The 57,671-nt window shown below is 42.7% G+C and carries 46 protein-coding genes and 1 tRNA gene (2 of these 47 cut by a window edge); 23 read left to right on the top strand and 24 right to left on the bottom strand.

Annotation, left to right across the window (positions count from 1 at the left end; genetic code table 11):
• Nucleotides 1-919: the 3' portion of an aspartate kinase gene (locus AAFH98_RS14480; protein ID WP_342523537.1), read on the top strand. The gene continues 428 nt to the left of window position 1, outside the view; only the last 919 of its 1,347 coding nucleotides appear in the window; the start codon falls outside the window, past its left edge; it ends in the stop codon at nucleotides 917-919.
• Between the two features lie 15 nt (nucleotides 920-934).
• Here the strand turns inward: AAFH98_RS14480 and AAFH98_RS14485 are convergent, their stop codons facing one another.
• A complete protein-coding gene (locus AAFH98_RS14485; RefSeq protein ID WP_342523539.1) occupies nucleotides 935-2,317 on the bottom strand; it encodes a D-alanyl-D-alanine carboxypeptidase/D-alanyl-D-alanine-endopeptidase in 1,383 nt (460 codons plus the stop codon).
• Nucleotides 2,318-2,424: 107 nt separating this feature from the next.
• Between AAFH98_RS14485 and AAFH98_RS14490 the strand changes: the two genes are divergently transcribed.
• On the top strand, nucleotides 2,425-4,071 hold the full coding sequence (locus tag AAFH98_RS14490; RefSeq protein ID WP_342523541.1) for an N-acyl-D-amino-acid deacylase family protein: 1,647 nt from the start codon (nucleotides 2,425-2,427) through the stop codon (nucleotides 4,069-4,071).
• Between the two features lie 165 nt (nucleotides 4,072-4,236).
• Here AAFH98_RS14490 and AAFH98_RS14495 read toward each other — a convergent pair whose 3' ends face one another.
• The 7 genes from AAFH98_RS14495 to AAFH98_RS14525 form a co-directional block, all read right to left on the bottom strand.
• Nucleotides 4,237-4,917 carry an N-acetylmuramoyl-L-alanine amidase gene (locus tag AAFH98_RS14495; protein WP_342523542.1) on the bottom strand — a complete coding sequence of 227 codons (681 nt, stop codon included), beginning with the start codon at nucleotides 4,915-4,917 and terminating at the stop codon, nucleotides 4,237-4,239.
• A 15-nt stretch (nucleotides 4,918-4,932) separates the two neighbouring features.
• Nucleotides 4,933-5,940 (bottom strand): NAD(P)H-dependent amine dehydrogenase family protein, encoded by a 1,008-nt coding sequence (locus AAFH98_RS14500; RefSeq protein WP_342523544.1) that lies wholly within the window; start codon nucleotides 5,938-5,940, stop codon nucleotides 4,933-4,935.
• Nucleotides 5,941-5,956: 16 nt separating this feature from the next.
• On the bottom strand, nucleotides 5,957-6,778 hold the full coding sequence (locus AAFH98_RS14505) for a serine hydrolase (protein WP_342523546.1): 822 nt from the start codon (nucleotides 6,776-6,778) through the stop codon (nucleotides 5,957-5,959).
• Between the two features lie 144 nt (nucleotides 6,779-6,922).
• Nucleotides 6,923-8,107 carry a C40 family peptidase gene (locus tag AAFH98_RS14510; protein ID WP_342523548.1) on the bottom strand — a complete coding sequence of 395 codons (1,185 nt, stop codon included), beginning with the start codon at nucleotides 8,105-8,107 and terminating at the stop codon, nucleotides 6,923-6,925.
• A gap of 120 nt (nucleotides 8,108-8,227) precedes the next feature.
• The gene (locus tag AAFH98_RS14515; RefSeq protein WP_342523550.1) at nucleotides 8,228-9,649 is read right to left on the bottom strand and encodes a SusD/RagB family nutrient-binding outer membrane lipoprotein; all 1,422 of its coding nucleotides are present in this window, start codon (nucleotides 9,647-9,649) and stop codon (nucleotides 8,228-8,230) included.
• 23 nt (nucleotides 9,650-9,672) lie between these two features.
• Nucleotides 9,673-12,867, bottom strand: a complete 3,195-nt coding sequence (locus AAFH98_RS14520; protein WP_342523552.1) for a SusC/RagA family TonB-linked outer membrane protein — start codon at nucleotides 12,865-12,867, stop codon at nucleotides 9,673-9,675.
• 259 nt (nucleotides 12,868-13,126) lie between these two features.
• Nucleotides 13,127-14,215 carry a hemolysin family protein gene (locus AAFH98_RS14525; RefSeq protein WP_342523555.1) on the bottom strand — a complete coding sequence of 363 codons (1,089 nt, stop codon included), beginning with the start codon at nucleotides 14,213-14,215 and terminating at the stop codon, nucleotides 13,127-13,129.
• Between the two features lie 109 nt (nucleotides 14,216-14,324).
• On the opposite strand from AAFH98_RS14525, the gene AAFH98_RS14530 reads away from it, so the two are divergent.
• Complete coding sequence (locus AAFH98_RS14530; RefSeq protein ID WP_342523556.1) at nucleotides 14,325-16,322, top strand: ABC-F family ATP-binding cassette domain-containing protein; 1,998 nt, start codon at nucleotides 14,325-14,327, stop codon at nucleotides 16,320-16,322.
• A gap of 50 nt (nucleotides 16,323-16,372) precedes the next feature.
• Here the strand turns inward: AAFH98_RS14530 and AAFH98_RS14535 are convergent, their stop codons facing one another.
• A complete protein-coding gene (locus tag AAFH98_RS14535) occupies nucleotides 16,373-16,801 on the bottom strand; it encodes a VOC family protein (protein WP_342523557.1) in 429 nt (142 codons plus the stop codon).
• A 69-nt stretch (nucleotides 16,802-16,870) separates the two neighbouring features.
• Between AAFH98_RS14535 and AAFH98_RS14540 the strand changes: the two genes are divergently transcribed.
• The gene (locus tag AAFH98_RS14540; RefSeq protein WP_342523558.1) at nucleotides 16,871-17,626 is read left to right on the top strand and encodes an alpha/beta hydrolase family protein; all 756 of its coding nucleotides are present in this window, start codon (nucleotides 16,871-16,873) and stop codon (nucleotides 17,624-17,626) included.
• Between the two features lie 81 nt (nucleotides 17,627-17,707).
• Nucleotides 17,708-18,274 (top strand): superoxide dismutase family protein, encoded by a 567-nt coding sequence (locus AAFH98_RS14545; protein WP_342523560.1) that lies wholly within the window; start codon nucleotides 17,708-17,710, stop codon nucleotides 18,272-18,274.
• A gap of 119 nt (nucleotides 18,275-18,393) precedes the next feature.
• On the opposite strand, the gene AAFH98_RS14550 is transcribed toward AAFH98_RS14545, so the two are convergent.
• Nucleotides 18,394-19,866, bottom strand: coding sequence for a glycine--tRNA ligase (locus AAFH98_RS14550; protein ID WP_342523561.1), 1,473 nt, complete (start codon nucleotides 19,864-19,866; stop codon nucleotides 18,394-18,396).
• Nucleotides 19,867-20,042: 176 nt separating this feature from the next.
• On the opposite strand from AAFH98_RS14550, the gene asd reads away from it, so the two are divergent.
• Nucleotides 20,043-21,101 (top strand): aspartate-semialdehyde dehydrogenase, encoded by a 1,059-nt coding sequence (gene asd / locus AAFH98_RS14555; protein WP_342523563.1) that lies wholly within the window; start codon nucleotides 20,043-20,045, stop codon nucleotides 21,099-21,101.
• A gap of 73 nt (nucleotides 21,102-21,174) precedes the next feature.
• Here asd and AAFH98_RS14560 read toward each other — a convergent pair whose 3' ends face one another.
• Nucleotides 21,175-21,579: a hypothetical protein gene (locus AAFH98_RS14560; RefSeq protein WP_342523564.1), complete on the bottom strand. Its 405-nt coding sequence runs from the start codon at nucleotides 21,577-21,579 to the stop codon at nucleotides 21,175-21,177.
• A gap of 261 nt (nucleotides 21,580-21,840) precedes the next feature.
• Here AAFH98_RS14560 and AAFH98_RS14565 point away from each other — a divergent pair, with 261 nt between their 5' ends.
• The 3 genes from AAFH98_RS14565 (at nucleotide 21,841) to AAFH98_RS14575 (ending at nucleotide 28,099) form a co-directional block, all read left to right on the top strand.
• Nucleotides 21,841-25,953: a lamin tail domain-containing protein gene (locus tag AAFH98_RS14565; protein WP_342523566.1), complete on the top strand. Its 4,113-nt coding sequence runs from the start codon at nucleotides 21,841-21,843 to the stop codon at nucleotides 25,951-25,953.
• An 86-nt stretch (nucleotides 25,954-26,039) separates the two neighbouring features.
• Nucleotides 26,040-26,861, top strand: coding sequence for a glutamate racemase (gene murI / locus AAFH98_RS14570; protein WP_342523568.1), 822 nt, complete (start codon nucleotides 26,040-26,042; stop codon nucleotides 26,859-26,861).
• Nucleotides 26,862-26,866: 5 nt separating this feature from the next.
• Nucleotides 26,867-28,099, top strand: coding sequence for a BaiN/RdsA family NAD(P)/FAD-dependent oxidoreductase (locus AAFH98_RS14575; RefSeq protein ID WP_342523569.1), 1,233 nt, complete (start codon nucleotides 26,867-26,869; stop codon nucleotides 28,097-28,099).
• Nucleotides 28,100-28,164: 65 nt separating this feature from the next.
• Here AAFH98_RS14575 and AAFH98_RS14580 read toward each other — a convergent pair whose 3' ends face one another.
• Nucleotides 28,165-29,487, bottom strand: a complete 1,323-nt coding sequence (locus AAFH98_RS14580; RefSeq protein WP_342523570.1) for a PhoH family protein — start codon at nucleotides 29,485-29,487, stop codon at nucleotides 28,165-28,167.
• A 103-nt stretch (nucleotides 29,488-29,590) separates the two neighbouring features.
• Nucleotides 29,591-30,388: a TrmH family RNA methyltransferase gene (locus AAFH98_RS14585; RefSeq protein WP_342523571.1), complete on the bottom strand. Its 798-nt coding sequence runs from the start codon at nucleotides 30,386-30,388 to the stop codon at nucleotides 29,591-29,593.
• A 135-nt stretch (nucleotides 30,389-30,523) separates the two neighbouring features.
• Here AAFH98_RS14585 and amaB point away from each other — a divergent pair, with 135 nt between their 5' ends.
• On the top strand, nucleotides 30,524-32,053 hold the full coding sequence (gene amaB / locus AAFH98_RS14590; RefSeq protein ID WP_342523572.1) for an L-piperidine-6-carboxylate dehydrogenase: 1,530 nt from the start codon (nucleotides 30,524-30,526) through the stop codon (nucleotides 32,051-32,053).
• A gap of 86 nt (nucleotides 32,054-32,139) precedes the next feature.
• Here the strand turns inward: amaB and AAFH98_RS14595 are convergent, their stop codons facing one another.
• Nucleotides 32,140-33,033: a DUF3078 domain-containing protein gene (locus AAFH98_RS14595; protein ID WP_342523573.1), complete on the bottom strand. Its 894-nt coding sequence runs from the start codon at nucleotides 33,031-33,033 to the stop codon at nucleotides 32,140-32,142.
• Nucleotides 33,034-33,171: 138 nt separating this feature from the next.
• Nucleotides 33,172-33,681, bottom strand: coding sequence for a phosphoribosyltransferase family protein (locus AAFH98_RS14600; RefSeq protein WP_342523575.1), 510 nt, complete (start codon nucleotides 33,679-33,681; stop codon nucleotides 33,172-33,174).
• A gap of 107 nt (nucleotides 33,682-33,788) precedes the next feature.
• Here AAFH98_RS14600 and AAFH98_RS14605 point away from each other — a divergent pair, with 107 nt between their 5' ends.
• From AAFH98_RS14605 to AAFH98_RS14645, 9 genes are all read left to right on the top strand, one after another.
• Nucleotides 33,789-34,070, top strand: coding sequence for a hypothetical protein (locus AAFH98_RS14605; protein ID WP_342523576.1), 282 nt, complete (start codon nucleotides 33,789-33,791; stop codon nucleotides 34,068-34,070).
• A 3-nt stretch (nucleotides 34,071-34,073) separates the two neighbouring features.
• The gene (locus AAFH98_RS14610; RefSeq protein ID WP_342523577.1) at nucleotides 34,074-35,264 is read left to right on the top strand and encodes a DUF2851 family protein; all 1,191 of its coding nucleotides are present in this window, start codon (nucleotides 34,074-34,076) and stop codon (nucleotides 35,262-35,264) included.
• Between the two features lie 52 nt (nucleotides 35,265-35,316).
• Nucleotides 35,317-35,387 (top strand) — tRNA-Gln (locus tag AAFH98_RS14615).
• Between the two features lie 67 nt (nucleotides 35,388-35,454).
• Nucleotides 35,455-36,387 carry a ribose-phosphate diphosphokinase gene (locus tag AAFH98_RS14620; RefSeq protein ID WP_342523579.1) on the top strand — a complete coding sequence of 311 codons (933 nt, stop codon included), beginning with the start codon at nucleotides 35,455-35,457 and terminating at the stop codon, nucleotides 36,385-36,387.
• An 18-nt stretch (nucleotides 36,388-36,405) separates the two neighbouring features.
• Entirely contained in the window at nucleotides 36,406-37,116 is a 711-nt protein-coding gene (locus AAFH98_RS14625; RefSeq protein ID WP_342523581.1) for a 50S ribosomal protein L25, read from the top strand.
• 30 nt (nucleotides 37,117-37,146) lie between these two features.
• The gene (pth, locus tag AAFH98_RS14630; RefSeq protein ID WP_342523582.1) at nucleotides 37,147-37,704 is read left to right on the top strand and encodes an aminoacyl-tRNA hydrolase; all 558 of its coding nucleotides are present in this window, start codon (nucleotides 37,147-37,149) and stop codon (nucleotides 37,702-37,704) included.
• Nucleotides 37,705-37,805: 101 nt separating this feature from the next.
• On the top strand, nucleotides 37,806-38,474 hold the full coding sequence (locus AAFH98_RS14635; protein ID WP_342523583.1) for a hypothetical protein: 669 nt from the start codon (nucleotides 37,806-37,808) through the stop codon (nucleotides 38,472-38,474).
• A gap of 277 nt (nucleotides 38,475-38,751) precedes the next feature.
• Nucleotides 38,752-41,643, top strand: coding sequence for a TonB-dependent receptor (locus tag AAFH98_RS14640; protein ID WP_342523585.1), 2,892 nt, complete (start codon nucleotides 38,752-38,754; stop codon nucleotides 41,641-41,643).
• Between the two features lie 12 nt (nucleotides 41,644-41,655).
• Entirely contained in the window at nucleotides 41,656-43,332 is a 1,677-nt protein-coding gene (locus tag AAFH98_RS14645; protein WP_342523586.1) for an SGNH/GDSL hydrolase family protein, read from the top strand.
• A 177-nt stretch (nucleotides 43,333-43,509) separates the two neighbouring features.
• Here the strand turns inward: AAFH98_RS14645 and AAFH98_RS14650 are convergent, their stop codons facing one another.
• Entirely contained in the window at nucleotides 43,510-44,253 is a 744-nt protein-coding gene (locus tag AAFH98_RS14650; RefSeq protein ID WP_342523588.1) for a class I SAM-dependent methyltransferase, read from the bottom strand.
• A gap of 225 nt (nucleotides 44,254-44,478) precedes the next feature.
• Here AAFH98_RS14650 and AAFH98_RS14655 point away from each other — a divergent pair, with 225 nt between their 5' ends.
• The 4 genes from AAFH98_RS14655 (at nucleotide 44,479) to rnhA (ending at nucleotide 48,534) form a co-directional block, all read left to right on the top strand.
• Nucleotides 44,479-45,732, top strand: a complete 1,254-nt coding sequence (locus AAFH98_RS14655; protein ID WP_342523590.1) for an OmpP1/FadL family transporter — start codon at nucleotides 44,479-44,481, stop codon at nucleotides 45,730-45,732.
• 21 nt (nucleotides 45,733-45,753) lie between these two features.
• Nucleotides 45,754-47,133, top strand: a complete 1,380-nt coding sequence (locus tag AAFH98_RS14660; protein WP_342523591.1) for an SGNH/GDSL hydrolase family protein — start codon at nucleotides 45,754-45,756, stop codon at nucleotides 47,131-47,133.
• 116 nt (nucleotides 47,134-47,249) lie between these two features.
• Nucleotides 47,250-48,089, top strand: a complete 840-nt coding sequence (gene pyrF / locus AAFH98_RS14665) for an orotidine-5'-phosphate decarboxylase (protein WP_342523592.1) — start codon at nucleotides 47,250-47,252, stop codon at nucleotides 48,087-48,089.
• A complete protein-coding gene (gene rnhA / locus AAFH98_RS14670) occupies nucleotides 48,082-48,534 on the top strand; it encodes a ribonuclease HI (protein WP_342523593.1) in 453 nt (150 codons plus the stop codon). The genes pyrF and rnhA overlap by 8 nt, the downstream gene beginning before the upstream one ends.
• Before the next feature lie 179 nt (nucleotides 48,535-48,713).
• Here the strand turns inward: rnhA and tsaD are convergent, their stop codons facing one another.
• The 8 genes from tsaD to AAFH98_RS14710 all read right to left on the bottom strand — a co-directional run.
• Nucleotides 48,714-49,727, bottom strand: coding sequence for a tRNA (adenosine(37)-N6)-threonylcarbamoyltransferase complex transferase subunit TsaD (gene tsaD / locus AAFH98_RS14675; RefSeq protein WP_342523596.1), 1,014 nt, complete (start codon nucleotides 49,725-49,727; stop codon nucleotides 48,714-48,716).
• Nucleotides 49,728-49,840: 113 nt separating this feature from the next.
• Nucleotides 49,841-50,782 (bottom strand): quinolinate synthase NadA, encoded by a 942-nt coding sequence (gene nadA, locus AAFH98_RS14680; protein ID WP_342523597.1) that lies wholly within the window; start codon nucleotides 50,780-50,782, stop codon nucleotides 49,841-49,843.
• 21 nt (nucleotides 50,783-50,803) lie between these two features.
• A complete protein-coding gene (nadC, locus tag AAFH98_RS14685; protein ID WP_342523600.1) occupies nucleotides 50,804-51,673 on the bottom strand; it encodes a carboxylating nicotinate-nucleotide diphosphorylase in 870 nt (289 codons plus the stop codon).
• Nucleotides 51,670-53,232: an L-aspartate oxidase gene (gene nadB / locus AAFH98_RS14690; RefSeq protein ID WP_342523602.1), complete on the bottom strand. Its 1,563-nt coding sequence runs from the start codon at nucleotides 53,230-53,232 to the stop codon at nucleotides 51,670-51,672. Before nadB ends, nadC begins: the two co-directional genes overlap by 4 nt.
• 139 nt (nucleotides 53,233-53,371) lie before the next feature.
• Complete coding sequence (gene dnaK / locus AAFH98_RS14695) at nucleotides 53,372-55,348, bottom strand: molecular chaperone DnaK (RefSeq protein ID WP_342523604.1); 1,977 nt, start codon at nucleotides 55,346-55,348, stop codon at nucleotides 53,372-53,374.
• A gap of 149 nt (nucleotides 55,349-55,497) precedes the next feature.
• On the bottom strand, nucleotides 55,498-55,923 hold the full coding sequence (locus AAFH98_RS14700) for an Hsp20/alpha crystallin family protein (RefSeq protein WP_342523606.1): 426 nt from the start codon (nucleotides 55,921-55,923) through the stop codon (nucleotides 55,498-55,500).
• Between the two features lie 138 nt (nucleotides 55,924-56,061).
• Nucleotides 56,062-57,348, bottom strand: coding sequence for a 3-phosphoshikimate 1-carboxyvinyltransferase (gene aroA, locus AAFH98_RS14705; RefSeq protein ID WP_342523608.1), 1,287 nt, complete (start codon nucleotides 57,346-57,348; stop codon nucleotides 56,062-56,064).
• 3 nt (nucleotides 57,349-57,351) lie between these two features.
• Nucleotides 57,352-57,671 carry the end of a tetratricopeptide repeat protein gene (locus tag AAFH98_RS14710; protein ID WP_342523610.1) on the bottom strand. 2,671 nt of this gene lie beyond the right edge of the window, so 320 of the gene's 2,991 nt are visible here — the last part of the coding sequence; the start codon falls outside the window, past its right edge; it ends in the stop codon at nucleotides 57,352-57,354.

A 57,671-nucleotide genomic window follows, 5' to 3' on the forward strand; every position in this document is an offset into this window, starting at 1 on the left:
ATTTACTACCTGGCTGGATGCAACTAAAATTATACGTACTGATTCCAACTTTGGAAAAGCTTCCCCGAACGTTGACTTTATTTTCAACAAAATAACTACACTTCAACAAAAAATATCCACCGGAAACATTCCGGTTATGGGAGGCTACTATGGAATGGATGCCAACGAGAACATCACGACTTTGGGTTTTGAGGGATCGGATTATTCGGCCAGCCTCATAGGTGCTGCCTTAAATGCTGATGCCATTGAAATATGGACGGACGTTAGCGGGGTATACACTTGTGATCCGCGTTTTGTAGAAAATGCACAACCGATACCCCAGCTAAGTTTTCAAGAGGCCACAGAGTTGGCATATTTTGGCGCCAAGGTCTTGCACCCATCCACGACTAAACCTGCTTCCAAACAGGGGATTCCCATCCATGTGAAAAATATTTTTGACCCAAAAGCTCCGGGAACATGCATATCAAGCGAATCTACAAATAATCAGCTTGTCAAAGCTATTACCTACAAAGAGCACGGTACTATTATTACAGTCACTTCTTCGCAAACCGTGATGGGATACGAATTTTTAGCGGATGTCTTTGATGTGTTGCGCTGGCATCAACTCCCGGTTGATGTAGTTACCACAACAGAAGCATCGGTTTCTATCGCGATAGAAAATGGCGATCAAATTGATAAAGCCATCACACAATTACAAGCACATGGTATAGTAACACAACGACCTGAGCAGGGAATTATAAGCCTGGTAGGGTGTCAAAATAGTGACCGCAAACTCATTGGGGACATTCTTCGTGAGATTAACGATATCCCCCTAAATATGATTTCATACAGTAAGTCCAAGGGAAACCTCAATATCGTAGTTGATACCAAAGATACCCTGCCCTCAGTAAAAAAAATTCACAAAAAACTATTTTCGTAAAAACAGCCATCCTCATTAGAAATTATTACGAATATACCAGAGCACGGTTTCCATCTCCTTCTTAACAACCGATGAAGACGTCACATAGTGGTTATTCATAAAGCTAAAATAGAGCTTTTTCCCACTCTTGGTTAACACATAACCACTCAGCGAATGATTATTACTAAGCGTACCCGTCTTTGCAAACACGTATGGCTCTTCTCCATCATCCCGCGGACCATACCAACTACTAATTGTTCCACGCTTCCCACCTGCTGGTAACAGATGGAACAACTTCTCGTCGTCTTCAAACTCATCGTCAATAGCTCCCAGTAGGCGAATCATTAATTCGGGTGTAAACATATTATATCGAGATAATCCCGAACCGTCTACCCACTGTGGTTCCTGCGGCAACATATCCAGATATTCCTTTTTCATCTTCTCGATCACCGTGCGAGTATTCAACGGTTTTCCCAGTTCCGAGGCAGTCAACAGCAACAGCTGTTCAGCAATAAAATTATCACTTGGCTGCAACATCCGTTTGTATGCCGTGTCTGACTTTATGCTGTATATTTCTTTGGGGGATTGCGGGCGCTTAACATCTACATACTCCACTTTTTTACCAAGGGTATCCGATAACATATCGGTAAGCATTTCGGGGCTGTAATGAAATGGCTTGTCGATAGTATATGTACTGGTATCAGCCTCTTGCTTATATAAAAATGTATTATCGGTCATGCCGCGGTATAAAAACTCTTCACGCCCCCCGGTTTCATCCACATACGACTGGAAATACTCGGGAGAAACAGCCAAGCCACTGTCAGTCTCGGCAATTTTCCGAAGCTCAATCTCCTGAATAGTGAAACGGGCTATATTTCCAAAGATAGGAAATGGCACTTTCTCCGGCTGATAATAATGCTGGTAATCGCTCCACGACCACCCCGGCCCCAACAGCTCGTCATCAAAATTAGAATCTGAGAAGTAGAGATCTTCATCACGATCTTTTAAAAATTTATAGACCTTATCATTACCAAAATCTGGATGCAAAAACGAGGGGTCGCCTGTCCCCCAAAAAATAAGAGAGTCACCGCGTACTTCGTATTCGAGCGCCTTAAGGGAATCCGGCAGCAGTTTTAATCCTGTATAAAATGTAAACAGCTTAGTATTTGAAGCCGGTGTAAAATAACGATTCGCATTTTGACTGTGAATGATCTCTTCCGTCTCCGGATTGTAGAGTGCAAAACCTGTTAAATTAGCAGAAAAAACATCTGAAGTCTCAATCATTTTTGCCAACGTAGTTGCCGGCGTATCCTTTTCTGATTCATTGGTTTCCGACACCGATTCCGAGGATTTACATCCCCCCGCCAACATAGCAGCAAAAACCAGTATTATAAAAGATTTAACAACCGTTAATTTCATTGCACCGTCCCCATTTGTTAGATTAACAATTCATTCTTGATTTCTTAGTAGAAACCGATCAAAATCTGATAACATAGCTAACAAATTTTTAATCAAAACGAAACCAGATGCGTGTAAAACTATTTTATTCTTGTGCCCTGATAATTGCCCTTTTGATGACATTGAGTTGTTCATCAGACTACGATGTAATTATCAAAAACGGTACAGTCTATGACGGTACCGGTGACGATCCGGTAACCACTGATATTGGTATTAGAAGTGATACTATTGCTACAATCGGAGATCTGAATTCGGCCTCGGCTGCTACCGTTATCGATGCCGAAGGAAAAGCTGTAGCACCAGGATTTATCAACATGCTTAGCTGGGCCAATTACAGCTTGCTCAGCGACGGTCGATCGATGAGTGACATTAAACAAGGCGTAACACTCGAAATTTTTGGAGAAGGCTCATCTATGGGTCCGTTGAATGAGGATATGCGCGACGACGAACCATGGCAAACACTCGGCGAATTTTTAGAGCATCTGACCGACCAAGGCGTGAGCCCCAACGTCGCTTCGTTTGTCGGTGCAACGACCCTGCGCGTAAATATAATCGGACGAGAGGATCGCACCGCCTCCGATGATGAGCTGGCTCAGATGCAACAATTAGTACGTCAGGCAATGGAAGAAGGAGCACTCGGCGTCGGTTCTTCACTCATATACGCCCCGGCTTGGTTTGCAGATACGGATGAGCTCATCGCTCTTTCCAAAGCTGCCGCCGAATACAATGGCACCTATGTTTCGCACATCCGCAGTGAAGGCGACAATCTACTGGAAGCCACGAATGAATTTTTTGAAATTGCTACCGAAGCAGATATCGATGCGCAGATTTATCACCTCAAAGCCGCTGGCAAACAAAATTGGCCGAAGCTGGACACGGTTTTTTACAAAATAGATTCCCTGCGATCACTTGGTCACAATATCTCAACCAACATGTATACTTATACGGCCGCATCCACCGGTATTGATGCCACCACTCCACCCTGGGCACAAGAAGGTTCTACCGCTGATTTTATCGAACGGCTGAAAGATCCCGAAATACGACAAAAGATTGAAAAGGAAATGGCAAGTTCGGAAACCGACTGGGAAAATTTTTATCAGCTGGCCGGATCGCCAGATAATATTTTGCTACTCGAATTTGATGTGGATTCCCTTAAAAAATATAACGGTCAAACATTGACCAAAGTAAGCGAACAGCGCGGAACCGATCCCATTCCAACTATTTTAGATCTCCTCATCGAAAACGGTGGAGATATCGGCTCGGTCTTTTTTGTGATGTCAGAGAAAAACGTAAAGCGTAAAATTAAACAACCCTATATGAGTTTTGGCTCCGACGCCCGATCAGTGGCTGCTGAGGGTGAAGTGCTAAAATCCAGCACACATCCTCGCACCTATGGCACTTTTGCTCGCTTGCTGGGCAAGTACGTTCGGGACCAACAGGTCATTCCATTGCAAGAGGCCATCTATAGATTAACTGGCCTGCCTGCAACCAATTTAAAAATTGAAAATCGAGGCTATCTAAAAGAAGGACATTTTGCAGATGTGGTTATCTTTGATCCCGAAAACATTACTGACAATGCAACCTTTACCGACCCACATCAATATGCCACGGGGGTTGAGCATGTTTTTGTGAACGGCCAACAGGTGTTAAGAGATGGCAACCATACCGGAGCAATGCCGGGACGTGTGGTTCGTGGGCCGGGTTACCAAGAGTAATAATTGGAAGACAGGTCTAGCCATTTGATCAGCCGGACCTCCAATCTTACCGGATACCCTTGCCAATCCATCATATGGCTGGCTTTGCCATCCGGTGGTTATGTTAGAGCTTTGTTGGTCCATCCAATCGTAAGTTTAGCGGTGGGATAGATCAAAGGCTTCTGCCTACTCATTTTTTAAGTACCATTGATTGGGTGGCCCCTTAAAATCCAATTCGCTCAGATTCTTCCGCAGCCTAAGCATAAATTCATTACTCGGATCACTTTTTTTAGTACGATACTCATCGTCAACTTCTTTCCACAGGGAGTGATCTTCAAAAAGCTGGTATTCAAAATGGCCTATCAGATACTCAATGTCATGTTTTTCATAGAGCTTTTGAATTAATTCTGTATTTGCTTCAAGTTGTGCTTCGGTAAGCCGAGCGGTATCCGTCCCTACATTTTCGATACCAATGGCGCTGTGATTTAACCCAATAACGTGACGTGCAAACAACGTATCAGGTAACAGCTGATGCACTTCTCCATCTCGCTTTACTAAGTAATGAGCAGATACGTTAAGATTACTGGCATCGTCAATGTTTTTTCGGGAGGCATCCAGCCGAGAGTCATAAAAATAATTAAATGTATCGTTAAAAGAGGTAGAAGCCGTCCAGTGAACGACAACCATTCGGGGCGTGATAGTTGGTTCCTCCTGCATCATCCCATAGCGGGTTTCCAAGTATTCCAGCGACAAAACCGTCCGGGTGGAATCAAACTTGATGGGAGTATCCTGTATCGTCAGCCCTGATCTACTTTTACAAGATCCCAACAAAGCCAACACCAAAAAACCGAATAATACCTTTTTCATCACATTATCTTCTTCTTAATCCAAAACTGGAGCTTCCTGTTTGCTAAAGTAGGCTGGCGCGGTAATATCCAGCATGGTTTTAAGTCCAGGTGTTGCCCGGCTTATCGCTTGAGTCGTATTTACAATAATGGCCGAAGTGGCAATATCTCCATTAACTCCACCCTCAACCGTCGAAGTAAAAGCAGGATCTCCGGTTATATAAATACTGTCATGCGAATGTTCAATTCCAACTGCTGCCTCAAAAATTAGTGTAATAACTTCTTGGTCATCCTGATAACCTCGTGCAACCTGTCGTACGCCTGCGACATCCCCTCGTTTTACCGTTCCGCTTTCCGTTTGGATAGACTTGTCAGCCTGTATTGGTTCCAGCGTTTCACTCATATCCGTCAGCTCCCAATTCATAGCATCTGCAATCATATACACCGATTCCGGCAATCCAACGTGGCGTATCGTGTCCCGCTTTTCATTAAACTCCTCTTCCGTTAGCCCAGCACCAATCTTATCCCGAAATGGTTTTCTACGCGGACGTGCATCTTGCATCCGCTTTACTTTAATATGCTCAACTTTCCTGCAGACTGATGTTAACACCGAAGGCAGAAAATCCATCAAAAATCCGGGATTGACGCCCGTACCAACACAGCTAACTCCTTGCTGTTTGCAATAGTCGTCAATACGTCGGGCCAGCTCCGGTTGTGTTTGCCATGGGTGCGAAAGCTCCTCGCAAGTCGATACGATATCTAACCCACAGTCGGCAACTTCTTTGACCTGTGCTTCCAATTTTTTGAGCGACGATACAGTAGAAATGACGGCCACATCAGCATCATCGACAGATAGACAGGAATCCAAATTGGGCGAAACCGTAATATTCATTTCCTGTATATCCGCCCATTTACCAAGATCTTTCCCCGTCTTTTGTGGGTCTGGATCGATGCCCCCCACTATTTGTATACCTTCCCGTTCCGATAAATACCGCGTTAATCGCTGACCAATAGGACCTAATCCCAGTTGTACTACCTTAATCATCTAAATATTATTTGAGTTATTTATTTTTAACAAAATCATAAATCAATCGGGAGATATCGGCAAACGTATTCAATACCTGTTCACGATCTTCCGCTTCTTTGGATAAAAGTACCAACACGTAACGCTGGCCTTCTGGAAGCTCAACAATCCCCACATCGTGGTTCACACCAGTAATCCAACCCGTTTTATGGGCTACCTCAACATCATCGGGTAGCCGTGCGGGAATCATTTCATTAAATTTCTGTTGCTTTAAAATGCCAATCATTTCTTCTGATACTTCTTTACTTACGGCTTCTCCTCGAGCCAATTTTTCATAGATAACAACTTCATCAAAAGCCGTAGTTCGGTTGCTTAACCCCCGCTCATATGCTTTAATATCTTCTACACCACGCAACACCTTAATACTATCGGCCCCATAACTACGCATCGTTTGAGTTACATTTTCAGCACCCACTTTTTCAATCAGGATATTTGTAGCCAGGTTACTGCTCATGGTAATCATATCGTTGATGAGCGTTCGAATGGGACGCTGTTGGCCAACCAGCTCGTATAGTTCCCCTTCGCTATCCTCATCGATATCCATTTGATAACGACTACTATCGACAATGCTCCGAAACTCATTTTTAACTTCAATAGAATCATCCAGCGAAAACTTACCAGCTTCTGCCTGTTTGAAAAGCTCAATCATCACGGGTGTTTTCATGGTACTTGCCGCATGAAACATTTCGCGGTCGTTGATAAACAGTTGCTGATCACTTTCAATCATTTTAAACCCTACCGCAAACTGGCCCTCGAGTGTAGATAAATCCTGTCGGATTTCACTTTCCAAATCAGCCATAGTATTCGGATTTGAAGAACAAGCCGTTACCAAAAGCAATAACAGGCTTAACTTTGATAAGTTCTTGAGCAGTTTCATATATATAAAATTGAAAAAATACCTTCGGAAAACATTATCGAAGGTACTTTATAATTTGGCATTTAATTAAATCTCGTACATATCTTCCACATCGAGAATATTGCCCTCTTTGTGCTGGAGATATCGACGCGTTTCGAGATAACGGTTGAGATTATATTCATCATAATATTCCGATTCAGGATCAACACTACTTATTTTTACACGTCCGGCCGAATGAATAAACTGGTCATTGCCAATCCACATGCCTACGTGCACAACGCGCCGGTCGCGGTCTTCGGTTGCTTCTTGACCAAAAAACAACAAATCACCGGGACGTAAATTATCGAATCCATCGGAAGTATCGACCAATTCGCCCGCATGAATTTGCTGAGAAGCATCACGGGGGATAATCCAACCATTCATAAAATAGATCGTTTTCGTAAATCCACTGCAATCCATACCTTTGGATGATGTTCCTCCCCACAGATACGGTGATCCCTTAAGCGACTTTGCCTGTTCAACTAACTCATTTTCAGAGGCTTCAACCGACGCTTTCCAATCATCAAATGAACGTGCCTCAGATTGGCTCACAAAACCAGTCCGACCGTCAGGATAGCTAACCTCATAATAATTCCCGGAGGTACCTGTAGTTTTGAGAATACTACCGCTCACTAAATCCGAAACTTTTGTAGATTCTGAAGAGGGCTTTTCATACGCATAGCCGTTGGTTTCAAGAAAAATAATCTTGTCAGCTTCTTTCCAATCCGCATATTTCTTGCTATCCATTGGTTCAACACCGCCATAATCAACCCACGAAAGATAATCATCCGGGGTCTGAATCATATACCAGCTGCCCTCTTTTTTAAGCACTTTTACAGGCATGCCCAACGTAGCTTGGGTAACCAACTGCGCGGGATGTGACGGACGAGATCGCAAGTTTGCTACTGAATTATTTACAATGCCAAAGGTTTTGCCTTCAAGCTCTTCTGCCGGCAATACCTTTATGCTGTCTACATTAGAAACATCCATTGCTGAAAGCGAATCCAGTAATGCCTCTTTGGCTTCGGGAAGATTTGTTTCGCCTTTCAGAAGCCATTCTCCATTATTTGATATCGCTTTCACATCGAATAACGCCACCCTGCTGTCGGGAGCAAAGTGTTGAGAGGTATTGGTAATTTTCTGTTGAATATCCTGTTTTTGGGATGGACCACAAGCCACCAGTGAAACAAAAAACAAGACAATAAGTGACAATGATAGAACTCTAACCTTCATATAACTTTACTCTTTAACCATATGTTATAATGATATGTAAAAGGCACAGAAAGAAAATTTCTGTGCCTTTTTTTAAAAAATAAATTTAATGATACTACTCATCATTTTGGGGTGTTGTAATTAATCAACATCCCACCAAATGTGATCAGATAGGGAAATATCAGGAACATTTTCAGAATTACGTTGTGTTTCTGAATCAGGATATGCTAATCGTCGAATAAACTCTCCATTCAAATCAGGATTATGATTAGCAGGTAGTTCCATATCATCATATTGATAATCATACCGACGAGCATCTACCCAAGCCTCAGGATGGAGGTACATGGCTGTATATTTTTCTTTGAATATTAGGTCAAGTGTTAACCCACTTTCCCCTACTGCTACTGCAGGATCACTCATGTAATCTTGTTTATCTGATTCCGAAACACCCACCTTATCCATATGAGCCTCAATACCATCTAAATATGCATTGTAAGCACGTGCTGGTTGATTCGCTCGGAAAGCAGCTTCAGCTTCAATAAACTTTTGTTCGGCGTATGTAGCAATTAAAACGGGAGCTGTTTCAGAGGCATAAAAATCATCTGTAGTTAAAACGCTTCTTGCTCCTTGTTCAGGTGCAGAACCTCTTCCCGCCCCGTTTCGAGTACCTACATAATCTCCGTCATCATTGGGACCCATCAATGGTTCAATTCGGGGATCTTCCACACCGTAAAGAGTGCCATCCAGATGCTTAACAATTTGCTCGGATATCCAACCGCCCAGGAGTAAGTTGGCGTTATCGATGGCAACCTCAGCCCATGGGTTAAATTGATCTTCAAAATAGTCAACCTGAGCATCATCAGCATTGTCCGTCAGACCTTGGTCAACCTCTGCCAATACATCAGTAGGCGAATAACTGGATTGCTTGCTCAGGTGATTAAGGTACCGAGCTTTAAGCATGTGGGCCAGACGAATCCACTGGTCGGTATTACCACCGTAGATAAAGTCATCATTTCCTAGCTCGATCGTTGAATTACCCTGTTCCAAGTTTTGAATTCCGTTATCCAAAAGAGTATGAACAGTATCGTAAAGTGCTTCTTGATTATCATAACTTGGCGTCAACGTTTCAACGAAAAAAGCATCGCTATAAGGCACATTGCCCCACACGTCTACAACAGTTGCCAAATTTAAAGCAGTCAGAATATTTGCTACCCCGAGATAATCGGTAGCTCCCTGCTCAGCAGCATCCTGTCTTAATACTGCCAAATCTGTCATCACATCATAGAAACCAAACCAAGTATTGTCGTAAGCAACATCGTCTTGGATATCCGTTGAACTACTTGGATTAGGAGAAGCTAAATACTGGACATAATAAGAGGTATTACTGCCCAAAGAATACATATTTTGAGATGTTTCAAAAGTCGTATTCGTCATTAATCCAGAAAGGGGAGCTTCTGTAGGATTGTTTGGATCTTCATTAATATCCAAATAATCACTACAACCGGCCATACTTACAAGTATGACGCTGAGCATACAAAACGCTAATAGTTTTAAGTTTTTCATAATTATTCTGTTTTAAACTTTCTTTATAAGGAGAAATTCAGAGAGAATACAAAGCTTGCTACTCCAGGATGATCAAGTCCGGTAAAACCAGTTGCGTTACTTCCTGCGGGCCCACTGCGTGATTCTGGATCAAATCCATCAAATGGAGTATAAAGGATAATATTATTTGCAGTAGCAGAGGCGGTTACACTTCTAAAAGGTAACTGTTCAATCAGGTTATCTGGCAAACTATATGAAAGATTTATATTGCGTAGCTTAATAAAGGAGGCATCTTTCACAAAGTTTTCGGTAGCTGTCCGATAGGTATTTCGGTAAAATCCAGCCCCATAATCTCGACCATCGGGGCCAACACCTTGTCCCAACCAAACTTCTTGGGTATTGGGTTGCCCATCTTCTGTAACCCCTTCAAAAACCCTTGTTTCGTTACGATCAAGTGTATTTTTAGTAATACCAAATGCGGCAAAAAAGTTATCGTATTGGCTGTAAACGTCCAGTCCCTGTTGGATATCGATAAGGAATGAAAGACTTACATTACGATATGCAAAGCTATTTCTGATGCCCCCAATCCAATCGGGAAAAGCATTACCCAGCACTTTTTGATCAGTATTGACGACTGGGAATCCATCATCCCCAATTACAACGGAGCGATCTTCATCAAGATAGAGTTTATCATCTGGTTCACCATCTTCATAATATCGCTGGTAACTTGTTCCATAAATATTACCAAATGGTTCACCTTCAACCAATCGAATGCTGGCAGAAGAACCCCCATATCCAAAAGAAGATCCTAGATTAATTTCGTCAATTCCTTCGCGGATAGAAATAACTTCGTTTCTATTTCGACTGAAATTAACGAGTACATCCCATTGAAAATTACGCTGTTCTATAGGCGTAAAATCCAATTGCATTTCGATACCTCGATTTTCTATTTCCCCAGCATTTGTAACAAGTCTGGTACCTCCTACAGCATTTGAAATGGGTACAGTAAGGATTTGATCAGCACTGTTGGCCTTATAATATGTTACATCAATACCTGCTCGACCATCCCAGAAACGTAAATCTGCTCCAACCTCAATTGAGGTTGTAATTTCTGGCTTCAAATCTGGACTACCAATAATTTGATTTCTTGTATATCCCACCTGTCCATTTATAGGATATTGAGTAGGAGAGTTAAATGTGATGTTGGTTGAGTAAGGACTTGCATCTTTACCAACCTGTGCATAGGAAGTCCGTAACTTCGCGTAAGAGATGAAGTCTGGTAAATCAACTATCTCAGAAAAAACAAATCCTAAGTTAGCAGATGGATAAAAGAATGATCGATTATCAACTGGTAGTGTTGATGACCAATCATTACGTCCTGTTATATTTAAAAACAGGTAATCGTCGTAATTAAGCATTAAATCACCATAAACACCAATAAGACGACGCTGTTCCAAATTTTGAGCATTCGATATCTCACGAGTGTTACTGAGATTATAAAAGTTCGGCGTTACAAAATCGCTTCCTGATGCTTCAACTTGCGTTTCCTCTCGGTCAAAAATATCATTTCCGAGTGTTAAATCAGCAGAAAGCTTTTCTGTAAGATCACCATTAAACATCAAGTTAAAAGTTGAGTTTAGATCACGGTTGGTGATTCTCAACTCATTAATAAAACCAGTGCTACTAAGCACATTTTCATTTTCTATTCCCTGTGGACCAGGCGTAATATTTGTCCGACTATCATTATAATAATCCATACCCAACCGGTATGATGCACTCATCCAATCAGTGAAGTTATAGTTAATACTCAAATTACCAATCACTCGATTAACATCATCCTCGTAGGTTGAATACTTTGCATCATAAATAGGATTCGTTCCTGCATTACCATTAGCATAATATCCCTTCATTGTACCATTCTCTTTCTCAAAATCAGTAACCGGCTTAGTAGGAGCCCAGTACATTAAGCGTTCCATAAATCGGTCAGCCGGAACTCTATTACCTCCCGAGTTAATAACGTTAACAGAAGATGAAATCTGGAGGTCTTCTCCAGGATTAATATCACCAGATAATTTTACAGAGGTGCGTCCCCAATTGCTAAAGGGCATTACCCCATCATGCGAAACATTAGAAACTGACCCATAGTAAGTAGCAACATCTCCACCACCGGAGACACTAATAGTGTTATCAATTTTCACACCGGTTTCCATGGAGTTTCTCCAGATGTCATGATAACGCCATCCATCAAGAGTATCAGCAACGTCTTCAATAGGAGCTCCCCAATTTGGCCAGAAACTATCCGTTGTAGCCTCTCCACCAAATCCTTGGCCATAAACTTTTTGGAACTCCGGATAACTGTTGACACGATCAAATCCGATAGAGTTTTTAAAATTTATTTGAGTATCACCGGATTGACCACTTTTAGTAGTAATTATCACAGCTCCGTTTGCTGCTCTAACACCATACAGTGCAGATGCTGCAGCCCCCTTAAGAACACTCATAGATTCTATGTCCTCGGGATTTAAATCTGCGGCACGATTACTGAGTCCCCGTGGAGTATCTCCAGCCTCTACAGTTGAGTTATCAATGGGAACACCATCAACGACAAATAAAGGCTGATTATCGGCACTGGGATCTAACGAGCTAATTCCACGAATTAATATTCTTGAACTACTTCCAGGAGCTCCACCTGTATTAGTAATTTGCACCCCAGAAACTTTACCCTGCAAAGAACTTACTACATTTTCATTTTTCCCAAGCGTTAACTCTTCACTATCAAGCTGCTGAACAGAATATCCCAATTGTTTTTCTTCTTGCTCAACACCAAACGCAGTTACTACAACATCTTCAAGTGCTTCAACCTCGGGTTTTAACAAGATGTCTATAGTTGAACGATCATTAATACTCACTTCTTGTCGCTGATATCCAACAAAAGTAAAGGTTAGTGAAGAAACATCATCGGGGACCGTTAATGAATATCGACCATCCTGATTTGTAGAAGTACCAATTGAAGGGTTTTGGGTAGCCCTTACATTTACTCCAGGTAGCGGATCACCGGTTTCAGCATCAGTAACCACGCCAGAAATCTCCTGCTCAACATTTGTAACTTCATTTTCAGCAAGAGCAATATATCCGTCCTGCATGTCGTTAGATAATGCTTGGGTTCCCGGCAAAATTAAAAACACTGCCAGACACCAAAGCATATACTTTGGCAAAGTATGTAACAACAATTTTTTCATAGAACCTCCGTGTTAATTAACTTTTTTATTGATAAGATTTGAGATACAGAAAAAGAACTTCAACATCAATTTTTAATGTAAGCGGTTACAAAAATTAACATCAAAATTACCAGTAGAATACTATCTATTTTGTCCTTCCTTTAAACAAGATAGATTAACCGCTTTTAATTAAAAAAAATTAATTAAAGTTTAAATATACTTTCGTTGATTTTTTTGAAGGAAATTCTCCTCATATAACAATCTAAGAAAAGTTTATCTATTAAGATGAGGAAGAGTCAACAGAAGGGGTTTCTTGTTCGACATCCTCGGGCACAATACCCAGCCGCTTGGCGCGCTCCATCCATTTTTTGCGAGCCATTTTCTGCATATCTTCGATGGTATCTACTTCGTCAATAATCTCCATTCCCAACAGTGTTTCCACCAAGTCTTCCATTGTCACAACCCCGGCAAAACCACCGTACTCGTCTACAACAATGGCAATATGCTCCTGTTTTTTCATAAGCTGCTCAAAGAAATCCTGTAGTGGCATCATCTCGGGGACGATCAAAATATCACGTTTTACTTCTTTCAGCTCCTTATCTTTTTCTCCACGAGCCAACATCAGCAATAGATCATTTTTAAGCACATATCCCGTTACCTCATCACGACCATTTCCATAAACCGGTAAGCGTGAAAAATGAAGTTGTTCGATATTATCCCTGACGTCATCGACTTTGAGCGTTTCATCAAAACCAACCACAACTGTGCGCGGCGTCATAATATCCTTAACCCGCAATGAATTAAAACGAATCAGGTTTTTAAAAATTCGCGACTCCTCTTCTTCAAAAATTCCTTCCTCCACTCCCCGATCGGCCAGCGCGCCGAATTCCTCACGGCTAAAGCTGGGAAGTTTTTCGTCCTGCGAAAGCCAGCGTGTAATGGCTTGTGACATTACTACCAACGGATACATCAAGAACATCAGTACGCGAAGTATTTTTGCTGCAGTCGGAGCTAATTTCCTCCAATAAGTAGCTCCAATCGTTTTGGGAATAATCTCCGAAAGTACCAAAATCAAAAAGGTAAGTACTGCTGAGGTAATAGCTACATAAGCATCCCCAAAAACAATCTGAGCCTGTGCCCCCACCCCGGCAGCACCAACGGTATGGGCAATCGTATTTAAACTCAGAATGGCAGAAAGCGGACGATCTACATCCTCCTTATAATGGCGCAGTAGCTTTCCAACTTTTGTCCCCTTTCGCTCCATGATAGCAATATAGGAATGACTCACCGACAGTAGTACTGCCTCCAAAATCGAACACAAAAAGGATACTCCGATAGCAAGCCCTAAATAAAAAATCAGTAAATACATAGATCAAAAATAGGGGTATTAAAGCTGATTAAAAAACCTTATTGGCCCGGCTTCTCTAAAGAAATTTCAAAAAAATTATCTGAAATTATCATTTAGCCAAAGCACTTTGTTGATTATATTAAGTGCCAATTTTAAAGAACTTATCTCCTTGCTTCAACTCGAAAATATATCACTTTCTTTTGGGGATGAAACCCTGCTCGACGAAATAAGCACCATTATTAATCCCGGTGAACGCGTTGGACTCGTAGGTCCTAATGGCGCTGGCAAATCAACACTCCTGAAAATTATTGCCGGTGAAATTGAGCCCAATGGCGGAAATATCACCATGTCTAAGGCCGCAACCGTCGGTTACCTGCCGCAAGATGGGGTAGATCCCGATCCCAATTTGACGGTCTATGAAGAGATGGAAAGTGCTTTTGCGGATATCCAGGAGCTCGAAGATAAGGTTCAAAAAGCACGTGAAGAATTGGCAACGCTCGAAGAAGGGACATCAGAATATCAATCGGCGATGGAGGAAGTGGGCAAACTTCAAAATCGCATCGAGCAATCTGGGGCCTACGCACTGGAATCGAATATTGAGAAAGTGTTAATGGGACTTGGTTTTACACCGGATGATTTTGAGCGCTCCACAACTGAGTTTAGTGGTGGTTGGCTGATGCGTATTGCTCTGGGGAAACTGCTACTTCAACGTCCAATGTACCTGCTGTTGGACGAGCCCACAAACCACCTTGATATTGAGTCGCTCCGCTGGATTGAACAATTTTTAAATGGCTACGAGGGCGCAGTCATTATTGTATCGCACGACAAGGCTTTTCTGAATAAGATCACGACCCGTACGTTAGCATTGGAATATGGCGACCTGCTGGATTACGCCGGCAATTACGACTACTACGAAGAGAAACATGCTGAGCGGAAAGAACATTTACGTAAGGCTTATGAAAATCAGCAGCAGGAGATTAAAGAAATCCAGGAGTTTATTGACAAGTTTCGCTACAACGCCAGCAAAGCGGCACAGGTGCAGAGCCGGATCAAACAGCTCGAAAAGATGGATAAAATTGAGCTGGATGAACGCGAAGAGGAGATTTTCTTTGAGTTTCCTCCCCCCGAACGCAGCGGTGCGGTTGTGATGCGACTCAAAAATATCCGTAAGCAATACGACGATAATATTGTTTTTGAGGATCTTTCCTACGCTATCGATCGCGGGGATAAAATTGCAGTTGTAGGTCCCAATGGCGCGGGAAAATCGACGATGATTCGCATGCTGGCCGGGCTTGAAGATTTTGATGCCGGCGAACGAGAACCGGGCCACAATGTGACGACCTCCTACTTTGCCCAGCACCAGGCCAATGAGCTGGATCTCAATAAAACGGTTTTTGAAATCATGCGGGAAGCTGCCCCAAAGACCGACGAAACGCAACTTCGCACCATCTTGGGATGCTTCCTTTTCCAGGGCGATGATGTTTTTAAGAAAGTCTCGGTATTATCCGGCGGAGAAAAAAGTCGACTTGCCCTGGCACGTATGCTCGTACAGCCAGCTAACTTCCTAATCTTTGATGAGCCTACCAATCACCTCGATATGCAATCCAAGGATATTCTTCAGCAAGCACTTGATCAATACGAAGGTACCTATATGATTGTGAGTCACGACCGCGACTTCCTTGATCCTATTGTGGATAAGGTACTGGAAGTACGTCCCGATGAAACGAACACCTTTCATGGCAACGTCTCCTATTATCTTGATAAGGTTGAAGAACGTGAAGAAGATGACAAAAAAGATCAGCAAGAAAGTAGTTCGAATTCTTCCAGCAACGGATTATCACGCAAGGAAGAGCGGCGAATTGCTGCACAAAAACGACAGAAAAAATATGACAAGCTCAAACCGCTAAAAAAGAAAATTGATCCGTTGGAGGAAAAAATTGAGAAACTCGAAGAGCGTAAAGATGAGATTGAGGACCTCATGGCCGAACCGGATTTTTATGATGATGAAGAGCAGGTCAAAGAGATCTCGATGGAATACGAAAAGCTCAAAGGAAAACTCGTTGAAGTATATGCTGAATGGGAAGAATTGGCGATGAAGATGAGCGAAATCGAGGAAGAGTTTAGTTAATGGTTATTAGTTATTGGGGGTCCTAATAACCATTAACCAATAATACATAACTACGTAGCAAAAATCTGATCCTTATTCCGGAAGGCCTTGAATTCAAGTGCATTACCGCTGGGGTCTTTGAAGAACATCGTGGCCTGTTCGCCCGGCTTTCCTTCGAATCGTACATAGGGCTCGATAATAAAATCAACGTCTTTCTTTTCTAATCGAGTAGCCAACTCCTCCCACTGTTCCCATTCCAAGATCAATCCAAAATGCTTGGCCGGTACAGCATGTCCATCCACGTCGTTCATGCTCGACTTACCTGCTTCTTCGGGACTTAAATGCGCTACAACCTGGTGTCCCCAAAAATCGAAATCAATCCATTTATCTGAGCTGCGTCCGGTGTCACAGCCAAGAACATCTCGATAAAACGTTAATGTCTCGTCTAGATCAGAAACCGGAAATGCTAAATGAAAAAGCGGAGTAGGTTGATCAGCCATAGTAAGAAAATTCTTTTATATCTTGTTTGTTATCTGAATGACTAACAAAATATAAATCAATGAGGACTCATGCGATCAGAAAAAATTACGTTTGAAGGCGCTTTTGGTGACCAACTTTCGGCACGAGTAGATCAACCACCTGATGAACCTCGAAGCTACGCCCTTTTTGCACACTGCTTTACGTGCTCAAAAAACCTGAAAGTAGTTTCAAATATCAGTAAAACCCTTACTAAACATGGTATAGGAATATTTCGCTTTGATTTTACCGGTTTAGGCGAAAGTGAGGGTGATTTTGCGGACACAAATTTTTCATCCAACATTGAAGATCTCATTGCTGCAGCTGAGCATATGGCATCACATTATCGCGCGCCGGCGATACTCATTGGTCATTCGTTAGGAGGTGCTGCCGTATTACAAGCCGCACAAAAAATCCCAAACAGCAAAGCAGTAGCAACCATTGGGGCTCCGGCAAATCCCGATCATGTAAAGAAGAATTTTGGAGCCCAACTTGATAAAATTGAGCAAAAAGGTATTGCCACGGTTACGCTGGCAGGACGTGATTTCACGATCAAAAAGCAGTTCATTGATGATCTCGAAGCCACTCATATGGATGAAAAGATTCAAAGCCTTGACCGAGCATTGATGATTTTTCATTCTCCGGTAGATAATACAGTGGGAATTGAAAATGCCGCTCATATCTATAAAAAGGCCAAACATCCCAAAAGTTTTGTCTCCCTCGATGATGCCAACCACCTGCTCACAAAAGAAGAAGACAGCATTTACTTGGCTGAAGTTCTTGCCGCCTGGGCTGATCGATACTTTTAACTTTCATTGAATGCCAATACATTGGCTCTTGTTAACAAATTAGGATTGAAACTCGAACAAAAACCAAACATCATATTATTTATGCAATCATTAAAAAAGTATTTGCTGTCATTAGTATTGGTCTTTTTTGCCATGGGATGTGCCCAGCAGGAGATGGAACAGGAGGAAACTTCAACTGAACCGACTACTGACTTTACAGAAGCTGTTGCAGTTGTCCATCCTACGGAAAGTGGCAATGCCACGGGTCATGTTACCTTTACAAAAGTGGATGACGGGGTTCGCGTACAGGGTGAATTTGAAGGCCTTGAAGAAGGTAAGCACGGCTTCCATATTCACCAATATGGCGACTGTCGCGCTGCTGATGGAACCTCAGCCGGCGGACATTATAACCCTGCTGATAATCCGCATGCTGGCCCCGATGCCGAAAGTCGTCACGTAGGTGATATGGGGAACCTCGAAGCTGATGCCGACGGCAATGCTACCATCGATTATGTGGATTCTACTATTGAATTAAATGGTGCTGACAGCATACTGGGACGTGGTATTGTAATCCACGCCGGTGAAGATGACATGCAATCACAACCTACCGGTGCTGCTGGAGCACGCATGGGATGCGGCGTGATTGGCGTTGCTAATGCTGATGCGTAAATCATTACGGATTCAAACAAAAAAGGAGTTCACTTTCGAAGTGAACTCCTTTTCTTATTTAATAAAGCTAAAACTACGAATCCCAACTAAGTTTAGGATGATACAAAAATAGCTTCCATCTACTCAGGTTTCCAGCTCTTCATTTTATCATCAATCACCTCTTTCAGCCGACTTACCGGAACGCGATCCTGCGTCATATCATCGCGGTAGCGGATGGTCACCGTATCTTCGCCTTCGGTTTCAACGCCGTCAAAATCAACCGTTACACAGAACGGCGTACCCGCTTCATCCTGGCGACGATAGCGCTTGCCGATTGATCCGGACTCATCATACAGCACATTGTAATCTTCGCGCAAATCATCCGTAATCTTATGCGCCAGATCTTGCAACTTATCTTTTTTGATAAGCGGAAAGATACCCACTTTAGTCGGTGCCAACTGTGGGTTCATCTTCAACACGGTTCGTGTATCGCCATCTACCTCTTCCTCGCGGTAGGCATCACAAAGCACCATCATCACCGTGCGGTCAAGCCCTATTGAGGTCTCAATAACATACGGCACATACTTCTCCTGCTTCTGTTGATCATAGTACTCCAACTTTTTACCCGAATATTCCTTGTGCTGTCCCAAATCAAAATCAGTACGATTGTGAACACCCTCAACCTCTTGCCAGCCAATGGGATATTCGTATTCAATATCGGCAGCAGCTTCAGCATAGTGCGCCAATTTATCTTCGGGATGTGGATGCGTGCGTAGCTTCCCCTCACGAATACCCAACTTCTTATGCCAGTCGAGGCGCTTGTTGAGCCAATGCTCGTAACTTTCGGCATCGGTGCCTGGCTCTACAAAGTATTGCATCTCCATCTGCTCAAACTCCCGCATTCGGAATATAAATTGTCGGGCTACCACCTCGTTCCGAAATGCCTTACCGACCTGGGCAATACCAAACGGCACCTGCTGACGAGCCGTATCCATTACATTTTTAAAGTTTACAAAAATTCCCTGGGCTGTCTCGGGACGTAGATAAACCGCATCATCACCATCACCGCCCGAAGAGGTTGCCCCAAACTGAGTCTTGAACATCAAGTTAAACTGACGCACTTCGGTCCATTCAAAGGCTCCCGATTCCGGAGCGCGAATCTCTTCATCCATAATAATTTGATGCAGATCCTCGCACACTCCTTGGCGTGAACCGGCTGTATCGAGCAATTCTTGGAGCTCATCGGCCTTTTCGGCCTTCCCGTCACTACGCAACTTGGCAATATGATTTTCAATCAACATATCGGCTCGATAGCGTTTGTTCGACTGCTTGTCATCAATCATAGGATCATTAAATCCATCCAAGTGACCGCTGGCCTCCCACACTTTAGGATGCATAAATATGGCCGAATCGAGTCCCACAATATTATCATGACGCTGGGTCATCTCTTTCCACCACATATCACGAATATTTCGCTTGAGCTCAACGCCAAGCGGGCCATAGTCATATACGGCTCCGAGTCCGCCATAAATTTCTGAAGATTGATAAATAAAAGCGCGGGCCTTTGCCAACGATACAATCGTATCTAAACTATCGAGTTCGGTAACTGACATGTACGTACTAAAAATTTGAATTGTAAAATAATTTTAGGATGCCCAAAGATAGAAAAAATTACTGCTTTAATTAATTATCCTTTTATGTGTATTTTTGCCGACTCATTGGGAATGATTTTATACTCATCCCCTTTTATTAACCTAACTTGAAATCTTACCAACTAACCAAAACTATTATGCATTCTTTCCAGGTTGGCGTACTCGGTGCAACCGGTGCTGTCGGACAAAAGTTTATCCGCTTACTCGAAAATCACCCGTGGTTCACGGTCAAAGTATTGGGCGCTTCAAAACGCTCGGCCGGGAAGAAATACAAACAGGCCGTCCACTGGATAGAAAAGACCGAGCTTCCAACAAACGCAGCCGAGCTGGAAGTCCAGCAATGTGATCCGGCTAATTTTAAAGGGGTAGACTTTGTCTTTTCTGGATTAGATTCTTCCGTTGCCGGAGATATCGAAAAGGACTTTGCCGAAGCGGGCATTCCCGTGATCTCCAATGCCAAAAACTATCGGATGCATGACCAAGTACCACTTTTAGTGCCCGAGGTCAACCCCGATCACGCAGAGCTTATTAAAAAGCAGAATTTTGATCCCAACGGTAATGGCTGGATTGTCACCAATCCTAACTGTGTTTCTGTACCCCTTTCTATGTCGTTGCGGCCGCTGCACGATGCTTTCGGCATCGACTCATTAGTCGTCACTTCTATGCAATCAGTTTCCGGAGCTGGTTATCCCGGCGTTTCCAGCATGGATATTGTGGCAAACGTGGTGCCCTATATCGGCGGCGAAGAACCCAAAGTACAAACCGAAGCCACTAAAGTGTTGGGAAGTTTGTCGGATGATTCTATTGCCTTCAATGATTTTACTATTCAAGCTACAGCTGTACGCGTCCCTACCATCGAAGGACACTTGCTTTCGGTATCCGTTAAATTGCAAAATGCGCCTACATCTATAAAAGAGGCTGAAAAAGCTTATACCGATTGGCAAAATCCCATTGAGGATCTGGATCTACCGTCATCACCAGATAATCCTGTTCGACTTTATACAGAAGACCGCCATCCCCAACCTCGGCTTCATGCCGATCGGGAAGGAGGTATGCAAACGGCCGTGGGACGACTTCGCGAAGGAACCGTCATGGATTTAGGATATGTGACTATGGCGCACAACACTATTCGCGGAGCTGCCGGTGGAGCCATTCTCAATGCCGAGCTCTTGGCTTCGAAAGGATATATCAACTAATCTCTCTTTAACAATCTTATTCCCAGAGCCCTGTCAGAGTTCAAAACTCTGACAGGGCTTATTTAATCAGTTTTCAATCTCCGCTTTTGTCATCAAGTTCTTTTAGCTTCTGCTCGGAAAGGTGAACTCGTGCCGATGAAACAGCATTTTGGGCATCATCCCTATTAGAACGCTTTACTTTCAATGTTAACCGCCCTTGTTCACTGCCGGGGAAGTTATCAAAAACCTTCATAGAAGTACCTTCTAAAACAACTTTCCCATTCCACCATCCTTTCTCAAAACGTATTCCCTCCAAATCTCTGTAAAAAATCGTCTCTGTTTTAACTCCTGATTTTATCATTCCAAGGAAACTGTCTTCCACTTCAAATTCAAAATGGAGCCCCTCTTCCCTCACTTTCAACAATCCTTTAGCCACCTGTATGCCGTGATAAATATTGGGAATCTCGAAAGGAACTGAAGGGATTGAAGTATAATTCATGATGGATTTATTTGAATTTAGAAGATGATAAAAAAGTATATAAAAATTTCTGAAAAAATTTTGTAAGGATTTGCCATCTCAAGGGTCTTACTAACAGAAACGCTGAAAAAGCGTATAAGCCGTTGAAATAGAGAGCAATATCAAATGTCCTTCCGGGGTGAGGCTGTTGGTAGCAGTTTCACCCTATTTTTTTGTAAGGACTACAACCATCGTTTCCCACTCTACTACTGTATATCAAAACTTTCGGGGAGACAAATCATCATGGGATATAACATCAAGACAATTGTTCTACTTCTATTCACATTCCTTCATTCGGGGGTCATTGCCCAAACAGTAAATTTTGAAGATGGTTTTGAGGACGGAAATTTCACAAATAGCCCTACATGGAGTGGTAATATCGAGGCGTTTACGATCATTGACGATACCCCCAATTTTCTGCTTCAGCTGGATGCATCTACAAGCCCTGCCTATTTGTCAACTCCCTCCACTAATATAACTGGCAGCTGGACTTTTTTCATTGAATTCCGCGGATTTGAACCTTCGGGATCTAACCAGGCCGAAATATTTTTGATGAGTGACATCGCCGATCTTAACGGATCGGTCAATGGTTACGCCGTGCAAGTAGGCGAATCTGGCGATGATGTCTTTAAAATTGTGCGTTATGACAATGGCACCGAAGCCACTACCGTACTTACCGGTACTACTGTTGTACAATCCAGTGGCACCTATACCGTGCGGGTGAACCGTGACGCAAGTGGCAATTGGCAAATGGAGGTTTCCGACAACTATGGAGGGCCATTCGACACCAATATCACCGGAACCGATAATACCCATACGAGTGCATCATATTTGGGCCCGCGTATAAATTTCACTTCTACACGTTCCGATAAATTCTTTTTTGATTTCAAAATTGATCTTCCGCCTTTTGACATTAACCAAACCTCAGTCAGTAGCAACGAGATAGATATAATATTCAATCGAGAATATAAGCAATCGACCGTTCAAACTTCTGATTTTAGTATAGATAACGGCATTGGTACTCCCAACTCGGTTACTTTTAAGAATAGTACTACCGTGCAACTTGATTATGGAAGTACAACCTTTCCCAGTGGTGAGTACACGATTACTATTAATGATGTGGATGATCAAAATGGAATAACTATTGCTCAAAATACTACAAGTAATTTCCTCATCTATGATACATACGCTGAAGGCGATATCATCATAAACGAGTTTGCCTATGATTACCCTACCACTATAAGCGAAGAATATATTGAAATCCGAAATACCAGCGATAAATACCTCAACCTTGCCGGCTGGGAAATTGCAGATAACAACAGCAACTCCGGTCTGGGTTCTGATCCCATCCCAATAGAACCCGACAGCTTTTTGGTTATTTCGGCTGATACCGTTGAACTGTCTTCTGTTTTTGGGGACCGAGCATACCACCAATCCGGCTTTCCCGCTCTCAATAACACTTCTCCTGATGCGGTACAATTGATTACTAACACTGGAGCTAAGGCAGATTCTCTAACCTACAACTCAACCTGGGGCGGTATCGATTTAGCCCTGGAACGACGCTCAGCGTCAACTCCGAGTACTTACCAGGAAAACTGGGGCGACTCTCCTAATCCCGATGGAGGCACGCCGGGAACCGCCAACGAAATAGCACCCGATTATACTCCTCCGGAGCTAATTGATCTCAATATCATATCCACGCAAACACTGCAACTGGTTTTTGATGAACGGCTGGGTCAATCCGGCAACTATAATATTACCAATAACAGTACATCCATTAATCAAACGACAGCTGATACTGTAGAACTTTCGCTTGGATCAGCCCTGCAAGACGCACAGCATTATACCCTTTCAATCGAAGGTGCAACAGATATTTTTGGCAATACCATCACATCCATTGATACTTCTTTTACTTTTTACAATCCCTCTCCGGTCGATTCTGGTGATGTCGCTATAAACGAATTTATGTACGATCCACCTTCGGGAAATACCGAATATATCGAACTCTATAACCACTCTGATAAATCGCTTGACCTACATGACTGGACGCTTAGTGATAACCGAGAAACCTTTGAGGGCACGATATCCAACAGCCAATTTATCCTCCCACCCGACAGTTTTGTGGTTATAGCTCCCGATAATACTATTGAGACCGAATATCCTGACATAGCATTGATAGCCATGAATAGTTTTCCTGCCCTCAACAACGGCGGCGATCAAATCATCATACGAGACCAAAATGGTTCGTTGTTGGATTCTCTGCAATACAATTCGAATTGGGGCGGCAACGAAATAGCCATAGAGCGACGTACTATTGACGTTTTGGGAACCTATCAAAGCAACTGGGGCGATGCGCCCAATGGAGTTGGTACCCCGGGAACTCAAAATGAGATAGCTAAAGATAACACGGCTCCATCATTTGATGATGTCATTGCTGTAGATAACAATAAAATTGAGCTTACCTTCTCAGAAAATATAACCGTCGAGTCAGCCACCAATACCCAAAATTATCAACTTTCTCCCTCTATTGACATACAACTGATTTCTGTTGAAAGGACAACGGTAACACTCTTTTTAGAACAACCACTTACTGATGGAGAGATGTATAAAGTTACCGTTTCGAACCTGTCCGATATATTTGGGAATAGCCTTTCAACTTCAACGCGTACATTCGAGTACCTTCAAATTGATGAAGCTCAAACCGGCCAAATTGTAATTAATGAAATTTTATATGATCCCGGCAGCGGAAACAAAGCAGATTTTATTGAACTCTATAACACCTCTGATAAAAACTTTGACCTCACCAACTGGACGGTCGGCGATTATAGTACTAAAATGACCATCGAAAAAACGGTACAACTTGAGGCTGGCCAATATCTCGTACTTACCGGCAATCAAAATTTTGCGACAGATATTCCCGATGCTGTTACCATTAGCGGTTTTCCTGCTTTGAATAATAATATGCCGGATGATGTCTATATCAAGAATGCCAGTGGAATAACAATTGATTCTTTACACTATCATCAACATTGGGGTGGAAATCTCGGGGGAACATCATTAGAACGCAAAGATCCGCTGGCAGCCTCAAATGACCCATCTAATTGGCAAACAAGCAATTCTGAAAGCGGCACGTCAGCAGGAACACAAAACACCATCTTCAAAAAAGATACCGATGGTCCCGAAATCATATTTTCAAAAACAATACCTGATGGCACTTTTGAAGTTCACTTTAATGAGTTTATTCAACTTACTGATGAGCTCGCCTTTTATAATGGGGGACAACAACTTTCGGTATCAGCTTATGATTCAACCAATGCAAATCGCATTATTCTCAAAAAATCACCTGCTAAAACAACCAATACTGATAATATCAAGATACGAGCCGAAAATCTGCAAGATGTTAAAGGGAATATAACATCTGCCGTCGATATTCCTGTTGCTCAACCCATCCAGAACGGCGACCTTGTGATTAATGAAATCATGTTTAATCCCTTATCTGATTCTGACGACAACCTGCCGGATCAGTCTGAATATATCGAATTGCGAAACACACAAGACTATGCTATTTCTCTTGAGGGATTATTTTTACACGACGAGCCGGATGAAAATGGGAATACTCGTAATATCCAGCCTGTTTCATCCACTGCAAAATGGGTACTGCCACAGGAACACGTGCTCGTCCATGCCGATGAAGCCACTGATTTTGAGGAAAGTCTAACAGCTACTTTTTTTGAATTAGATTCGCCAAATCTCCAATCAATAATGCGAGCAGATCGATCCAGTCTAAGCTTGGCGTCATCTGGCGATGCTATCTATATTGCTGATAGTATCGGTACAACTATCGATTCCGTTTTTTATGATGAAAGCTGGCACAATCCCAACATCATTGATACGCGTGGCATCACCCTCGAACGTATTAGTCCGAATGGGCCCAGTAATGACGATTCAAACTGGGGTTCCAGCATTACCGACAAAGGTGGTACCCCAAACAGCAAAAATTCTATCTACCAGGAAAATACTGACATTACCGAAGGTACCGGCCTCAGCTTCGAACCGAACCCTTTTTCACCGGATGATGATGGCTACGAAGATAACTTATTTATTAACTATAAGCTGGATCAGCAGGACTACCTGATGAAGGTTCGCATTTATGATCGGTATGGCCGTTACGTTCGGACATTGGCGGATGGCGAACAAGCCGGGTTTGAAGGTCAACTAATTTGGGACGGACGCAAAGATGATAACAGTCGTAACCGTATCGGCATTTACATTGTCATTTTTGAAGCCTATGACAGCGCTTCGGGAAGCGATAAAACATTCAAAGAAACCGTTGTATTAGCTCGACGACTCAATTAGCAAATTGAGAAATTAGGAATTGGGATATTTTTCTTAGTTTTAGATCATTTGCAAAAGTTCTTAATTCATAAGTTCTAAACTATTCAATGAGTACTGCCCCAATCGGTATTTTTGACTCGGGCTATGGTGGTTTAACGGTCATGAAAGAGATCGTGAAAAATCTTCCCGAATATGATTACCTTTACCTTGGTGACAATGCTCGAGCTCCATATGGAGGTCGCTCGTTTGATACCATTTACCAATATACCCGGCAATGTGTGGAATATCTTTTTGATCAGAATTGCCACTTGATTATTCTGGCTTGTAATACAGCTTCGGCCAAAGCGTTACGCAATATTCAGCAAAAAGATCTTCCCAACATTGCTCCCGATCGAAGGGTACTCGGTGTTATTCGTCCCACTGCCGAAGTCATTGGCCGTTACTCTAAAACCGGCCACGTGGGAGTTCTTGGGACAAGTGGAACTGTAAACTCCAATTCATATGTCATGGAAATTCGACAGCAGTTTCCCGAATTAACAGTCTATCAAGAGGCATGCCCTATGTGGGTACCGCTGGTTGAAAACCAAGAGTATGACAGTGACGGAGCCGACTATTTTATTCAGCAACATATTGATGGGATTCTATCCCAATCACCCAAAATTGATACGTTGCTGCTTGCTTGTACACACTACCCGCTGTTACTTGATAAAATTAAAACATATGTTGGGGATGATATTACTATTTTAAGTCAGGGGGAAATTGTCGCCAAAAGCCTCGATGATTACCTTCAAAGACATCCCGAAATAGCGGAAAAATGTACAACAGGTAGATCTAAAAAATTTCTTACCACTGATTCTACCGACGATTTTGATGATCATGCTAAATTCTTTTGGGGCAAAGAGATAGCCTCTGAGTTTATCGATCTGTAAATATTATGCCCAACTCCCAAAAAATTGCCGTTGTTGGCGGTGGAGCGGCAGGCTTTTTTGCTGCTGTCAATACTGCCCGACTCCATCCAAATTTACAAGTAACTATCTTTGAAAAAAGCCGAGAAGTCCTTTCCAAAGTACGTATTTCAGGCGGCGGGCGGTGCAATGTTACCCACCATTGTTTTGACCCAGAAGTGATGTCTAAAGCTTATCCGAGGGGGTCGAGGGAACTACGCTGGGCGTTCGAGCAGTTTCAGCCTGCTGACACCGTATCTTGGTTCGAAGATCGCGGGATTGACCTCAAAACAGAGGATGACGGACGCATGTTTCCCACGACTGATGATTCAGCTACCATTATCAATTGTCTAAAAAGAGAAGCTCAAAAACATAACGTTGATGTTTACAATCGGTATCGGGTTGAAGCAATTACTCCAACCAAAAATCAACAGTTCATCCTCTCCATAAAAAAACAAGAGTCCCAAATTTTTGATGCTGTAGTTATTGCAACGGGTGGCTCAAACCGGCGTAGTACCTACCAATGGCTGGAAGAGCTGGAACATTCTATTGTTGAACCGGTACCCTCACTGTTTACATTCAATTTTAAGGAGAAAATATTTGAAGATCTCGCTGGCATCGCGATAGAACATGGCTCTGTAAACATTAAGGATACATCTTTCGAACATCATGGTCCCATTTTAATTACACACTGGGGACTAAGCGGTCCGGCCGTGTTAAAAACATCGGCTTGGGCAGCACGATACCTACATAACCAGGAATACTCGTTTACCATTAATGTGAATTGGCTGCATCCCAACAAACCCCATGAGGTTCAGGAAGAGCTCAAAACACTCCGGGAAAAGAACGCCCGCAAAACAGCTCAAAAACAAAATGTCTTCCCTATCCCCAACCGCTTGTGGATACGTTTTCTTGAACTTGCTAATATTGCCCCCACTATGCGGTGGGCCGAGCTCTCTAATCAGCAGATACATGATTTGACTCAAGAGTTAGTCAATGCACAATATGATATTGAGGGTAAGACCACTTATAAAGATGAGTTTGTCACCAGTGGCGGCATTCCACTGGATGAAATCAATATGGGAACGATGGAAAGCCAAAAAGTACCCAATCTTTATTTTGCCGGCGAAGTGCTCAATATTGATGGTATCACTGGCGGCTATAACTTCCAGTCGGCCTGGACTACGGGATGGATTGCCGCTCAAAATATTGGCGGAGAATAGCCACAGATTATCACCGATGTGAACATATATATCACATACAATCTATGTGAATCTGTGACCTATTTTCATAATAATTTACTGGCCAAGTTAGCAAGCTCCGAGCGCTCTCCTTTTTCGAGATTGATATGTGCATAAAGCTCGTTATCCTGCATGCGATCCACCAAAAATGATAACCCGTTACTTTGGGTATCAAGGTAGGGCGTATCAATCTGGAAAATATCACCCGTGAAAATAATCTTCGTATTTTCTCCCGCTCGCGTAATAATTGTTTTCACTTCATGAGGCGTCAGGTTTTGGGCTTCATCTACAATAAAAATCACATTTGAGAGGCTGCGTCCCCTGATATACGCCAGAGGAATAATTCGCAGCTTATCATTCTCCAACATCTCATCCACCTTCTGAAACTTCTTACTGGATTCCGAAAACTGGTTTTTGATAAACGAAAGATTATCCCAGAGCGGCTGCATATAGGGATCAATTTTTGACTCAATATCTCCCGGCAGGTAGCCGATATCACTATTACTGAGTGGCACAATGGGTCGTGCTAAAAAGATCTGATGAAAATTCCGCCGCTGTTGTAATGCCCCAGCCAATGCCAACAAGGTCTTGCCCGTACCCGCCGCACCGGTAATCGTCACCAGTAAATTATCAGGATTCATAATAGCCTGCAGCGCAAAAGTTTGTTCGGCATTACGAGGCGTAACACCATAGGCCGTTTGCTTTTTCACCAGCTCTACAACATTATCCTGGGCATTGTAACAAGCCAACGCCGAGCTTGACGATCCCTTTAGGATAAAAAACTGATTACTATTCGGTTTCTCCTCCACTATCTCAGTATAAGGTACACTCCCATCTTCATACAGTGTGGCAATAACTGAATCATCACAGGCTACTTCCTTCTTCCCTTTGTACAGATGATCAATATCCTTAATCTGGATCGTCTCATAATCCTCTGCATCAATATTCAGTGCCCGTGCCTTAATCCGCAGATTGATATCCTTCGATACCAGGATTACCTTTTTCTTGGGTTCCTCTTCCATCAGTCTAAGCACCGAATTTAAAATCCGGTGATCGTTTTTCTCCTTTCCAAATACTTTCGAAGCATCCAGCTCACTATTCTCGTTACTAATCACCCGCAACTTTCCGTGCGTTTTCCCATTCAAAGGAATCCATTTTTGAAGTAAATTCTTGTCCGAAATCTTATCCAAATAGCGGCTAAACTCCCTTGCATGCAAGTTGATCACATCATTGCCCTTCTTAAAGGTATCAATCTCCTCAAGCACTGTAATGGGAATAGCGATATCATTTTTCTGAAAATTCTTCACCGCTTCGGAATCATACAGCAGTACCGACGTATCCAGAACGTATATTTTCTTCATCTTGGTCATATCACAAAGTATTTATGTTGCACAGAATAATCATGCCGAACCGTAGCAAACAGGTTATAGAATCCAAAATCCAGAATCAATAGCAAGTGTACAAAATCAGAAATTATCCTACTTTTGCCGACAGGTCATACAGCGCAATAGACGTCGCAATAGCCGCATTTAAGCTCTCCACATTATCTACTCCCACTGGCGATGGAATTTTTACTCTATTTCGTTCGCCCGTCATCAACCCATCATCAATACCGTGCCCCTCATTTCCTACCACAATCACTCCTTTTTCAATGGATGTTACTTCGTTTAGTGCCTTTGCTCCAGCTCCGGCATCCAACAGAAATATCTGCCAGTTTTTATGCTCCATGGTATCAAAAACCTCGGGCAGTTCCCCATTCATAAATGGAATCGTCCCTGTTGCCCCGGCGGTCCCCCGCACCACTTTAGGATGAAACATATCCACCGTACCCTTGCCGGAAATAATACCCGATATATTAAACCACCCCGCTGTGCGAATGATCGTTCCCAAATTCCCCGGGTCCTGCAACCCATCAAGCGCTACAATTAACCCTGATTTTGATGCCAGGTGGTCTACAGTTGCCTCTTCCGGCATATGGCACAATGCCAGAACCCCCTGTGGAGTATCTGTATCAGATACTTCCCGAAAAAGCTCTTGGCTTACCATTGCTGTATCAAACTCGCTAATCACCTCACGCCAATCCTCTTGCTCCCAATACCGCTTACTTTCATCAAAAAACAACACCTTAATACGAACCGAATTATTGGCTACCACCTGCTGTACCGCGCGTGCTCCCTCGATTAGAAACAGGCGTTCTTTGTAACGGTATTTTTTTCGGTTTAATTTTCGCAGAAGGGTCTGTTGTCGATTGGAAGCCGAGGGTAAATGCACTATGCTTTACGTGATATATTTTAGAATTAGCAACAATGTCTTCAAACAATAAGAAACTTTTCAAAACTGGTCTTCATATCATGAAAAGTATCCTTATTTTAAAACAAAAATTTAACAAATCATTCAACCAAAGCTATGGACTTTCTTAAAAAATTAGGTATTGAAGGCACAAACTTAGGTACCAGTACCGGGCAAAAGTTTTTGGGATCAGAAAGTAAAGAAACAATATCCAGCCATACCCCTATCGATGGCTCACAAATTGCTGACACTACGGTAACTACTCGCGAAGATTATGACAAAGTGGTTACCAAAGCACAGGAGGCGTTTGAGGAATGGCGAATGATCCCTGCGCCAAAACGTGGTGAGATTGTTCGCCAAATTGGCCTCGAGCTTCGCAAACACAAAGAAGATCTTGGCCGACTTGTTACCTACGAAATGGGTAAAATCTATCAGGAAGGCTTGGGCGAAGTACAGGAAATGATTGACATCTGTGATTTTGCTGTTGGTCAATCGCGGATGCTCTATGGAAAAACAATGCAATCTGAGCGTCCCCAACATCGTATGTATGAACAGTGGCACCCATTGGGCATTACTGGAATTATCTCAGCCTTTAACTTTCCCGTTGCGGTTTACAGCTGGAACGCCATGATTGCCGCTATTTGTGGAAACGTTATGATCTGGAAGGGATCAGAAAAAACACCTTTATGCGGGATTGCAGTCCAAAATATTATTGCCAAAGTATTAAAGCGAAATGACTTGCCAGAAGGAATCTTTAACCTCATCACTGGTGGACGTGAAGTCGGCGAATGGATGACTGAGGACGAACGTATTCCGCTTATTTCTGCTACCGGCTCTATTCGCATGGGTAAAGAAGTAGCCAAAACCGTAGGCGCTCGTTTAGGTAAAACTATTTTAGAACTCGGCGGAAATAACGGCATTATAGTATCTGAAAATGCTGATCTTGAAATGGCAGCCCGTGCTACCGTATTTGGTTCTGTTGGTACGTGCGGTCAACGGTGTACCTCAACTCGTCGCCTAATTGTCCACGAAGATGTTTTTGATGACTTAAAAGATCGACTCATCGAAATTTACAAAGATGTTAATATCGGCAATCCACTGGACGAAGATACGCTTGTTGGGCCTCTTATCGATGAAGATGCTGCCGAAAATATGCAACAAGCACTTAAAGAGGTACAGGAAGCTGGAGGAGAAATTATTTATGGGGGAGAGAAATTAGAGAAAAAGAAACTTAATGGTGGGCATTATGTTAAACCAGCTATTGTTACTGCTGAAAATGAATACAACATCGTCCAGGAAGAAACTTTTGCTCCTATCCTCTATCTCATAAAATATAGTGATCTTGATGAGGCTATTGCGAAACACAATGGCGTTAAACAAGGGCTTAGTTCATCAATATTTACCCTAAATATGCGCGAAGCTGAAACCTTCTTAAGTGCTCGAGGTTCTGATTGCGGTATTGCCAATATCAATGTGGGTACCAGTGGTGCCGAGATTGGCGGAGCTTTTGGCGGTGAAAAAGAAACCGGCGGTGGTCGCGAATCAGGTTCCGATGCCTGGAAAGCATATATGCGTCGACAAACCAATACCATTAACTGGAGTGATGAAATGCCGTTGGCACAAGGTATTGAGTTTGACGTGGAATAAGCGCGATTTAGAAAAACCTATCGCAAAAAACAAAAAGCCCCGAATTTCGGGGCTTTTTTTATAGTCTAATAATTTCGATCGGTAAGCTATAAAATACTATACGAAATGCCAGCAGAAAGAACCTGCTTAACCTGTAGCTCTCTCGAAAAGTCACTATCATAAACCATCACAAACTGAAACGACATATTCAGATAATCATTAACTTTTCCAATTAATTCATTCGAGAAATGAACATCTGTGTTATCGACATGACGCTGTAAGTTTGTAAAAGTTTCAACTGAACTGATCAATCGAACATTTGAAACAATTTTCTTCTCAAAGTTCATGGCCAGTGAATAACCCGGCTCAAACCGAAACGTTTCCCCCTCTTCCAAACCATATCGCGTAGATAAATCGGTATCTGATACAATCGTTTGCTTCATTGCCATACCCGCTTCAGCTGTAAAGTACTCTTTAGGCTGAAAAGCTATACCCGCAATTTGTGTAAAATAGGCGGGGGCAAAAAAGCTGGAAATTTTTGTAGACGGTTCCGTAGAATAATCAAACCCCTCATCAAACTGAGTACTGAAATTAATATTTCCAAAGGCGCTCCAACGCTCATCTTCAAATAAGTAACTAAACTTATTATTAACAGCAATACGGTCATCCGTTTTGCGGGTTCCCTCATCTTCGATGCGGGCTTGTCCGTATTTAAAATTTGTTGCCAACGCATATGCAAACTGTCCTTTTCGATACTTCGCATTAAAAACAGTTGAAGCAGTAACACTAATAGTATTAACACCACCCTGGCTCCAGTTATCGTACGAGGCCTGTGAACCATTCAATCCACCTTGCCAATCCACAGCCCAACCCCTGAGGGTATCTGATACAACAACCTTGCTATTTACATTTGACATATCCCGAACTGAAATATCAGACTCGGTCTCAAGTAACTTACTTATCTCAATAGCTTCTTGAGCTAAGCTTGGGGATGTTACCATTAGAAAAAAACAAATGAGAAAGAGAAAAGGGGACTTTTTCATAATAACAGTGAAAAAATAGTGTAGATGAATTTATACTTTATTTAAATTTTAATAGCCGAATATATGGACATTAAAGGTAGCAATAAAGTTCCAATCCTACTGTTTCTGAAGAATTACATGCCTCAACTCTTCTCCTTCCACTTCAACTGACACATGCTCATCTAATTTAGTAGGCAATTCTTTTCCACAAAACTCAGCTTTAATAGGAAACTTGCGATGCCCACGATCTATTAATACTGCTGTATGTATTTCCGCAGGTTGTAAGTGTTCAGATATTGTTTTAAGAGCACTAAACATCGTTTTTCCCGAAAAAATCACATCATCGACAATGATCGGGTAATGCTCTTTAGATAATGAAATTTCATTCAACTCTTCAGTTAACGTATCGGCATTCAACATCAGTTGATTTAACCGAACCTTACTATTAGGCATCTTTTTCAAAATATCATTCAATACCTCTGCAACTATATATCCCCGCTTGTTAATACCAAAAAGATATATTGGAGCATCATCAATATTTTGCTCCACGATCTCGTGCGCTATGCGATTTAGCGAGCGTACCATTCGAGCTCTCGACATCAAAACTAATTGTGACTCTACACCCATTGATCTATCATTTTTCCTTAAAATGTTGGCATTAATTTATAATAAACAAACAGCTTTGTACATTACTTATATAGTTTATAATCACATCATAAATAAGAGAGTATATTATGAGTCGCAAAACAAATTTTTTACTGTTTACCACTTCATTCATAGACGGGCTTACAGCAGGGTTTCTTCTTTCTCCCCAAAAAGGCACCGAAAACAGAGCTTGGCTTGCTAAAAATGCGGAGAAAGCAGGGCGCTGGGCAACGTTAGAACACTATCTTGCCAAGCAGAAAGGAACCAGCAGATTAGACCGACTCCGCAAAAGCATCCAACGTAGAATACATCAGAACATACCAAACCTCTATGAAGCAACAGAGACCATTCCTCTAAGCAAAAAGATGTAATTGATGAACGGTGAAAAGTCCTCATATCACGAAAAACTGCTGCATTGGATTTGGAATAATCGCCAGTTCCAGTTTCGGAACCTCCAAACCGTCAATCAACAAGCTATTCAAATCCACGATACCGGCACGCTCAATAAATCGGATGGACCCGACTTTCTGTCCGCAGAAATTATGATTGACGGCTTACGATGGTATGGAAATGTAGAACTTCACTGGTCACTACCTGATTGGAAAGCCCATAACCACCATACCGATGTCAACTATAACAATGTTATTTTACATGTGGTGTTTACCTCCACGGACGAACGTAGCCAGCGAGAAGATCATACTAAAATTCCTACCCTTTGCCTGGCTCCGTATCTCAAAAAACCTTTGCAAACTTTTTTGAGCCAATATCAGCAAAGCCCACAACTGCCTTGCGCAGGACAACTGTCGTTTATATCAGAAGAGGTATTTGCTCAACAGCTTCAAAAAGCTCACCACGAGTATTTTGAACAAAAAGTAGATGACTTGTTGGACTTTTATACTCCATCACTTCCTCCATCGCAAGCATGGCGTAAAATGCTTGTTTTTGGTCTTTGGGATGGCCTTGGCATTTCTCACAATCGTGACCAAATGCAACAATTGGCAACTCTTATCTTTCAGGACAAAAAGTTAGATACCTACAGCAAAAACAAATTGCGAATCCGAGCGCTAAGCTTGTCAGGAATTAACGCAACAGATAATACCCCGAAAACAATCAGTTGGAACCATAAAGGATGTCGTCCCGGCAACCATCCACACCTTCGTATACAACAGGCCGCAGAACTACTTTGGCACATCAATCGAGCACCTTTCGAACAATGGATGCGAAATAATCCCAAAGAACTCTGGCAGAATCTACTCAATACTATTGAAACTAAGCCTGGACTTGGCCAAGAGCGGGCATCTATTTTATTTGGAACTGTATTTTTACCAGCCCTATATTTTTTAGGTAACTTGTTCTTTAATGAGTCACTAAAAAGTCGTTGTTGGTCGTTATGGCAAACACACGAAGCTAATATCCCTTCGTCCCTGCTTAAACTTCTTGACAAAACAGCTATTCCAGAATCAATATATGCCCAAAAGCTTGGAGCCATACATCAATTGCGATCGTATTGTCGCCCCCGCAATTGTCAACATTGCAAAATATTTAAAAGTGTAATTTCTTCTTGATTCCAAACCATTAAATTCATATCATCTGCATCTGTTGAAAAAGGCATGAAATTGCCCGGTCGTCTAATGGCAGGACAGCGGTTTTTGGTACCGTCAGTGGGGGTTCGAGTCCTCCCCGGGCAACAAATACAAAAGGATGACTTTACAGCCATCCTTTTCTCTTTTTATAACTCCCTGAAAATTTGCTTCGTTGGATACTCCCTTAGCCATATTTGCCGGACGCAGCAACCTTGCTCTTTCCAGAGCTATTGCTGAAAAATACGGTACTGATTTAGGTGAAGTAACAATTAAACCTTTTTCGGATGGTGAGCTCTATGCAAAATATGAGCAGAGCATTAGAGGTGAAGATATTTTTGTGGTGCAATCCACACCTCCACCGGGCGATAACATCATGGAGTTATTATTGTTGCTGGATGCTGCCAAGCGGGCTTCGGCCAAACGTGTTACAGCTGTAATTCCCTATTTTGGGTATGCTCGTCAAGATCGTAAAGATCAGCCGCGTGTTTCTATCGCCTCAAAGTTAATGGCAAATTTGCTAACTGAGGCCGGTGCTGATCGTATTTTGACGATGGATCTGCATGCAGCACAAATTCAGGGATTTTTCGATATTCCGGTTGACCATTTATATGCCAGCCGGCTTTTTATAGATTATTTCAGCGACCACCCTATTGAAAACCTGGTCGTTGTTGCTCCTGACGTAGGCAGTCTTAAAATGGCTCGAGCTTATGCCAAACGTTTGGGAGCACGGCTTGCTTTTATTGATAAAAGGAGGCCCAAACAGAATGTCGCCGAAGTAATGAATATAGTCGGCGAAGTTGAAAACAAAAATGTGCTGATTGTTGACGATCTCATAGATACAGCCGGCACATTAACAAATGCAGCCTCCGCACTGAAAGATCGCGGAGCATTAAATATTATTGCGACATGTACGCATCCGATTTTATCTGGACCTGCGTACCAACGCATTGAGGATTCACCTATTGATCAACTGTTGGTTACCGATACAGTGCCGTTACGTAAGCCTTCGAGCAAGATAAAGGTTTTGAGTGTAGCGGGTATTTTTGCTGAAGCAATTCAACGTATCCACACCAACGACACGATAAGTGCACTTTTTGACGATTAAATTAACGTTTTTAGCATTATGATTACTCCCGAAGTAGTAGAATTAGAAGGAAAAGTCCGAGAAACAGGTCGTAAAGCAGCTGATGCTTTGCGCGATGCCATGCGAGTACCGTGCGTTCTGTATGGGCCCGAAGTTGATGAGAATGTTCACTTTTCGATCGACGAATTGGAATTTGAAAAAATTCTGGCCGAAAGCCAGCGACAGATTCTCACCATCACAGTTGATGGCGATGAGTATCGTACTCTTCTTAAGGAAGTTGAATTTCATCCGCTGACTGACCGTCCAGTACACGCTGACTTTTACGTGTTAGCTGATGACCATAAAGTGAGCCTAAGTGTTCCCATCAAGCTTGAAGGAACGCCTGTTGGGGTTACCGAAGGCGGTGGTCGAATTTTCCAACCAATGCATATTCTGCGCATTCGTGTTACGCCTGATCGTATTCCGGGAGCTTATACGGTGGATATCAGCGAACTACAAATCGGAGATTCTTTGCACGTCCGTGATCTGGAACTTGAAGGTATTATTCCGCTCGACGATCTTGGTCGTACACTTGTAACTATTCGTCCTCCAAAATCCGAAGCTCTGCTTACCTCTTCCCTCATTACCGAAGAGCCAGGCGAAGAAGAGCTCGAAGAAGGAGAAGAACTTGCAGAAGGCGAAGAAGCTACAGAAGGTGAAGAAGCCGAAGAGGGCGAAGAAGCCGAAGGCGACGAAGAGGATACCGAATAATAGTATTGACCAAACCAGCGTAACTGCTCTATGCCGTTAATTATAGGTCTGGGAAATCCCGGAAGTAAGTACGCTGGCACTCGTCATAACATCGGTTTTGAATTTATCGATAAGCTGGCAACATCATTGTCAGCACGAATGGGGCCTGGGAAAGGCCCTTTTCATGTTGGTAAAGGAAATCACGCTCGTCATTCCATCTATTTGATAAAACCCACTACCTATATGAATAATAGTGGGAAAGCTGTTTCTGAAGCCATCAATTGGTATAAAGAAGATATCAGCAACTGTCTGGTATGTTATGATGATTTGGCTTTAGACGTTGGTACGATCCGTTTGCGCCCCGGAGGTAGTGCGGCAGGCCATAATGGAATCAAAGATATTATCAACCAGCTGGGAACAAAGTCATTTCCCCGGTTACGCATTGGCATTGGCGATGATTTCCCTCAAGGTCAACAGGTACAACACGTACTTTCCTCTTTTTCTGATGACGAACGTACAATCATCGATACTACGCTGGATGAGGCCGTCGATGCTGCCCTTTGTTTTGTAAGAGAAGGGATTGATCAAGCAATGAACGAGTTCAATTAAATACTGGCTATCCTCTTTTTTGAGTTTAATACGTAATACGTATTGCATATCTTTTACCCTTGTCATTTCTTCTATACAATGCCTAATACGCACCACTATTTATGGATATTTTCAAACTCTTCTTCAATCATGATCTGCGTCTTGACAGATTAGCCAAACGTAATGCCAATAAATCTAAAGAAGAGGTAGAGGCTACGCTTCAAGATTTTATGCACCCCGATCCGACCTACTCCAAGTTCTATATCACAGGGACCAGTTTAGACGACGAAAAATTTGGAATCAATGCCCTCTCAAAAAGTAAGGACGTTCTTGACCAATTAAATAAGGTATTTAACAACCAGTCTATTATCTCTACTAATAATAAATCCTTCCCCTCTCTGCCCCGGGCATTTGAGAACATTGCTTTTGGTGAGGCAGTTATTATAAAAAATCCCGATCAATCATTAGAGGTAGATTTAACCGCGCTTACCTTAGATGAGGAATCGAAAGTAGGTCATAAGAAAGAAGAAATTCGATCTATTATTGAATCGGGGGCCTATCTTATCTACAAAGAACCCGCTCATCACGGATTTGACTTACATCTCTTTTCTGAGAAAAACATATATGATCAACTATTTGAAGCCTTTCAACCCTTAGTTGATAATAACTTCCGATTTTTCAGTATCAATAATAAGCGAATGAAATCGGAACGACATTTTTATTTCGAAACATGGACCTTAGATAAACTGCCCCATGGAGCGGAGGAAGTGTTTCAATCAACGACCTTATAGTCCCTTCCTGACTATAACAAACCCAAAATACGGCCTATCCTATCCTAAATTTTTAAAACACCTTCCCTTTTTGTTATTTAAGACTTAATATTATTAAGTCTTGCTGGGATACATTAAATTAATTTAAAGGGTGATGGGTTCATGGTTGATATATCTATATCAAAATCATATTGCAGAAATCAGTGGACCGGTGATACGTTGGCTATAAACCATCAGCTATAGGTAAATGATTGCTGTCATCCCCTTACTATTTAACATTCACTAAATCTAAAAACCTATGAACAGATCGATTCTAAAAAAGGTAGCATTACTTGGCGTAATCGGATTTGCCTTTACCTGGTTTACCAGTAATACGGCCTATGGCCAAACCCAAATATCAGGAACCGTTATCGTTGCTGATGAGGGCACTACAATGGGTGGGGTAAATGTAAGTGTCAAAGGAAAGGTAATTGGAACCTCAACCGGGGTAGATGGAACATTTACTCTGAATGTCCAGCAATCTCCTCCTCTCACGCTTGTTTTTTCGATGGTTGGATTCAAAACAAGAGAAATTGAAATCACGGAGTCTTCGGTAACAGATTTAACCGTCGAACTCACCGAAGCGGCTATTGTCGGGGATGAAGTTGTGGTCTCAGCATCACGAGTTGAAGAAAACATTTTAGAGTCACCGGTATCAATCGAAAAAATAGATGCTATTGGCATTCAACAAGCTGCATCACCAAGTTTTTACGAATCTATTGCCAATTTAAAAGGAGTTGACTTTAGCACACAGAGTATCACTTTTAAATCCATAAACACACGGGGTTTTAATGCCAATGGCAATACACGTTTTGTACAACTCATCGATGGAATCGACAACCAAGCCCCGGGCCTAAACTTTCCTGTGGGCAACGTCGTAGGTATTCCAGAGTTGGATCTGGAAAGTGCCGAACTTATTCCGGGTGTTGCCTCAGCCCTCTATGGCCCCAATGCCTTAAATGGTATTCTTTTACTCAACAGTAAAAGTCCGTTCGAATACCAGGGACTTTCGGCACAGGTAAAAATGGGAGCCAATCATTTCGATTCAAATGTCGAAGATAATCCCCAACTCTACCAAGATTATGGATTGCGTTATGCCAATGCTGTGAATAACAAATTTGCCTATAAGTTTAATTTCTCATACCTCCGTGCTCAAGATTTTGTAGCCCAAGATACCCGCGATATGGGGCCCGCTTCTTTTGGAGCCGTGGAACGAGGAGCGACATCACGCAACGGAAACCGCGTGTATAACGGCGTAAATGTTTATGGGAATCAGCTTCTAACCATTGGACAGATAGCAGACCAACAAATTGCGCAGGGGAATCAAAATGTAGCTGCTATTCGTAATCTATTACCAGATGGCGAAGCAGGCGCATTTACCCCTACCGGCTTTCCAGAATCATCATTCGTAGATAATACCTCGGAAAGTTTGAAGTTAGGAACCGCGCTGCACTATCGTGTTACCGATGACTACGAAGTATTGGGACAATTCAATTGGGGAGCCGGCAGTTCGGTCTATACCGCAAATGATCGGTTTGTATTGGATGATTTCAATATCTGGACAGCAAAGTTAGAACTCAAAAATCCTAACTTCTTTGTCCGTGCTTATACTACTCAGGAAGATGCCGGAGATACCTATGCTGCAAATACCCTGGCTACACTGATAAATGTGGAAAGCTTTGTTCCTGCCTATTTTCAAACCTTTGCTAATGCCCGAACCCAAGGGGCAACGGTTGAAGAAGCCCATGCGCAAGCCCGGGTAGCAGGTAATAATGCACAAGTGCAGCCCGGAACCCAACAATTTGAAAGCCTATCTAATCAATTACGAAGTACCCCGATTTCGGAAGGCGGTGCCTTGTTTGTCGAGAAAACAGCACTGTGGCATGCCGAAACCAAGTATAACTTTGCAGATATCATCGATCCTTCTACCGTTGAACTTATTGTAGGAGGAAGTGTACGCCGTTATGACCTCAACTCCGAAGGTACGCTTTTCGCCTTACGCGATAACGGTGAAGAATTCGATATTGATGAGTTTGGAGCTTATGCACAAGCTTCGAAAACAGTACTGGATGATCAATTAGACCTACAAGGATCACTTCGGTACGATAAAAACAAATATTTTGACGGGCAGTTGAGCCCAAGATTATCAGCTGTATTTACAATCGCTGGCAATCATAATATTCGTGCTTCCTATCAGCGTGGATTTCGTATGCCCAATACGCAAACCCAGTTTATTGATCTGGATGTGGTACAACGACGTCTGATTGGAAGTAATCCGCAACTGGTTGACCGGTATAACTTTGAAACGAATACCGTTTACTACGAAAATAGCATTGCTGAAGCACGACAAGCCCTTAACGAAGGTGCATCTATGGGCGAAGCACGAGCTTTGCTGGAACCGGTTACATTTGATGAGTTCAAAACGGAGAAGGTTGATTCTTATGAAATCGGATATAAAACACTGATCGGAAATAAGCTCTTTTTGGATGCGTACTATTATTATAGTGCTTACAAAGATTTTATTGCCGAGATCCGGTTTACACAGGCCGTTGATATTAACGAGCGAGGAAATGAAGATGCTCGCGATGGATTTGATCCGGTACCCAGTGGATTCAACAGTGAAGAAGAACGCAGGGATGCCATTATCACCAATAACTTTCCAAATAATGACGGCCGTCTCCAGTCTTACGGTTTTGATGTGAATGCGGATGGTACGGTTGAAGCTCACGGCTTTGCCTTCGAAACCAAGTATGTTCTGGGGAATGGATTTTCATTAGGAGGAAATGTCGCTTTTAACAAGCTCATCTCGCAAGAAGATTTGATTGACCAAGGCTTCCGCGCCGAATATAACACCCCCGAATGGCGATATAATATCCAACTCGAAAACCGCAAACTCACCGACCAAGTTGGTTTTAATGTGGTATATCGCTGGCAAGATGCCTTCTTATGGGAATCTTCATTCGGAAAAGGAGTCATAGATTCATATGGCACGCTTGATGCCCAGGTTAGCTATCGCATCCCACAGTTTAATACTTCAATTAAGCTAAGCGGAAGCAATATCCTAAACAGCCAACATGTAACTTCATTTGGTAACCCACGGCTTGGAGCCATTTACATGGTATCCTTTACCTTCGATCAATTTATGAATTAAACTATTGACACCATGACATCCTACTTCAAAACAATTTATGTACTTGTATTTGCTGTCGTTTTTGTATTCGCATGTGAAGGCAACTATGATTCACTGGTGGAAGAGCAGCTTGAAGAAAATCCGACGCCGGATGAAGTTTCAGGTGATGCCGGATCTGCTGACTTTAGCAACTATGTAGCCATTGGAAACTCCCTAACAGCCGGCTATATGGATGGTGCCCTCTATAATATGGGACAAGAATATTCGCTGGCCGCCCTGCTTCACCAACAGATGCAACTTGCAGGAGGCTCCGGCAATTTTAACCAACCGGATATCAATTCTGAGCTGGGTTTTAATACCTCTGTTGATCCCAATCCCCAAAACGGAACAATCTTGGGCAGATACAAACTCGATACCAGCATTCCGGGCCCCTCTCCCACTGTGGGAGGTGATGAAATTGCTTCCTATGATGGAAATACTGCCGAACTTAATAACTTCGGCGTTCCGGGTATCGTCGTAGGCCAACTGTTGACCGAAGATACCGGCAATCCACAGACCCAGGCTTACAACCCTTTTTATGCCCGTTTTGCAAGCAGTCCCGGAAGCTCTACCATCATAGGTGATGTTTTGGCTGCCCAACCATCATTTTTTACGCTCTGGATTGGCAATAATGATGTTTTAGGATATGCCATTTCGGGCGCATCAAACCCAAATATTCTGACCGCGGAGCAAGATTTTGAGAATTACTTTAACAAAACGGTAGATCAGCTGTTAAATAATTCAGAGGCCAGTGGTATCGTTGCAACCATTCCACCAGTAACCGCTATTCCATTCTTCCAAGCCGTGTCGTACGATGCAATCGAATTGGCGGAAGAGGAAGCCATGCAACTCAATCAGGCATTGGCTGGTGTTAATGATGCCTTAGATGCCGTTGCAGCAAACTTTCCCAATCGCTCACAAGAAGATATGGATGCTCGTAAGATAAATTATCAAGAAGGAAACAATCCTATTTTAGTAAATGATCCTGCGTTGGATGATTTAGAGAATGAATTTGACGCGCTGGGTCTCCCTCAAGAGCAGCGGCAGGCCTTAGTACCCTACGAACAATCACGACCGCTTACTGCTGATGAACTGGTAACATTATCAGCTGGTTCTGTTTTGGGGACAGAGTATAATCCCCAAAGTGAAACCCCTACTACTATTGGCGTTGTCATTCCACTTGGTTTTGATTCCCAGTCCTCTGCATTTGGTGATGCTTATTACCTGACCGTTCAGGAACAGGTTGAAATTCAGAATCGAACTACTGCATTTAATACAACCATTGCTACCAAAACTGCTCAACATTCTGATCGATTAGCCCTGTTCGATATTAACGCCGGCTTTCCGGGGAATCCTAATACCGAAATGGGCGCTTTTGCTGATCTGTTTGGTATTGATGGTGAACTGGGCATTCGCGTTCAGGGTACGCTTTTACAGCCAGACTTTAGTCCCAATGGCGTTTTTTCTACCGATGGCATCCATCCCAATGCCCGTGGAAATGCGATACTTGCTAATGAGTTTATAAAGGTCATTGAGGATGCTTTTGGTGCTGACATACCGGATGTGGATGTCCTTAATCTGCCCAGCGTGCAGCTTTGTGCAGGAGATTGTGTAAGCCAACAACAGCAAAAAACAGTAGCCGAAATCGGTAAAATTACTTTTGATATGTAGAAATCTTTCCAAACCGATCTGATGGCTAACGTATTTATATCAAGGGACTGTCTCCAAATAAGGCAGTCCCTTTTATTTTAAGATGAGTCATCTCTAAACACTGTTTTAGAACGTCAATAAATAAGTTCTGATAGAAGTTTAACTAATTCCACACCGTTCCATCGGCACTACCTGTATTTACTTGGTTAATTTGCTGATAATTAGTAACCGCGGACTCTTTTGCGGATCAAAATCACTCCCCTGATAATCTCCATTCACATCTATAATTTTAAGATCACGTTTCGCCATCTCCTTCTCAAACCAATCCAGTCCATACAACTTTACACGCTCCCAGTATACACGAGGTTTGTCCAATTTATCTCCTGCAAATGCTATGTCTTTATGAATTGCACCATTTTTGATATATCGTTTAATCTCATATCTAAGCTCCTGAAACTCTCCCTTTTCTTCAGGTACAAAGTTTTGTCTCACTTTTTCAGCATTTAAATAATCGAAAACAAAAAGCCCCTCCCTCTTCAACATTGCTGTAACACTATCCAGCACCGAAGCATTTTCATCGTCATCTTTAAAATAGCCGAAAGTCGTAAACAAGTTGACAATCGCATCAAACTGTTGGGGCAGTGGATTTCGCATATCTCTAACTTCAAAGCGCGTATTCGTTAACCCAAGCTCATCAGCCTTTTCCTTGGCTGTTTGTATAGCTGCAGGAGAAAGATCTATGCCTGTAACATCATATCCACGTTTAGCTAAATTATGCGAATGTCGTCCCCGGCCGCACCCCAAATCTAAAATAGAATGATACTTCTCTGATAAAAGCGTGTGTTCTAAAAACTCAATTAATTGTTCTGCTTCTTTTTCATCGCGATCGGCATACAGTTTTTCATAAAGTGGACTGTCAAACCACTCTTCAAACCAATCCATACATCAGTATTAATAATATTTACATTATTTAATGCACGAATGAAGTAAAAAAGTAACCCTATTGCAAACCTTCCCTTTTATATTTGCTGATCTTTTAATTTTTTATAGTTAACACTGTTAACTTTTTAATTATGATTAATACTGAAACCGGTTACAATATAATAGTGTTTAGAACAAATCATTTACATGACGATCTTTTAAACCTAACAAAACACTTTTGAATCTATGCGAAAACTAATAGCTACGGTATTTCTATTATTGATGTGTTCGGGATCGGCTTACTCAAGCGGATTCTCGATCTATGAAGCCAGCGTACGAGCCAATGGAATGCTCGGTGCATTCTCGGCCTATGCTGAAGATGCCTCTTCTATCTTTTACAATCCTGCAGGTCTGGGCGGATTAGAAGGTATAAACATCACGGGCGGAGCCACTATTATTGCTCCACGTTCCACCTTCCGAAACCTCTCCCCCCTGGCCCCTGCCGGACAAGAAACTGTAATGGAGAAACAGGAATTTCTTGTACCTAATTTCTATGGGTCATATCAAATAACCGATAATCTGACGGCGGGTATTGGCGTCAATGCTCCATTTGGTTTAGGCACAAAATGGCCTGAAGATTGGGTAGGTAGAGGTTCCTCTATTGAAACCAGTATTCAAACACTATTTGTTACTCCATCTGTTGGTTATGAATTCTCCAATACAGGTATTGGGAACATCCGTGTTGGGGCCGGTCTTAGAATTGCAGCACATGGAGAAGTAAAACTAAGTCGTGCTGTTACTTCTTTTAGCCCCGAAGGCACTTTTACCCTCGATGGAGAACTCAAGGAACCGGCTTTTGGATTTAATGCCGGTGTTCAATATGATCCCACCGATAACATAACGCTCGGCTTTATGTACCGTAGCGAAGTTACCACTGAATTTGAGGGGGATGCTACCTTCCAAAACCTAAGCGTAGGATTCCCCTCCTCGGCACAAGGTGGAGCCGAAATTACGCTGCCTGCCAGTTATGTTGTCGCCCTCAATGTAGAACCTATTGAAGGATTAACTACCGAACTTGATTACGTGTGGTGGGGCTGGTCCAGTTATGATGAATTGAATATTGAGTTTGATCAGCCAGTACCTGCACTGGGAGGTAATACTATCACCAATGAACGAAATTACAAAGATTCTTGGCAGCTGCGCTTTGGTGCTGAATACACGGAACTGCCCGTTGAAAATCTCACCGTTCGCGGGGGTATTGCGTATGATGAAAACCCTATTCGAGATCGCTATGTGGATCCCACCCTCCCAGATTCCGACCGCTGGTTATTTTCAGGTGGACTAAGCTACCAGGTTACCGATTACTTGGCTGTTGACGCTTCATACATCTTTATCCGGGCCAAACAACGCAAGGTAACCAATACACACGAGGGTGCTATTGACGGTGTCTATACTACCTATGCCAATCTACCGGGCTTAGGCTTTACACTGAATTTATAATTGAATAAAGGGACTTACGCTATGAATTATTTACTGACACATTCCAAAAAATTACTTTCGCTGGTTCTGATACTGGCACTTTTTACAGCCTGTGAGGATTATCAGGATCTGGATGTTGATCCAGTCGATACCGGCGATGCTGATTTTTCTTCATATGTTGCTGTGGGTAACAGTTTGACTGCTGGATTCCAGAATAATGCACTTTATCAATCCGGACAGAAATACTCTTATCCAAACCTTATTGCACGGCAAGTAAATCAGTCGGAGGGTTTTACACAGCCAATCATCAGCGATCCGGGCATCAGCAGTGGAGATGGACGTATTGAACTCACGAATCTGGATCCCGTTCAGACAATTACAAATAGTTCCATGGGTTCTCCAACCACACAAGCAGAAAAACCATTTGCTAACCTTGGGATTCCCGGTGCTGTGCTTGTCGATTATTTAAATCCAAATAACAGCGGGGATTTAAAAGAACGAGCAACTGATGACAGTCGTCCCGATTATAATCCCTTTTACGGCATTGTGATAGAACAATCAGAACTGGCAAAAGATGCACCTAACCTACATAACCAAGTTGCCAAACAAGATCCTTCTCTTGTTACCTTTTGGTTAGGCAATAACGATGTATTAGGCTTTGTTACTTCTGGTGGAGAAGGGCAACCGATTACCAATCCCAATGATTTCGATCAGCTTTACCAAGGCTCAGCACAAGCGCTTGGATCAACGGGAGCAAATGTGGTCGTATATAATATTCCCGATGTAACTACTATTCCCTATGTATTCTATCTTAGAACACAGTTAGAACAACAAGGAGCGATAGTATACAATGAGGAAAGCCAAAGTTACCAACTGGTGACCGAGCAAGGGAATTTCGATATCTATATTGAAGCTAATGGCGGATCACGTGTTATGCGTCAAGCAGATTTTCCTCTGCTTTCGGCCCAAGAATATTTTGCGCAAGTTCAAGCCGGAGAAGCTCAACCTCCGGTTCAACCACAAACAGCAATTCCCGATCAGTTAGTGCTTGATGGACCTGCGGGAGGCCCGCAAGGTAGTTCTGAATTGGAACAGGCAGCCGGTGCTGTCCAACAGTATAATGCCACTATTGAGAATGTGGCTGCTTCTGCTGGATTTACGGTTGTAGATATCAATCAGATCTTCGCTGAAACCTTTAATACCTTTCAGAGTTCTGGGGGCGAAGAGGGCTACCAAACAAATGGACTAAATCTGCGGCCAGTGCCCGGAGAGCTGTTCAGTTTTGATGGCGTACATCCCACAAACCGGGGATCTGCTGTTATTGCCAACGAAACTATTGAAGCAATTAACAACTCCATGAATGCGGGAATTGAGAAAATAAATGTATCCAAAATTCCGGAAGGGTTTCCTGTAGCCAATTAACATTAACGAATCACATTACCAAAGCGGAGGGGATTCCCCTCCGCTTTTTTTATTAGTAGGATTTCGATTCCCTCTTGCCCTTTGTATCTTCCGCTGAACTTAAATTGATTTACTAAATGACTTTTAACGAAAAACTTCTATCAACGGTAAAAAAGAATCGTTCTACCTTGTGTGTAGGTCTTGATCCCAATCTCGACCTCATGCCGGAACCTATTATTTCCTCGGATCAACCTGCCCACCAAAAAGTAGAGCAGTTCCTCAAAAAAGTAATTAATGTAACGGCTGATTACTGTGCGGCCTACAAACCTAACTTAGGTTTTTTTGAGGCCTTGGGCCCTAACGGATGGGATACATTTGCTAATATTTTAGATCATATTCCAGAAGATAAAATCGTTATTGCTGATGCTAAACGCGGGGATATCAGTTCCACCGCTGAACACTATGCCAAAGCCTTTTTCAAACGCTTTGCAGTAGATGCAGTAACCCTGAACCCATTGATGGGTTTTGAAACGCTTGATCCCTTTCTGAATAATGCCACAAAAGGGGTTTACGTACTCACGCTTACCTCAAATATCGGTGCCAAAGATATTCTGCTAAAAAATTTATCGAATGGAAAAACTGTTTCCAGCTTCATAGCTAAAGAACTTCGTACAAAACAAAGAAACAGTAAAACAGCCATTGGAATGGTGGTTGGCGCAACAAAGGCAAACGAGCTGACCCCAGTTATCAACCAGTTTTCTGAATCACCACTACTTATTCCCGGGGTGGGTAAACAGGGGGGATCAATATCGGCACTAAATGAGGTGCTGGATCAGCATTCTGGAATTCCGCTTATCAACTCGAGCCGAAGCATTATTTATGCCGGAGGAGATTCTTCAAACTGGGCGACGGCTGTAGCCGAATCTGCACAACATACAACTGCAAAATTAGCTCCAATTACTAAACGCTATGTCTAACAAAAAGAGGAAAACGGTTATTGTATTCACAGATGGTGCCTGCAGCGGAAACCCTGGCCCGGGTGGATGGGGCGTACTCCTGCAATGGAACGGGGAAGAAAAGGAACTCACCGGCGGGGCCGACCATACCACAAATAACCGTATGGAGATGCGCGCCGTCATCGAAGCACTAAATGCTATTAACCAACCCTGCCATGTAAAAATCCACAGTGACAGTGCGCTTATTGTTAATGCTTTTAAGCAGGGCTGGATTGACAGTTGGCAAAAGCGTGGATGGAAAAAGGCGAATAAAAAACCGGTTGAAAATCAGGATTTATGGAAGGAGATGCTTGAAGCTATGAAACCTCATAAGGTTGAATGGATTAAGGTCAAAGGTCATGCTGATAATGAACGCAATAATCGAGTAGATGCGTTAGCTGTGGCAGCTTCCAAGCGTTTTCAATAACTGATCCCTAAAAACATAACTATGTTTTTATCAAAAGATAGTTATGTTTTGTCTAAATCATGCGCATGTTTTTGATAAAACATAGGGATTGATGTGAAAAGCTATACTGTAAAATGTGTGTAATCGCTGAGCTAATACCTTAGGTATAGCAATTTCAAAAAGGTTTTGGTAACCCCTCCTTACATATTCATTCTCTCCAGGGCCTTCAAGTTTGCAAAGGGCTTCATATTCATATCCGCATACATTTGGCGTTCGGCCATCATATAACCGGTGATAGCAATCATCGCAGCGTTATCAGTGCAGTAGGCTAACTTGGGGATGTACAATGTACACCCTGTTTGTTCAGCTAATTCAGTAGCTTTTCTGCGCAGCATGGAGTTTGCAGATACCCCTCCTGCAAGAGCTATAGTGCTCACTTTTGTATGCTCAATGGCATTACGCAACTTTTTCACAAGAACTTCAGTAATGGCATACGAAACGCTGGCACAAATATCATCCACATGATCTTCCAGAAATTGCTCCCGATTATCCTGCTCCTCAAGAAAGTATTTCACTGCGGTCTTTAATCCCGAAAAACTAAACTCAAAATCGTTGTCCAGCATTGCCTGCGGAAAGTCATGAAAATCAGGATCTCCCTGCTTCGATCGCTCATCAATAACCGGACCTGCGGGATATGGTAGACCTAATATTTTCCCAATTTTATCAAAGGCTTCTCCGGCCGCATCGTCACGGGTTTGTCCCAATAATGTATGCTCAAAAGCCCCCGTAACATGAACTAACTGTGTATGTCCACCAGAAACCGTAAGCGACACAAACGGATATTCCGGCTGATTATCAATGAAATTAGCATAGATATGTGCATCCATATGATTGACTCCTACAAGTGGAATATTTCGGGAAAGAGACAATCCTTTGGCAAAACAAAGTCCTACCAGCAGCGACCCCATCAGCCCAGGCCCTTGTGTTACGGCTACGGCATCAATAGCGTCCAGTGAAGTATCAGCTTCATCCAGCGATTGCTGCACTGTACGCCAAATCGTTTTATGATGAGCTCGGGAAGCCAACTCGGGCACGACTCCTCCATACTGCTCATGCACTGCTTGCGAAGCTATAATATTTGACTGCAAGCCACCATCTGTATAAACAGCCGCCGCCGTTTCATCACATGATGACTCTATACCTAAGATATTCATGAGATACTTTCTAAAATCTAAATGACTTTTGAAGGGTTTACAGATCCTGAAACAAGTTCAGGATGACATGCAGTTTTCAAGAGTCTATCAAAAATTAAAACAATTGTAATGTTTTAGGCGATGCTCAACATTCGTTCGATTGGCAAATGGGCCCGCTCGGCCAATTCAGCATCTACTTTCACCTCATACTGCTCGTATTTCAAGGCATCATACAACTTCTCGAGATTGATCATTTTCATGTATTCACAAACTGCATTTTCATTCGCCGGGTAAAACTTCTTACCTGGATTTTCTTTTCGCATGCGATGCAATATGCCGGTCTCCGTAGCCACTACAAATTCTTCGGCATCCGATTCTTGCGCTTGCTCTAACATACCACTGGTGGAGTGAATATGACCGTCTTTACAATCAAAATACATGGCCGATTTCATCATACAAGAGGTTGAGCAACCACATTCGGGATGTATCAAAATTTCAGCATCGGGATATTCTTCCTGTTTTTCGGCTAAATTAACTTCTCCAATTTTTTCGTGCACATGACACGCACCGTCCCATATATTAAGCTCGCGTCCGGTAACCATCTCTACATAGGATCCCAAAAACTTATCCGGTAAAAACAGAATTTCTTTATCCTCGGGAATCGACTCCACAATATCTACGGCATTCGAAGAGGTACAGCAATAATCACACTCGGCTTTAATAGCTGCTGTCGTATTAATGTAGGTAACTACTACTGCATCAGGATGCTCTGTTTTCCACTCCCGAAGCTGTTCAACGGTAATACTGTCGGCCAATGAACAACCGGCATCTAAATCAGGAATAAGCACCGTTTTATCCGGCGAAATAATCGACGCTGTCTCCGCCATAAAGTGTACGCCACAAAAAACGATCATCTCGGCATCCGTTTCGGCCGCCTGGTGCGAAAGACCAAGAGAATCACCCAAATAATCAGCAATATCCTGCACCTCAGGCACCATGTAATTATGTCCTAAGATGACCGCATTCTTTTCTTCTTTTAGTTTCTTAATCCCATCAACAAGTTCCTGGGTCTTCATAATTGTTATTGAATTCTACTTCTAATGATTATTGATATACGTTAAACGCTGACTAATATCGAACGCTTTCACCGAATGTGTTAGCGCTCCAATGGAAATATAATCCACACCAGTCGCAGCAATTTCTTTCACAGTATCAAGTGTTACATTGCCCGATGCTTCAGTATGAGCTCTCGAACCAATAATTTCCACGGCTTTGTTCATCTGCTCAATACTCATATTATCAAGCATAATGACATCGGCCCCAGCGGCAAGCGCTTCTCTTACCTGATCTAAAGTCACAGTCTCTACCTCAACTTGAATCTCAGGACTGGAGTTTCTAATCTTCTGAACTGCTTCTGTGATATTCCCTGCTGCCACAATATGATTATCTTTAACCATAGCCATATCGTAGAGTCCCATGCGGTGATTCGTTCCGCCACCGGCCTGTACGGCATATTTATCTAACTGCCGAAAGCCCGGAACCGTTTTTCGAGTATCTAAAATTTCTACAGAATATTCATCAACAGCATCTACAAACTTTTGTGTCATAGTAGCAATTCCAGACATTCGCTGAGCTATATTCAAGGCAATCCGCTCGGCGGTCAAAAGTGCTCGGGCTCTTCCTTTTAGAGTAACGATTTCAGTACCTTCGTCTACTATAGTTCCATCTTCAACATTCGGTTCCCAGACTACTAAAGGATCCAAATATTCAAACACTTGCTTTGCAACATCGAGTCCTGCTACAATCCCCTGCTCTTTTGCCACCCAAACGGCACGTGCCTGCTGCGTTTTATCAACAATAGCATTTGTAGTTACATCGCCGGATTGTACATCCTCATCAAAAGCACGATCAATCAGTGCTTCAACAACTACATTATCAACTGTTATAGAATCTAAGTTATTCGTCATACTGATAAAACCTTAAAACGTTCTCTATAAAATGTATTGTGATTACTTTGAGGATCCAATTCAGGATAGTCGGTGCGTGTATGCACCCCACGGCTTTCTTCACGCTGCAGGGCTGACATTGTTATAAATTTTGCAATCTGTAACATTCCTTGCGAACGCAAAGTGTAATATTCATTTTTGCTCGATGGTAAATTCATCTGCAATTGATCGAACACATCATAAGCCTCTTCCAAACCTTTTTTATGGCGTTGGATTCCTACATGCTTACTCAATATGTTGGAAACGTTCTGTTGTAACTCAGAAAAAAGTGGCTCCAACTCTTTGTTTACTTCAAAACCACCTGGAACAGAAGTCACGGTGACAGTCCGATCATTTGTAACTGCGTGATCGATCGCTCGTTTACTAAACACCAAACATTCGAGCAACGAATTGCTTGCCAATCGATTAGCCCCATGGACTCCTGTTGCAGCCACTTCACCACAGGCATAAAGTCCCGTTACGGATGTTTGCCCATCTAAATCAGTAGCAATACCGCCAATACAATAATGGGCAGATGGAGCAACCGGAATACCTTCACATGTTATATCAACTCCTTGATCTTCAATTCGCTGCATTAAAGAAGGAAAATGATTTCGCAATTTATCAACATCCAAATGACGAACATCCAGATACACAAATTGGGATTTATGCTCTTGGATCTGTCTGAATATTTCTTGGGAAACGATATCTCTCGGGGCCAGTTCTTTTTGGGGATGATCATTCATAAACCGTTCACCGGCTTCATTATACAAACGAGCTCCTTCCCCACGGACGGCTTCACTAATCAAAAAGGTAGTCCCATCTTCGGCGTAAAAAACAGTAGGATGAAATTGGATAAATTCTAAGTCCTTAAGCTCGGCACCCACATTGTATCCCAGCCACAGTCCATCACCGGTTGAGGTGTGTGGATTGGTACTGCGCTGATATAGTCTCGAATATCCGCCGGTTGCTAAAATAGTTATGGGACTTTGCAACGTCAGCAATTTTTCATCCTGATAACAATAGGCCTTAGCTCCAAAACACCCATCCTCATTAATCATTAACGCATAAACAAAAGTGCTCTCAATAATTTCGATATTAGGTTGGTTGATAACCTGAGCCATCAAGAAATCAATCAATGCTTTTCCGGTAGCCGCTCCATTGGCATGTAACACACGCCGATTGGAGTGTCCTCCTTCCAGACCGAGTTCAAGCTTACCATTTGAGCTATCAAACGCCATTCCTCTATCAATTAACTCTCGAACCCTTTCTGATCCCTCTTTAACTATAATTTCGACCGCTTGCTCATCACAATATCCGCGGCCGGCATCAAGAGTATCCTGTTGGTGACTTTCAAAACTGTCGTTGGCATCACATACAGCTGCAATGCCACCTTGGGCCCAGTAACTGCTACTGGCTTTAAGACTGGATTTGGTAACAAGAATAACTTCACCAAATTGACTGGCATGTAGTGCTGCATTTAAACCGGCAGCACCACTTCCAATAATTAGAAAATCTGTTGTAAAGATATTGCTGTTCACTTCTGAGGTATCACTAAATTTCCTTCCAAATATAAGGCTTTGAAATCAGCTCCCCTAACTTCTGTTTTAAGACATGGACTAAATAAAAAAGCCCCTCACCACATGGTGAGAGGCTTTTAACTGTCATTAAGGTCTGCTGTTATTCTTTGTCGTCTTCATCGACAACTTCAAAATCAGCATCAACGGCATCGTCTTCATCACCGCCGCCTTGATCAGCTTCAGCTCCCTGGGCTCCGTTTGGAGCACCTGCTCCGGCAGCAGCACCTGCTGCGGCACCGGGTCCAGCGCCTGCACCTGGCTGACCTTGTCCTTGAGCAGCTGACTGATAAATCTCTTGTGAAGCTTCTGACCATGCATTATTCAATTCTTCCATGGCATCGTCGAGTTCATCCACTTTTTCTTGATCGTGGAGCTCTTTCACTTTCTCAAGTGCAGCTTCGATCTTCTCTTTATTTTCATCAGAGATTTTATCTTCATGCTCATCAAGTTGCTTTCGTGTAGAGAACACAAGACTGTCGGCCTTGTTGAGTTTCTCGGCACGCTCGCGGATGCGTTCATCCTCTTCAGCATGCTCTTCGGCCGCTTCCTTCATTTTCTCGATCTCTTCTTCGGATAATCCGGAAGAAGATTCAATGCGAATGCTCTGTTCTTTGCCAGTACCTTTATCTTTGGCACTTACATTGAGCACACCGTCAGCATCAATATCGAACTTAACCTCAATTTGGGGAACGCCACGTGGTGCCGGTGGAATTCCGTCTAAGTGGAATCGTCCAAGCGTTCGGTTATCCTGCGCTTTGGCACGCTCACCCTGCAGCACGTGAATTTCTACGCTGGTTTGATTGTCAGCAGCAGTAGAGAATGTTTCCGTCTTGCTGGTTGGGATGGTCGTGTTTGCTTCGATAAGCTGCGTAGATACACCGCCGAGCGTTTCAATACCAAGCGACAATGGTGTAACATCAAGTAGTACAACGTCATCTACATCACCAGACATTACACCACCTTGGATAGCAGCACCCACGGCAACAACCTCATCAGGGTTTACGCCCTTGCTTGGATCTTTGCCAAAGAAATCTTTAACAACTTCCTGAATCTTTGGAATTCGGGTAGAACCACCGACCAATATAACCTGATCAATATCACTCTTACTCAAGTCGGCATCGCCTAACGCCTTCTTGCAAGGATCCATTGTCTTCTGAACCAAGTCGTCGATCATTTTTTCAAACTCTGATCGAGTAATATCTATATTCAGGTGCTTAGGTCCTGAATCCGTAGCGGTAACAAACGGTAAGTTCACATTCGTTTTTTGTGAGCTGGAAAGCTCAATTTTTGCTTTCTCAGCAGCATCTTTTAGGCGCTGCATTGCCATTGGGTCTTCGCGCAGATCAATACCTTCATCTTTCTTAAACTCTTTGGCCAAATGATCGATCAGACGAGAGTCGAAGTCGTCCCCACCAAGGTGTGTATCACCGCTGGTAGATTTCACTTCAAACACCCCGTCGCCAAGCTCAAGGATGGAAATATCAAACGTACCACCACCTAAGTCATAAACGGCAATCGTTTGATCTTGATCTTTCTTGTCAAGACCGTAAGCCAGCGAAGCAGCAGTAGGCTCATTAATAATTCGTTTTACATCAAGACCGGCAATTTCACCTGCTTCCTGCGTAGCCTTACGCTGCGCATCATTAAAATAAGCAGGAACCGTAATTACGGCTTCCGTAACTTTTTCACCGAGATACTCTTCTGCAGTTTGCTTCATCTTTTGAAGCACCATAGCAGAAATTTCCTGCGGAGCATACTTACGATCTTCAATCTGAACGCGCGCAGTATCATCATCGCCTTTAACGATTTTGTAAGAGGCCTGCTTAGATTCTTCTTTTACCTCATCAAAGAAGCGCCCCATAAAACGTTTAATTGAAGAAATCGTTTTCTCCGGATTCGTAATTGCCTGTCGTTTGGCAGGTGCGCCAACAAGACGTTCACCGTCTTTGGAGAAAGCCACAACCGATGGGGTTGTGCGTCCGCCTTCTGAGTTTTGAATCACAGTAGGCTCACTTCCCTCCATTACAGCAACGCAGGAGTTGGTCGTACCTAAGTCAATTCCAATAATCTTTCCCATAATAGTAGTTTATGATTTTTTGTTTTATTGTTAATTCTTTTTGCTCAAATTCTTGAACTTCATGTCATCCCGAACTTGTTTCGGGATCTCATTACGTTATGTGCTCAGTGGCTGAAACAAGTTCAGCATGACACTATTGTTTAAACTGTTTATTTGATCGGAATAGATTCTCCGTCATTGAGAACTTCCGACTTTGGCATTGTAATTGATAAAACACCATTGCGGAATACCGCATCTATTTCAGCAGTATTCACATTTTGTGGCAGCGCAAACGAACGTGAAAACACACCCGTTGAACGCTCCTGTCGGCGATAAACTTCAGAATCATTCAATTCCTCGGCCCGTTCGCCCTTCACTGTTAACACATGCTCTTTAAGAGCAATATTAATTTCCTTTTTCGACAAACCAGGTAAATCCAGTTTTATAATATAGGTTTCATCACTTTCCACAATATCGCAAGCCGGGGCAAAATCATGTCCGCGATCTTCGAGCGGTACAATCCGCTCAACAAACTCTTGGATATCTTTACCCAGCTTGTTTAGCTGTTGTTCGATGTCAATCGTAAAATCATTCATGGATTTACCCAATTATTTCAAATTCACTTTTATATGAGCAATCACAATGCCAACCTGTTTCGGGGGGATACTTTTATGACGTATTGGCATTATTACGTCATGAATAAAAATGAATTGTCAGATTTGCGGAATGGAAGATCAATTCGTCAGAAGTGCGACATCATCCCAAAAGGAAGGATAAGAAATGGCAGTACATTCGGCACCCTGTATTTGGGACGATTTACTTGCCATTAAACTAAGTACAGCAGCAGACATTGCGATACGGTGATCGTGATAACTGTTATACGTTGCTGCCTCAGGCATAAAATCGGGATCTCCCTTAATTTCGAAACCATCCTCATATTCAGTAAAGTCAGCCCCAGCTTTTTCCAATATTTCTGCCATAGCGGCCAACCGATCGGTTTCTTTATGACGCAGCTCTTCAGCCCCTGAAATCCGGGATATGCCATCAGCAAACAACATCGCAATCGTCAAAATGGGGAGTTCATCAATACAGTTGGGGACGATTTCTTCGGTTATCTCAACCGGTTGAAGGTCAGAACTGCAAACGGTTACATTCGCTACCGGCTCGGCCCCTTCTTTGTGCCTATTTTCGATAGTAATATCAGCACCCATTTTTTGCAGGATATCCAGCGCGCCCGTTCGGGTGGAATTCATACCCACATTGGGCAACACAATTTCTGCATCGGGATGAATTGCCCCAGCCACCAACCAGAATGCTGCCGCTGAAAAATCATTGGGGATACGATACGACTGTTCTGGAATCGTATCCTGTTTAGAGCTCGTAATAATTTTCTGATTTCCGTTTTTTTCAATCGGCAAACCTAACAAACGCTCCGTATGATCCCGACTGGGTAACGTTTCAATAACTTCGGTCTCCTCATCCCCAAATAAACCAGCCAACAGTACACACGATTTTAACTGTGCACTGGGAATAGGCAGCGGAAAATGCAGCGGCTTTAACGCATTAGACCGAGAGATGTGTAATGGAGCATAATCATCATTACGAGCATCAATAGTCACTCCCATTTCCGCAAGCGGGTCGATAATACGCTTCATCGTTCGGGCTGAAAGCGACTCATCTCCAATTAACGTTGCCGATACCCCGGCCCCGCCAACAATACCACTCAGCAGGCGCATGGTAGTTCCAGAGTTGCCGCAGTCCAGTGATTCATCAGGTTTAACGAACCCGCTTCGGCCAACACCTTCCACCACTATTTGGTCTCCATCCTCCTGAATGGAAACCCCCAGACCACGCATACAGTCAATTGTGCTGTGAGGATCAGCGGCATCTGAAAAATTTGTAATCGTTGAGGTTCCATCATGTAATGATGCAAACATGATGGAACGGTGGGAAATAGACTTATCTGCTGGTAGGTGCAGGGTTCCTAAAAGTGATTGCGCCGGACGTACTTGCTGATCCATAAACTACTGGTTATCCAAAAGTTGTTTTGCTTCTTTTGCCTGTGGGGTATCGGGATGGTTTTCAATTAACGTATTGAGTGTAGAACGCGCCTCTCCTCGCTGCCCCATTTGAATATAGCTTTCTGCTCGTCTAAGAAGGGCTTTTGCCACCCAATCGCTAAATGCTTCATACAAAATATTTACATTGGAATACGCTTTCACAGCCTGCTCAAAACTTCCCTGCTGCTGATAAATAATCCCTAAATAATACTGTGCTTCCGCTCCTATTTCTGTGGTATTTGATTCTGCAATGGGATTTAAAAACTCTTCCGCCCCCTCATACC

Source organism: Fodinibius sp. Rm-B-1B1-1, from assembly GCF_038594945.1.
Taxonomy (GTDB): domain Bacteria; phylum Bacteroidota; class Rhodothermia; order Balneolales; family Balneolaceae; genus Fodinibius; species Fodinibius alkaliphilus.

Bases quoted from the DNA above. Each gene is read 5' to 3' on its own strand.
- AAFH98_RS14580 (WP_342523570.1), bottom strand. From the start codon at position 29,487: ATGACCAAGATGAAGAAAATATACGTTCTGGATACGTCGGTACTGCTG.
- AAFH98_RS14535 (WP_342523557.1), bottom strand. From the start codon at position 16,801: ATGGCTGATCAACCTACTCCGCTTTTTCATTTAGCATTTCCGGTTTCT.
- AAFH98_RS14635 (WP_342523583.1), top strand. From the start codon at position 37,806: ATGGATATTTTCAAACTCTTCTTCAATCATGATCTGCGTCTTGACAGA.
- pyrF (WP_342523592.1), top strand. From the start codon at position 47,250: ATGACTTTTAACGAAAAACTTCTATCAACGGTAAAAAAGAATCGTTCT.
- AAFH98_RS14510 (WP_342523548.1), bottom strand. From the start codon at position 8,107: ATGAAGGTTAGAGTTCTATCATTGTCACTTATTGTCTTGTTTTTTGTT.
- nadA (WP_342523597.1), bottom strand. From the start codon at position 50,782: ATGAAGACCCAGGAACTTGTTGATGGGATTAAGAAACTAAAAGAAGAA.
- AAFH98_RS14650 (WP_342523588.1), bottom strand. From the start codon at position 44,253: ATGGATTGGTTTGAAGAGTGGTTTGACAGTCCACTTTATGAAAAACTG.
- AAFH98_RS14515 (WP_342523550.1), bottom strand. From the start codon at position 9,649: ATGAAAAACTTAAAACTATTAGCGTTTTGTATGCTCAGCGTCATACTT.
- AAFH98_RS14550 (WP_342523561.1), bottom strand. From the start codon at position 19,866: ATGTCAGTTACCGAACTCGATAGTTTAGATACGATTGTATCGTTGGCA.
- AAFH98_RS14540 (WP_342523558.1), top strand. From the start codon at position 16,871: ATGCGATCAGAAAAAATTACGTTTGAAGGCGCTTTTGGTGACCAACTT.
- AAFH98_RS14625 (WP_342523581.1), top strand. From the start codon at position 36,406: ATGATTACTCCCGAAGTAGTAGAATTAGAAGGAAAAGTCCGAGAAACA.
- asd (WP_342523563.1), top strand. From the start codon at position 20,043: ATGCATTCTTTCCAGGTTGGCGTACTCGGTGCAACCGGTGCTGTCGGA.
- AAFH98_RS14490 (WP_342523541.1), top strand. From the start codon at position 2,425: ATGCGTGTAAAACTATTTTATTCTTGTGCCCTGATAATTGCCCTTTTG.
- AAFH98_RS14640 (WP_342523585.1), top strand. From the start codon at position 38,752: ATGAACAGATCGATTCTAAAAAAGGTAGCATTACTTGGCGTAATCGGA.
- pth (WP_342523582.1), top strand. From the start codon at position 37,147: ATGCCGTTAATTATAGGTCTGGGAAATCCCGGAAGTAAGTACGCTGGC.
- AAFH98_RS14610 (WP_342523577.1), top strand. From the start codon at position 34,074: ATGAACGGTGAAAAGTCCTCATATCACGAAAAACTGCTGCATTGGATT.
- AAFH98_RS14645 (WP_342523586.1), top strand. From the start codon at position 41,656: ATGACATCCTACTTCAAAACAATTTATGTACTTGTATTTGCTGTCGTT.
- AAFH98_RS14485 (WP_342523539.1), bottom strand. From the start codon at position 2,317: ATGAAATTAACGGTTGTTAAATCTTTTATAATACTGGTTTTTGCTGCT.
- AAFH98_RS14600 (WP_342523575.1), bottom strand. From the start codon at position 33,681: ATGGGTGTAGAGTCACAATTAGTTTTGATGTCGAGAGCTCGAATGGTA.
- tsaD (WP_342523596.1), bottom strand. From the start codon at position 49,727: ATGAATATCTTAGGTATAGAGTCATCATGTGATGAAACGGCGGCGGCT.
- rnhA (WP_342523593.1), top strand. From the start codon at position 48,082: ATGTCTAACAAAAAGAGGAAAACGGTTATTGTATTCACAGATGGTGCC.
- AAFH98_RS14560 (WP_342523564.1), bottom strand. From the start codon at position 21,579: ATGAATTATACTTCAATCCCTTCAGTTCCTTTCGAGATTCCCAATATT.
- AAFH98_RS14500 (WP_342523544.1), bottom strand. From the start codon at position 5,940: ATGATTAAGGTAGTACAACTGGGATTAGGTCCTATTGGTCAGCGATTA.
- AAFH98_RS14545 (WP_342523560.1), top strand. From the start codon at position 17,708: ATGCAATCATTAAAAAAGTATTTGCTGTCATTAGTATTGGTCTTTTTT.
- AAFH98_RS14595 (WP_342523573.1), bottom strand. From the start codon at position 33,033: ATGGTAACATCCCCAAGCTTAGCTCAAGAAGCTATTGAGATAAGTAAG.
- AAFH98_RS14605 (WP_342523576.1), top strand. From the start codon at position 33,789: ATGAGTCGCAAAACAAATTTTTTACTGTTTACCACTTCATTCATAGAC.
- aroA (WP_342523608.1), bottom strand. From the start codon at position 57,348: ATGGATCAGCAAGTACGTCCGGCGCAATCACTTTTAGGAACCCTGCAC.
- amaB (WP_342523572.1), top strand. From the start codon at position 30,524: ATGGACTTTCTTAAAAAATTAGGTATTGAAGGCACAAACTTAGGTACC.
- nadC (WP_342523600.1), bottom strand. From the start codon at position 51,673: ATGACGAATAACTTAGATTCTATAACAGTTGATAATGTAGTTGTTGAA.
- AAFH98_RS14660 (WP_342523591.1), top strand. From the start codon at position 45,754: ATGAATTATTTACTGACACATTCCAAAAAATTACTTTCGCTGGTTCTG.
- AAFH98_RS14505 (WP_342523546.1), bottom strand. From the start codon at position 6,778: ATGGCTGATTTGGAAAGTGAAATCCGACAGGATTTATCTACACTCGAG.
- AAFH98_RS14700 (WP_342523606.1), bottom strand. From the start codon at position 55,923: ATGAATGATTTTACGATTGACATCGAACAACAGCTAAACAAGCTGGGT.
- AAFH98_RS14495 (WP_342523542.1), bottom strand. From the start codon at position 4,917: ATGAAAAAGGTATTATTCGGTTTTTTGGTGTTGGCTTTGTTGGGATCT.
- AAFH98_RS14525 (WP_342523555.1), bottom strand. From the start codon at position 14,215: ATGTATTTACTGATTTTTTATTTAGGGCTTGCTATCGGAGTATCCTTT.
- AAFH98_RS14565 (WP_342523566.1), top strand. From the start codon at position 21,841: ATGGGATATAACATCAAGACAATTGTTCTACTTCTATTCACATTCCTT.
- AAFH98_RS14520 (WP_342523552.1), bottom strand. From the start codon at position 12,867: ATGAAAAAATTGTTGTTACATACTTTGCCAAAGTATATGCTTTGGTGT.
- murI (WP_342523568.1), top strand. From the start codon at position 26,040: ATGAGTACTGCCCCAATCGGTATTTTTGACTCGGGCTATGGTGGTTTA.
- dnaK (WP_342523604.1), bottom strand. From the start codon at position 55,348: ATGGGAAAGATTATTGGAATTGACTTAGGTACGACCAACTCCTGCGTT.
- AAFH98_RS14575 (WP_342523569.1), top strand. From the start codon at position 26,867: ATGCCCAACTCCCAAAAAATTGCCGTTGTTGGCGGTGGAGCGGCAGGC.
- AAFH98_RS14655 (WP_342523590.1), top strand. From the start codon at position 44,479: ATGCGAAAACTAATAGCTACGGTATTTCTATTATTGATGTGTTCGGGA.